Source organism: Streptomyces sp. NPDC020731 (assembly GCF_044334705.1).
Taxonomy (GTDB): domain Bacteria; phylum Actinomycetota; class Actinomycetes; order Streptomycetales; family Streptomycetaceae; genus Streptomyces.
Genome location: NZ_JBIRTN010000014.1, coordinates 1 through 54,436 on the forward strand (window position 1 = coordinate 1; position 54,436 = coordinate 54,436).

General features: G+C 72.4%; 53 protein-coding genes, 5 tRNA genes and 1 pseudogene. 38 read left to right on the top strand and 21 right to left on the bottom strand.

Translation table 11 applies throughout. The features are described 5' to 3' along the window. Window positions 1-395: 395 nt before the first annotated feature. From ACH4VX_RS21805 to ACH4VX_RS21815, 3 genes are all read left to right on the top strand, one after another. Window positions 396-1,481, top strand: coding sequence for a PP2C family protein-serine/threonine phosphatase (locus ACH4VX_RS21805; RefSeq protein ID WP_398369270.1), 1,086 nt, complete (start codon window positions 396-398; stop codon window positions 1,479-1,481). Window positions 1,482-1,734: 253 nt separating this feature from the next. Continuing rightward, window positions 1,735-3,075, top strand: coding sequence for a transcriptional regulator (locus ACH4VX_RS21810; protein WP_398369271.1), 1,341 nt, complete (start codon window positions 1,735-1,737; stop codon window positions 3,073-3,075). Window positions 3,076-3,220: 145 nt separating this feature from the next. Then, on the top strand, window positions 3,221-3,748 hold the full coding sequence (locus ACH4VX_RS21815; RefSeq protein WP_398369273.1) for an NUDIX hydrolase: 528 nt from the start codon (window positions 3,221-3,223) through the stop codon (window positions 3,746-3,748). 58 nt (window positions 3,749-3,806) lie between these two features. Here the strand turns inward: ACH4VX_RS21815 and ACH4VX_RS21820 are convergent, their stop codons facing one another. Next, window positions 3,807-4,667, bottom strand: a complete 861-nt coding sequence (locus tag ACH4VX_RS21820) for a 3-hydroxybutyryl-CoA dehydrogenase (protein ID WP_398369274.1) — start codon at window positions 4,665-4,667, stop codon at window positions 3,807-3,809. 168 nt (window positions 4,668-4,835) lie between these two features. On the opposite strand from ACH4VX_RS21820, the gene ACH4VX_RS21825 reads away from it, so the two are divergent. After that, window positions 4,836-6,071, top strand: coding sequence for a glycoside hydrolase family 10 protein (locus tag ACH4VX_RS21825; protein WP_398369275.1), 1,236 nt, complete (start codon window positions 4,836-4,838; stop codon window positions 6,069-6,071). 171 nt (window positions 6,072-6,242) lie between these two features. Here ACH4VX_RS21825 and ACH4VX_RS21830 read toward each other — a convergent pair whose 3' ends face one another. After that, complete coding sequence (locus ACH4VX_RS21830; RefSeq protein ID WP_398369277.1) at window positions 6,243-6,440, bottom strand: DUF1918 domain-containing protein; 198 nt, start codon at window positions 6,438-6,440, stop codon at window positions 6,243-6,245. A gap of 12 nt (window positions 6,441-6,452) precedes the next feature. Further along, window positions 6,453-7,370: a DMT family transporter gene (locus ACH4VX_RS21835; RefSeq protein ID WP_398369278.1), complete on the bottom strand. Its 918-nt coding sequence runs from the start codon at window positions 7,368-7,370 to the stop codon at window positions 6,453-6,455. Between ACH4VX_RS21835 and ACH4VX_RS21840 the strand changes: the two genes are divergently transcribed. The 3 genes from ACH4VX_RS21840 (at window position 7,369) to ACH4VX_RS21850 (ending at window position 9,997) form a co-directional block, all read left to right on the top strand. Then, window positions 7,369-8,805 (top strand): PLP-dependent aminotransferase family protein, encoded by a 1,437-nt coding sequence (locus ACH4VX_RS21840; protein ID WP_398369279.1) that lies wholly within the window; start codon window positions 7,369-7,371, stop codon window positions 8,803-8,805. The two genes, ACH4VX_RS21835 and ACH4VX_RS21840, sit on opposite strands and share 2 nt — an antisense overlap. Window positions 8,806-8,845: 40 nt before the next feature. Next, window positions 8,846-9,283, top strand: a complete 438-nt coding sequence (locus tag ACH4VX_RS21845; RefSeq protein ID WP_398369281.1) for a GNAT family N-acetyltransferase — start codon at window positions 8,846-8,848, stop codon at window positions 9,281-9,283. Window positions 9,284-9,403: 120 nt separating this feature from the next. Next, window positions 9,404-9,997, top strand: coding sequence for a histidine phosphatase family protein (locus ACH4VX_RS21850; RefSeq protein WP_398369283.1), 594 nt, complete (start codon window positions 9,404-9,406; stop codon window positions 9,995-9,997). On the opposite strand, the gene ACH4VX_RS21855 is transcribed toward ACH4VX_RS21850, so the two are convergent. Then, a complete protein-coding gene (locus ACH4VX_RS21855; protein WP_398369579.1) occupies window positions 9,979-10,419 on the bottom strand; it encodes a DUF6314 family protein in 441 nt (146 codons plus the stop codon). The two genes, ACH4VX_RS21850 and ACH4VX_RS21855, sit on opposite strands and share 19 nt — an antisense overlap. A 153-nt stretch (window positions 10,420-10,572) precedes the next feature. Between ACH4VX_RS21855 and ACH4VX_RS21860 the strand changes: the two genes are divergently transcribed. From ACH4VX_RS21860 to ACH4VX_RS21890, 7 genes are all read left to right on the top strand, one after another. Beyond that, on the top strand, window positions 10,573-13,062 hold the full coding sequence (locus ACH4VX_RS21860; RefSeq protein ID WP_398369285.1) for an alpha-L-arabinofuranosidase C-terminal domain-containing protein: 2,490 nt from the start codon (window positions 10,573-10,575) through the stop codon (window positions 13,060-13,062). Window positions 13,063-13,115: 53 nt separating this feature from the next. Then, window positions 13,116-13,439, top strand: coding sequence for a hypothetical protein (locus tag ACH4VX_RS21865; protein WP_398369287.1), 324 nt, complete (start codon window positions 13,116-13,118; stop codon window positions 13,437-13,439). A 95-nt stretch (window positions 13,440-13,534) separates the two neighbouring features. Further along, window positions 13,535-14,563: an N-acetyl-gamma-glutamyl-phosphate reductase gene (gene argC / locus ACH4VX_RS21870; RefSeq protein ID WP_398369288.1), complete on the top strand. Its 1,029-nt coding sequence runs from the start codon at window positions 13,535-13,537 to the stop codon at window positions 14,561-14,563. After that, window positions 14,560-15,711, top strand: coding sequence for a bifunctional glutamate N-acetyltransferase/amino-acid acetyltransferase ArgJ (gene argJ, locus ACH4VX_RS21875; RefSeq protein ID WP_398369290.1), 1,152 nt, complete (start codon window positions 14,560-14,562; stop codon window positions 15,709-15,711). The genes argC and argJ overlap by 4 nt, the downstream gene beginning before the upstream one ends. Further along, the gene (argB, locus tag ACH4VX_RS21880) at window positions 15,708-16,610 is read left to right on the top strand and encodes an acetylglutamate kinase (RefSeq protein WP_398369292.1); all 903 of its coding nucleotides are present in this window, start codon (window positions 15,708-15,710) and stop codon (window positions 16,608-16,610) included. The genes argJ and argB overlap by 4 nt, the downstream gene beginning before the upstream one ends. Further along, the gene (locus tag ACH4VX_RS21885) at window positions 16,607-17,812 is read left to right on the top strand and encodes an acetylornithine transaminase (protein ID WP_398369293.1); all 1,206 of its coding nucleotides are present in this window, start codon (window positions 16,607-16,609) and stop codon (window positions 17,810-17,812) included. Before argB ends, ACH4VX_RS21885 begins: the two co-directional genes overlap by 4 nt. Window positions 17,813-17,819: 7 nt before the next feature. Next, complete coding sequence (locus tag ACH4VX_RS21890) at window positions 17,820-18,359, top strand: arginine repressor (RefSeq protein ID WP_398369294.1); 540 nt, start codon at window positions 17,820-17,822, stop codon at window positions 18,357-18,359. Between the two features lie 242 nt (window positions 18,360-18,601). Here the strand turns inward: ACH4VX_RS21890 and ACH4VX_RS21895 are convergent, their stop codons facing one another. The 6 genes from ACH4VX_RS21895 to ACH4VX_RS21920 form a co-directional block, all read right to left on the bottom strand. Further along, window positions 18,602-19,339, bottom strand: a complete 738-nt coding sequence (locus ACH4VX_RS21895; protein WP_398369581.1) for an FAD:protein FMN transferase — start codon at window positions 19,337-19,339, stop codon at window positions 18,602-18,604. A gap of 55 nt (window positions 19,340-19,394) precedes the next feature. After that, window positions 19,395-20,171: an FMN-binding protein gene (locus tag ACH4VX_RS21900; protein ID WP_398369295.1), complete on the bottom strand. Its 777-nt coding sequence runs from the start codon at window positions 20,169-20,171 to the stop codon at window positions 19,395-19,397. 52 nt (window positions 20,172-20,223) lie between these two features. Further along, on the bottom strand, window positions 20,224-21,606 hold the full coding sequence (locus ACH4VX_RS21905; RefSeq protein WP_398369297.1) for a ferric reductase-like transmembrane domain-containing protein: 1,383 nt from the start codon (window positions 21,604-21,606) through the stop codon (window positions 20,224-20,226). Between the two features lie 76 nt (window positions 21,607-21,682). Next, window positions 21,683-22,384, bottom strand: coding sequence for a L,D-transpeptidase (locus ACH4VX_RS21910; RefSeq protein ID WP_398369299.1), 702 nt, complete (start codon window positions 22,382-22,384; stop codon window positions 21,683-21,685). A 3-nt stretch (window positions 22,385-22,387) separates the two neighbouring features. After that, a complete protein-coding gene (locus ACH4VX_RS21915; protein WP_398369301.1) occupies window positions 22,388-22,975 on the bottom strand; it encodes a pyridoxamine 5'-phosphate oxidase family protein in 588 nt (195 codons plus the stop codon). A gap of 116 nt (window positions 22,976-23,091) precedes the next feature. After that, entirely contained in the window at window positions 23,092-23,961 is an 870-nt protein-coding gene (locus ACH4VX_RS21920) for a hypothetical protein (RefSeq protein WP_398369303.1), read from the bottom strand. Between the two features lie 203 nt (window positions 23,962-24,164). On the opposite strand from ACH4VX_RS21920, the gene ACH4VX_RS21925 reads away from it, so the two are divergent. The 4 genes and pseudogenes from ACH4VX_RS21925 to ACH4VX_RS21940 all read left to right on the top strand — a co-directional run. Then, window positions 24,165-25,358, top strand: coding sequence for an argininosuccinate synthase (locus tag ACH4VX_RS21925; protein ID WP_398369305.1), 1,194 nt, complete (start codon window positions 24,165-24,167; stop codon window positions 25,356-25,358). Window positions 25,359-25,457: 99 nt separating this feature from the next. Beyond that, window positions 25,458-26,891, top strand: coding sequence for an argininosuccinate lyase (gene argH / locus ACH4VX_RS21930; protein ID WP_398369306.1), 1,434 nt, complete (start codon window positions 25,458-25,460; stop codon window positions 26,889-26,891). A gap of 205 nt (window positions 26,892-27,096) precedes the next feature. After that, window positions 27,097-28,068, top strand: a complete 972-nt coding sequence (locus ACH4VX_RS21935) for an aldo/keto reductase (RefSeq protein WP_398369307.1) — start codon at window positions 27,097-27,099, stop codon at window positions 28,066-28,068. Between the two features lie 95 nt (window positions 28,069-28,163). After that, a pseudogene (locus ACH4VX_RS21940) lies at window positions 28,164-28,757 on the top strand (hypothetical protein); the annotation flags it as partial. A gap of 103 nt (window positions 28,758-28,860) precedes the next feature. Here the strand turns inward: ACH4VX_RS21940 and ACH4VX_RS21945 are convergent. Continuing rightward, window positions 28,861-29,532, bottom strand: coding sequence for a lysophospholipid acyltransferase family protein (locus ACH4VX_RS21945; protein ID WP_398369308.1), 672 nt, complete (start codon window positions 29,530-29,532; stop codon window positions 28,861-28,863). Window positions 29,533-29,947: 415 nt separating this feature from the next. On the opposite strand from ACH4VX_RS21945, the gene ACH4VX_RS21950 reads away from it, so the two are divergent. The 3 genes from ACH4VX_RS21950 (at window position 29,948) to ACH4VX_RS21960 (ending at window position 32,260) form a co-directional block, all read left to right on the top strand. Further along, complete coding sequence (locus tag ACH4VX_RS21950) at window positions 29,948-31,117, top strand: glycerophosphodiester phosphodiesterase (protein ID WP_398369310.1); 1,170 nt, start codon at window positions 29,948-29,950, stop codon at window positions 31,115-31,117. Between the two features lie 75 nt (window positions 31,118-31,192). Next, window positions 31,193-31,705, top strand: coding sequence for a sigma-70 family RNA polymerase sigma factor (locus ACH4VX_RS21955; protein ID WP_398369312.1), 513 nt, complete (start codon window positions 31,193-31,195; stop codon window positions 31,703-31,705). A 57-nt stretch (window positions 31,706-31,762) separates the two neighbouring features. Continuing rightward, the gene (locus ACH4VX_RS21960) at window positions 31,763-32,260 is read left to right on the top strand and encodes a GNAT family N-acetyltransferase (RefSeq protein WP_398369583.1); all 498 of its coding nucleotides are present in this window, start codon (window positions 31,763-31,765) and stop codon (window positions 32,258-32,260) included. Here ACH4VX_RS21960 and ACH4VX_RS21965 read toward each other — a convergent pair whose 3' ends face one another. From ACH4VX_RS21965 to ACH4VX_RS21975, 3 genes are read right to left on the bottom strand one after another with little or no spacing between them, the layout of a single operon-like run. Next, window positions 32,261-32,692, bottom strand: coding sequence for a hypothetical protein (locus ACH4VX_RS21965; protein ID WP_398369314.1), 432 nt, complete (start codon window positions 32,690-32,692; stop codon window positions 32,261-32,263). A 1-nt stretch (window position 32,693) separates the two neighbouring features. Beyond that, entirely contained in the window at window positions 32,694-33,053 is a 360-nt protein-coding gene (locus ACH4VX_RS21970; protein WP_398369316.1) for a hypothetical protein, read from the bottom strand. A 13-nt stretch (window positions 33,054-33,066) separates the two neighbouring features. Next, complete coding sequence (locus ACH4VX_RS21975; RefSeq protein ID WP_398369318.1) at window positions 33,067-33,423, bottom strand: hypothetical protein; 357 nt, start codon at window positions 33,421-33,423, stop codon at window positions 33,067-33,069. A gap of 63 nt (window positions 33,424-33,486) precedes the next feature. Here ACH4VX_RS21975 and ACH4VX_RS21980 point away from each other — a divergent pair, with 63 nt between their 5' ends. The 9 genes from ACH4VX_RS21980 to ACH4VX_RS22020 all read left to right on the top strand — a co-directional run bounded on the left by ACH4VX_RS21980 (window position 33,487) and on the right by ACH4VX_RS22020 (window position 45,780). After that, complete coding sequence (locus ACH4VX_RS21980) at window positions 33,487-34,137, top strand: HAD family hydrolase (RefSeq protein WP_398369319.1); 651 nt, start codon at window positions 33,487-33,489, stop codon at window positions 34,135-34,137. A 404-nt stretch (window positions 34,138-34,541) separates the two neighbouring features. Next, window positions 34,542-35,579, top strand: a complete 1,038-nt coding sequence (locus ACH4VX_RS21985; protein WP_398369321.1) for a methionine ABC transporter ATP-binding protein — start codon at window positions 34,542-34,544, stop codon at window positions 35,577-35,579. Next, window positions 35,576-36,313: a methionine ABC transporter permease gene (locus tag ACH4VX_RS21990; RefSeq protein ID WP_398369323.1), complete on the top strand. Its 738-nt coding sequence runs from the start codon at window positions 35,576-35,578 to the stop codon at window positions 36,311-36,313. Before ACH4VX_RS21985 ends, ACH4VX_RS21990 begins: the two co-directional genes overlap by 4 nt. A gap of 66 nt (window positions 36,314-36,379) precedes the next feature. Beyond that, window positions 36,380-37,207, top strand: a complete 828-nt coding sequence (locus ACH4VX_RS21995; RefSeq protein WP_398369325.1) for a MetQ/NlpA family ABC transporter substrate-binding protein — start codon at window positions 36,380-36,382, stop codon at window positions 37,205-37,207. A 131-nt stretch (window positions 37,208-37,338) separates the two neighbouring features. Beyond that, the gene (locus ACH4VX_RS22000) at window positions 37,339-37,977 is read left to right on the top strand and encodes a GNAT family N-acetyltransferase (protein WP_398369326.1); all 639 of its coding nucleotides are present in this window, start codon (window positions 37,339-37,341) and stop codon (window positions 37,975-37,977) included. A 116-nt stretch (window positions 37,978-38,093) separates the two neighbouring features. After that, window positions 38,094-39,305 carry a precorrin-6y C5,15-methyltransferase (decarboxylating) subunit CbiE gene (gene cbiE / locus ACH4VX_RS22005; protein ID WP_398369328.1) on the top strand — a complete coding sequence of 404 codons (1,212 nt, stop codon included), beginning with the start codon at window positions 38,094-38,096 and terminating at the stop codon, window positions 39,303-39,305. Window positions 39,306-39,674: 369 nt separating this feature from the next. Continuing rightward, window positions 39,675-43,460: a nicotinate-nucleotide--dimethylbenzimidazole phosphoribosyltransferase gene (cobT, locus tag ACH4VX_RS22010; protein ID WP_398369330.1), complete on the top strand. Its 3,786-nt coding sequence runs from the start codon at window positions 39,675-39,677 to the stop codon at window positions 43,458-43,460. A 267-nt stretch (window positions 43,461-43,727) separates the two neighbouring features. Continuing rightward, the gene (gene cobA / locus ACH4VX_RS22015) at window positions 43,728-44,960 is read left to right on the top strand and encodes a uroporphyrinogen-III C-methyltransferase (protein WP_398369331.1); all 1,233 of its coding nucleotides are present in this window, start codon (window positions 43,728-43,730) and stop codon (window positions 44,958-44,960) included. Window position 44,961: 1 nt separating this feature from the next. Continuing rightward, complete coding sequence (locus ACH4VX_RS22020) at window positions 44,962-45,780, top strand: TrmH family RNA methyltransferase (RefSeq protein ID WP_398369333.1); 819 nt, start codon at window positions 44,962-44,964, stop codon at window positions 45,778-45,780. Window positions 45,781-45,825: 45 nt separating this feature from the next. Here ACH4VX_RS22020 and ACH4VX_RS22025 read toward each other — a convergent pair whose 3' ends face one another. Next, a complete protein-coding gene (locus ACH4VX_RS22025; protein ID WP_398369335.1) occupies window positions 45,826-47,109 on the bottom strand; it encodes a serine/threonine-protein kinase in 1,284 nt (427 codons plus the stop codon). A 195-nt stretch (window positions 47,110-47,304) separates the two neighbouring features. On the opposite strand from ACH4VX_RS22025, the gene ACH4VX_RS22030 reads away from it, so the two are divergent. From ACH4VX_RS22030 to ACH4VX_RS22045, 4 genes are all read left to right on the top strand, one after another. Then, a complete protein-coding gene (locus tag ACH4VX_RS22030) occupies window positions 47,305-47,580 on the top strand; it encodes a hypothetical protein (RefSeq protein WP_398369337.1) in 276 nt (91 codons plus the stop codon). Between the two features lie 197 nt (window positions 47,581-47,777). Continuing rightward, window positions 47,778-47,957 (top strand): hypothetical protein, encoded by a 180-nt coding sequence (locus ACH4VX_RS22035; RefSeq protein WP_030867596.1) that lies wholly within the window; start codon window positions 47,778-47,780, stop codon window positions 47,955-47,957. A gap of 370 nt (window positions 47,958-48,327) precedes the next feature. Then, window positions 48,328-49,254: a phosphotransferase family protein gene (locus ACH4VX_RS22040; protein WP_398369338.1), complete on the top strand. Its 927-nt coding sequence runs from the start codon at window positions 48,328-48,330 to the stop codon at window positions 49,252-49,254. 101 nt (window positions 49,255-49,355) lie between these two features. Continuing rightward, entirely contained in the window at window positions 49,356-49,631 is a 276-nt protein-coding gene (locus tag ACH4VX_RS22045) for a zf-TFIIB domain-containing protein (protein WP_398369340.1), read from the top strand. Window positions 49,632-49,682: 51 nt separating this feature from the next. On the opposite strand, the gene ACH4VX_RS22050 is transcribed toward ACH4VX_RS22045, so the two are convergent. The 5 genes from ACH4VX_RS22050 to ACH4VX_RS22070 form a co-directional block, all read right to left on the bottom strand. Then, window positions 49,683-49,754: transfer RNA gene (locus tag ACH4VX_RS22050), tRNA-Val, on the bottom strand. A 43-nt stretch (window positions 49,755-49,797) separates the two neighbouring features. After that, window positions 49,798-49,869 (bottom strand) — tRNA-Val (locus ACH4VX_RS22055). Window positions 49,870-49,902: 33 nt separating this feature from the next. Beyond that, window positions 49,903-49,974: transfer RNA gene (locus ACH4VX_RS22060), tRNA-Val, on the bottom strand. A gap of 1 nt (window position 49,975) precedes the next feature. Next, window positions 49,976-50,049, bottom strand: a tRNA-Cys gene (locus ACH4VX_RS22065). Between the two features lie 37 nt (window positions 50,050-50,086). After that, window positions 50,087-50,159 (bottom strand) — tRNA-Gly (locus tag ACH4VX_RS22070). Window positions 50,160-50,313: 154 nt separating this feature from the next. On the opposite strand from ACH4VX_RS22070, the gene ACH4VX_RS22075 reads away from it, so the two are divergent. The 3 genes from ACH4VX_RS22075 to ACH4VX_RS22085 all read left to right on the top strand — a co-directional run bounded on the left by ACH4VX_RS22075 (window position 50,314) and on the right by ACH4VX_RS22085 (window position 53,116). Continuing rightward, window positions 50,314-51,366 (top strand): chorismate-binding protein, encoded by a 1,053-nt coding sequence (locus tag ACH4VX_RS22075; RefSeq protein ID WP_398369341.1) that lies wholly within the window; start codon window positions 50,314-50,316, stop codon window positions 51,364-51,366. After that, window positions 51,363-52,184, top strand: a complete 822-nt coding sequence (locus ACH4VX_RS22080) for an aminotransferase class IV (RefSeq protein WP_398369343.1) — start codon at window positions 51,363-51,365, stop codon at window positions 52,182-52,184. The genes ACH4VX_RS22075 and ACH4VX_RS22080 overlap by 4 nt, the downstream gene beginning before the upstream one ends. A gap of 107 nt (window positions 52,185-52,291) precedes the next feature. Beyond that, entirely contained in the window at window positions 52,292-53,116 is an 825-nt protein-coding gene (locus ACH4VX_RS22085; protein WP_398369345.1) for a GNAT family N-acetyltransferase, read from the top strand. Window positions 53,117-53,144: 28 nt separating this feature from the next. Here the strand turns inward: ACH4VX_RS22085 and ACH4VX_RS22090 are convergent, their stop codons facing one another. After that, complete coding sequence (locus ACH4VX_RS22090) at window positions 53,145-53,669, bottom strand: DsbA family protein (RefSeq protein ID WP_398369347.1); 525 nt, start codon at window positions 53,667-53,669, stop codon at window positions 53,145-53,147. Between the two features lie 279 nt (window positions 53,670-53,948). Here ACH4VX_RS22090 and ACH4VX_RS22095 point away from each other — a divergent pair, with 279 nt between their 5' ends. Continuing rightward, a complete protein-coding gene (locus ACH4VX_RS22095) occupies window positions 53,949-54,386 on the top strand; it encodes a hypothetical protein (protein ID WP_398369348.1) in 438 nt (145 codons plus the stop codon). Window positions 54,387-54,436: the final 50 nt, after the last annotated feature.

A 54,436-nucleotide genomic window follows, 5' to 3' on the forward strand; every position in this document is an offset into this window, starting at 1 on the left:
GGAAGGGGCGGCGGGGGCGAAAACCCCATGCCCGCCCCCGTCCGCCGCAGGGCCGACAACCACCGGGTTCCGGGGGGGGGGGGGGGGGGGGGGGGACAGCCCCCCCCCCCCCCCCCCCCCCACACCCCCGCGCCCCCCCCCCCCCGGGGGGGGGGCAAAAACCCCCCCCCCCCCCCCCGCCCGCCCCCCCGCCCCCCCCCGGGGGGGGGGGGGGGGGGGGGGGGGGTTCACCCCCCCCCCCCCCGCCCCCCGTTTCCCTCATCCCGCCGGTCACCTCACTCGTTCGGGTGACTATCCGAGGTGATACGTCCGGATCAGGCCATACGGTCGACAGAATCGGACCGGCCTCTCGGGGCCGGTCTGCGCTGTCCGGGCCTATATGGGGGGCCATCGGCATGATCCGCTTCAAGCCTGGGGCTCCCCGCAGGGTGCCACCCCGGTTCCTGTCCTCACGGGTGCCCACCCTCGCGGTGCCCACGGCCTTGGGTGCCACCGCGGTCGCCTACCGGCTGACCTGCCCGCTCGCCCACGACGACGCCCTCGGCGCGCGCCTCGTCAGCAGCGCCGTGATGTGTGCGATCGTCACCGGCCTGGTGATGCACGTCCGGCACCGGCTGCTGCGCGAACTGCGGCGGGCCCGCCGGGTCGCGGAGGCCGCGCAGAGCGTGCTGCTGCGACCGCCGCCCCCGCGGGTCGACGGCCTGGCCACCGCTGCGGTCCACCTCTCCGCCGACCCGGGAGCCCGGATCGGCGACCTGTACGAGGTGGTCGCCACCGAGCACGGCGTACGGGCCGTCATCGGTGACGTCCGCGGGCACGGACTCGGTGCCGTACGGACCGTCGCCGCCGTTCTCGGCAGCTTCCGCGAGGCCGCCCACGACGAGGCCGAACTCGCCGGTGTGCTGCGCCGGCTGGAGCGGGCGATGGCCCGGCACCTGCGGGAGCGGGCCCACGGCGGGCACGATCCGGCGGGTGCCGCCCAGGACGGCCCGCCCGGCGAGGAGTTCGTCACCGTCCTGCTGCTGGAGATCCTCCCGGACGGGGGCGTACGGGCCCTGAACTGCGGCCACCCCTGGCCGTATCTGCTGACCGGCACACGGGCCGAACCGCTCGCCCGCACCGATCCGCTTCCACCGCTCGGCCCGTTCCCGCTGCCGCCCGAACTCCCCGCCGTTCCCTGCGGCCCCCTGCTGCCCGGCGACGCACTCGTCCTGCACACGGACGGAGCAGAGGAGGCACGCGACGCCGGAGGCCGGTTCTTCCCCCTGCGGGACGTCCTCACCGAGGCCGCGCGCGAGCACCCGCTCACCGCCCGGTCCGTGCTGCGCACGGTCCTCACGGCACTGCTGCGGCACACCGTCGGCCCGCCGAAGGACGACGTGGCCCTGCTGATCCTCAGGAACGAGCGGCCTGTGGGGAGCACTCCCACAGGGACGCGCGCCACCGCGCGGCCGGCCGGCCACCTCCGGTCCCCGGCGTGACCGGCGGTGCCACGCCGTCCGTCCCGCCACGGAGTGTCGGGCAGGCGGCAGGGCGGACGGCGTGGAAACGGGCCGCCGCACTGTACGAGGGGGAGCCGACGGCCCGGCCGGCCTCTTTCGAGGCAGTTCAGTCAACCGGCCGGACACGTTCGGCGACAGTGCGCGCACACTGCGGATACGGGCACTCCGTTCACACCCCGTGTGAACGGCCGGCCACTACTCTGTCCGGCACCGAGCCACCGGGGGCCCTGGAATGCAGCCCAACACTCTGCTCGACGCGATCCTGGACGAGGCCGGGATCTCGCACGCGGGCCTGGCCGCGCACGTCAACCAGGCCGGACGGGCGCGCGGTCTGCCGCTCCGCTACGAACACACCGCCGTGGCGCGGTGGCTGAAGGGACAGCGGCCCCGGGGACAGGTGCCCGACCTGATCTGCGAGGTGCTCGCCGCCCGGCTGCACCGCCAGGTCACCCTCGACGACATCGGCCTCGGCGTGTCCGGTGGGCCGTCCGCCCCGCACACCGGATCGCTCTCCGGGTTCGTCGAGCGCGCCACCGCGCTGTGGCGCTCCGACCAGCAGCGGCGCCCGCACATAATCGGCGCCCCCGCCGTCACCGGCACGCCCGCCGTCATGCCCGTGTGGGAGTGGGAGAACCCGCCCGAGGACGTGGACGTCTCCCGCGGCGGCCGGCACCGGGTCACCCCCGGCGACCTCGACATGCTGCGCGCCGCCCGCACCCACTACGAGCAGATGTACCGCAAGGCGGGCGGGGTCGCGACCCGCGCCCGGATCGTCGGCTTCCTGAACGCCGAGGCCGCCCCGCTGCTGCGTGGCGGCTACACCGACGCCACCGGCCGCCAACTGCACCGGGCCACCGGCGGCCTGGTGGCGGTCGCCGGCATCTGCGCGTACGACTCCGACGCGCACGGCCTCGCCCAGCGCTACTTCCACCAGGCGCTGCGGCTGGCGAAGGCCAGCGGGGACCGGGGACTCGGCGCCTATGTGATCGCGCTGCTCGTCAACCAGTCGCTGTTCATGCGGGAGCACCGGCAGGCCGTCGCCTTCGCGGAGGCCGCGCTGCGCGCCGCCGGCACCCGCATCACCCCGGCCCTCGCCTCCGACCTGTACGCGATGCAGGCCAAGGCGTACGCGCACCTCGGCGACGGCACCGCCGCGCTGTCCTGCATCCGGAGGGCCGAGCAGACCGCCGAGCGGATCCGGCGCGGAACCGAACCCGACGAGACCGGCTATGTCCAGCCCGGCCTGGTCAACGTCCAGGTGGCGGAGGCGCTGCTCAGCCTCGGCGAGCTGGCGGCGGCGGGGGAACACGCGGCGGCGGCCGTGGACAACCCCGCGCACGACCGGGGCCGGGTGCACCGGCTGGCCATGCTGAGCACCATCGAGCTGCGCCAGGGCAACGCCGACAAGGCGGTGGCCATCGCGGTGCAGATGGCCGAGCAGGCCCGCGGAATGGAGTCGCAGCGGCTGCGGGACAGACTGCGCGAGGTGCGCGAGCACCTCGTCCGCAGCGGCTGCGCGGGCACGGCCGAGGCGGCCGAGCTCATCGACGGGGCACTGCGCGTACCGCTGTAGCACAGGCGCGGTTCGAGGACCCCCGTGCCCGGCCGCGTGCCTCCACCGCGCCCGCCGCTGCACCGCGGGCGGCCTCCCGTGCGCCTGCCTGTCTGACCGCTGCTGCTGCGATATTGCCCCTTACCCGTCGGAAGGTGGCAGAACCGTGCAGTGGACGAAGCGGAACGAACAGGCCGTGTACTCAAATCCCTGGTTCAGCGTCAATCTCGCGGATGTCGAGCTGCCGGACGGCCGGCATCTCGACCACTTCCTCATACGGCTGCGTCCCGTCGCCGTGGCCACGGTGGTGAACGAGGCCAACGAGGTCCTCCTGCTGTGGCGCCACCGCTTCATCACCGACAGCTGGGGGTGGGAACTCGCGGCCGGCGTGGTCGAGGACGGCGAGGACGTCGTCGGGGCCGCCGCGCGGGAACTGGAGGAGGAGACCGGCTGGCGGCCGGGACCGCTGCACCACCTCATGAGCGTGGAGCCGTCCAACGGCCTCACCGACGCCCGGCACCACGTCTACTGGTCCGACGAGGGCGAGTACGTCGGACACCCAGTGGACGACTTCGAGTCGGACCGCCGGGAGTGGGTGCCCCTGAAAGTGGTCCCCGACCTGGTCGCCGCCGGAGAGGTCCCGGCCGCCAACATGGCGGCGGCGTTACTCCTGCTGCACCACCTCAGGATCTGACGCCACGGGCCCGGCACCACCTTCAGGTGCTGGGCCCGCAAGACGTCACCGTTCGTGCTCAGCCGTAGGTGTAGAAGCCGGAACCGGACTTGCGGCCCAGCCGGCCCGCGTCGACCATGCGCTGCAGCAGCGGGGGAGCGGCGTACAGCGGCTCCTTGTACTCCTCGTACATCGAGTACGCCACCGAGGCCACCGTGTCCAGGCCGATCAGGTCGGACAGCTTCAGCGGGCCCATCGGGTGGGCGCAGCCCATCTCCATGCCGTTGTCGATGTCCTCGCGGCTGGCGATGCCCGACTCGAACATCCGGATCGCGGAGAGCAGGTACGGGATCAGCAGCGCGTTCACCACGAAACCGGAACGGTCCTGGGCGCGGATCGCGTGCTTGCCCAGCAGCTTCTCGGTGAAGGCCTGGGCACGGCTCAGCGTGCCCTCGGAGGTGGTGAGCGCCGGGATCAGCTCGACCAGCTTCTGCACCGGGGCCGGGTTGAAGAAGTGGATGCCGATGACGTGGTCGGGCCGCGAGGTGGCGACCGCCAGCTTCACCAGTGGAATGGAGGAGGTGTTGGAGGCCAGGATCGCGTCCGGCCGGGTCACCACCTGGTCGAGGACCTGGAAGATCTCGGTCTTGACCTGCTCGTTCTCGACCACGGCCTCGATCACCAGATCACGGTCGGCGAACTCGCCGAGGTCCGTGGTGAAGCTCAGCCGGGCCTGCGTGGACGCCAGCTCCTCCTCGGAGATCTTGCCGCGCTCGGCCGCCTTCGACAGGGAGTTGAACAGCCGGGTACGGCCGATCTCCAGGGCCTCGCCGGTGGTCTCGGCGACCTTGACGTCCAGTCCGGCCCGGGCGCACACCTCGGCGATCCCCGCGCCCATCTGACCGCAGCCCACCACTCCGACGCGTTCGATGTCGGTCACATCGGTCCTTTCGCTCCTGCTTACGGCTGTGGCAGGTCGCCGGGTCCCGGGTCCTGCTCCGTTCGTGCACGTTACTCCGAAGTATCGATGATCGATCGCGGGGGTGGGGCATCCTGGGCGCAGGACCGTGGCCGACCAGGGGTTCGTCGGTGTTCCAGGGGGGGCGCGATGGGACGGGTGTCACGCAGGGTGTTCGCGACGGCGGCGCTGGCCGCGCTGGCGACGGCGCCGCGGGCGTCCGCCGTGCCGCGGCCGCGCGCGGTGCCGGCCGCGGAGACCGGCGAGATGCGGGGCATGTGGGTGGCCACCGTCACCAACCGGGACTGGCCCTCCCGGCCGGGGCTGAGCGCCGCGCGACAGCGTGCCGAGCTGACCGCCCACCTCGACGCGGCCGTCCACAACCGCCTCAACACCGTGGTCCTCCAGGTGCGGCCCACGGCCGACGCGCTGTGGTCCTCGCCGTACGAGCCGTGGTCGCAGTACCTCACCGGCACCCAGGGCGCGCATCCCGGCTGGGACCCGCTCGGCACGGCCGTCGAGGAGGCCCACGCCCGCGGTCTGGAGCTGCACGCCTGGTTCAACCCGTACCGCGTGGCCACGCACGCCGACCCCGCCCGGCTCACCGCCTCCCACCCCGCCCGCCGCAACCCCGGCTGGATCGTCCCGTACGGCGGGAAGCTCCACTACAACCCGGGACTGCCCGAGGTCCGTGCCTTCGTACGGGAGGCGATGCTGGACGCGGTGCGCCGCTACCCCGTCGACGCGGTCCACTTCGACGACTACTTCTACCCGTATCCGGTGGCCGGGCAGACCTTCGACGACGACCTCGCCCACGACACCTACGGCGGCGACTTCCCGGACCGGGCGGCCTGGCGGCGGGACAACGTCGACCGGCTGGTGCGCGAGACGGCCGCCGGGATCAGGGAGATCCGGCCCGGCACCCGCTTCGGCATCAGCCCCTTCGGCGTGTGGCGCAACGCCGACGTGGACGAACGCGGCTCGGACACCCGCGCGGGCGTGCAGACCTACGACGACCTGCACGCCGACACCCGCCGGTGGGCCCGGGAGAACTGGATCGACTACATCTGCCCGCAGCTGTACTGGAACATCGGCTTCGCCGCCGCCGACTACGCCGAGCTGCTGCCCTGGTGGGCCGAGGTCGTCCGGGGCTCCGGGACCCGGCTGTACGTGGGGGAGGCGCTTTACAAGGCGGGCGACCCGGCCCAGCCCGCGGCCTGGCGGGACCCGGCCGAGCTGTCCCGCCACCTCGCGCTGGCCGCCGAGTGGCCGGAGGCGAAGGGGCACATCTTCTTCGCCGCCAAGGAGGTGGCGACGGACCGGATCGGTGCGATGGCCCGCGTCGTCGCCGATCACTATCAGCGGCCGGCGAAGGTGCCGCGATGACGGACGGCGGCGGCGCGGGACCGGAAGTCGGTCCCGGCCCGTCTTCGGCAGGCGCTGGACACCTTCGAGCAGATGGGTGCCCCTGGGGCGGAAGAGGTGCGGACCGAACTCGACCGGCTCGAAGGCGCCCGGCCCGGCACCACCGGCGGCCGGCCGCACCTCCGCGCCGGTCTACCGCTGTCGCGTCGCCCTGTGCCGGATCTCGGTGTCGGGGCCGGGCGAGCACACGCCCTCGTGTCCGTCCTCGAAGCGGACCCGGTAGGGCGGATCGCCCTTCGGGCCGAGTACTTCGACGATCTCTCCGACCTTGTCGTGCTGGCCGACCACCCTGCCGTGCTGGACAAGCTGGTCGCCCTCGGTTGCGCGCATCGGGGCCTCCTCTCAACCGCGTGCCCGCTGGGTGACGGCGATGCACACGAGCACAGCCGCAGCCGTCAGCGGGGCGGCCACCGTCAGCTGCTCGTTCAGCAGCAGCACCGACCACACCAGTGTGAGCAGTGGCTGAGCCAGCTGCAACTGGCTGGCCTTGGGGATGCCGATGGTCGCCATGCCCCGGTACCAGACGATCAGCCCGAGGAACTGCGATCCCGCCGCCACCCACAGCAGGCCGGCCGCGCTGTGCGCGGTCAGCAGCACCGGCTCGACGCTCAGCGCGACCGCGGCGACGGGCAGGGTGATCGGCAGGCACAGCATCAGCGCCCAGCCGATCACCTGCCAGCCCGGCATCACCCGGGCCAGCCTGCCGCCCTCGGTGTAGCCGGCCGCACACACCAGGAGCGCCGCGAAGAGATACAGGTCGGCCGTGGTCAGCGCGCCGCCGCTCTGCTGCACGGTGAACGCCAGTACCGCGGCGGCCCCGGCGAGGGCCGCCGTCCAGAAGGGGCGCGAGGGGCGGGAGCCGACGCGCAGCGCGGACAGCAGCGCCGTGGTCAGCGGGAGCAGGCCCACCACGACGGCCGCGTGCGCGGTGGTCGAGGTCCCCAGCGCCAGGGTGGTCAGCATCGGGAAGCCGAGCACCACTCCCGCGCCGACCACCGCGAGTCCTGGCCAGTGCTTCCGGTCCGGTGGCGGAACACGCAGGGCGAGCAGACAGCCGCCGGCGATCAGCGCCGCGAGCACACTGCGCACGGCCACCAGTGACCAGGGCCCGAAGCCTTCGAGCCCCCAGGCGGTGGCCGGGAAGGTGAGGGAGAAGGCGATCACGCCGAGGGCGGCCTGGAGGGTGCCGAAGCCGCGGCGGTCGCGGGGGGCGGTGACTGCTATCGGCAGTGCGGCAGTAGCGCTACTCTGTGCTCTCATGCATGAGCGTAGCAGTGTCGGTGAACTGGCGGATCAGTTGCGGAGGGAGCTGGACCGCTACTCTCCCGGTGGAAAGCTCCCCTCCAGTCGGGCCCTGGTGGAGCGGTTCCGGGTGAGTCCGGTGACCGTCTCCCGGGCGCTGGCGCAGCTCGCCGCCGAGGGCCTGGTGATCACCCGGCCCGGCGCCGGCGCCTTCCGCGCACGGCCCCGGGCGACGGCCGTGCCCGCCGGGGACACCTCCTGGCAGGAGGTCGCCCTCAGCGCCGACGGCGCCGCCGACCTCGTACCGCGCTCGGTGGACGCCTCCGGGGTACTGGTCTCGCTGGCCGCGCCGCCGCCCGGAGTGATCGAGTTCAACGGCGGCTATCTGCACCCCTCCCTGCAACCGGAGCGAGCCATGGCGGCGGCGCTGTCCCGGGCCGGGCGCCGGCCGGGCGCCTGGGGACGGCCGCCCATGGAAGGACTGCCCGAGCTGCGCGAGTGGTTCGCGCGCAGCATCGGCGGGCCGGTGACGGCGGCGGGCGTGCTGGTCACCTCGGGCGGGCAGTCCGCGCTGACCACCGCCCTGCGCGCGCTCGCCCCGCCGGGCGCCCCCGTCCTCGTCGAGTCGCCCACCTACCCGGGCATGCTGGCCATCGCCCGCGCGGCCGGACTGCGCCCGGTGCCCGTCCCGGTGGACGCGGACGGCGTGCGGCCCGCGCTGCTCGCGGACGCGTTCCGGGCGAGTGGCGCCCGGGTCTTCGTCTGCCAGCCGTTGTTCCAGAACCCCACCGGCGCCGTGCTCGCCCCCGAGCGGCGCGGCGAGGTGCTGCGCATCGCCCGCGAGGCGGGCGCCTTCGTGATCGAGGACGACTTCGTACGGCGGCTGGTGCACGAGGACGCGGGCCCGCTGCCGCGCCCGCTCGCCGCCGACGACCCCGACGGGGTGGTGGTGCACGTCTGCTCGCTGACCAAGGCGACCTCGCCCAGCTTCCGGGTGAGCGCGCTCGCCGCGCACGGCCCGGTTCTCGAACGGCTGCGGGCCATCCAGATCGTCGACACCTTCTTTGTGCCCCGGCCCCTCCAGGAGGCCACGCTGGAACTCGTCGGCTCGCCCTCCTGGCCGCGCCATCTGCGCGCGGTCTCTGCCGCGCTGCGGGCCCGCCGGGACGCGATGACCGGCGCGCTCCGCCTCCACCTGCCCGAACTCGCCCTGCCGCACATTCCGTCCGGCGGCTACCACCTGTGGCCGAGGCTGCCCGCCGGCGCGGCGGAGTCCGCCCTGACCGCCGCCGCCCTGCGCGCGGGCGTCGCCGTCACCCCCGGCCGCCCCTACTTCAGCGCCGAACCCCCGGCCGGCCACCTCCGCCTGAGCTTCGCGGCGGTGGCCGGCACCGGGGAGATCGCCGAGGGCGTACGGCGGCTGCGCACCGCCTGCGACGAGGTGCTGGGATAAGGGTTCGACGCCGTACGGCCCGACCTGCGAGCATCCGGCCATGACCGACTCCCCGCGCCTGCCCGAGGGCTACGAGATCTCCACCGACCCCGCCCGGATCGACGCCGGACGTGTCCACCGGTGGCTGTCCACCGACGCGTACTGGGCACTGGGCCGATCCCGCGAGAAGCAGGACCGGGCGATCGAGGGCTCGCTCAACTTCGGCGTCCACGACACCCTCTCGGGGGAGCAGGTGGCGTACGCCCGGGTCATCACCGACCGGGCGACCTTCGCCTGGCTGTGCGACGTGTACGTGGACCCGTCGGTGCGCGGCAAGGGCATCGGTACGGCCCTGGTGGCGGCCGTGCGGGAGGAGCTGCGGCCCTGCGGGCTGAAGCGGATCATGCTGGCCACGCACGACGCGCACGAGGTCTACGCGAAGCTCGGGTTCCGGCCGCTGGAGCGGCCCGACCACTGGATGGCGCTCGCCCAGGGATGACGGCGCGTTTCGGGGCACTTGTCCGGCGCGTCCTTACCGGTGGGTAAGGCCGGATGCACCTTGAGTGACGGCTCGGTGACACCCCTTGACCCGCGCACCTCGGCGACTCACGATCGCCGCATGGCACTTCGGGTCACGTTCGTCGCCGCCGCGGGGAGCTCCCCGGTGCTCGCCGAACGCTTCGAGGACGACCGGCCGCTGGACCAGGCCGGCTGGAGCGAGGTGCAACGGGTCGCGCACGGACTGCTGCCGCTCGCCGCGGCCGATCTGCGCTACTGCTCCCCGGCCCCGCGCAGCCGTGCCACCGGGGAGGGTCTCGGATACGCGCCGCTGGTGCAGCTCGCCCTGCGCGACTGCGACATGGGCCGCTGGCGGGGGCTGACCCTGGGGGAGGCGATGGCCCGGGAACCGGGGACCGTGGACGCCTGGCTCGCCGACCCGCGGTCCACCCCGCACGGCGGGGAGTCGCTGCTGGACTTCATCGGCCGCGTCGGCGGCTGGCTCGACACCCGGCCGGTCGAGGACGGCTGCCGGGTCGTCGCCGTGGCCGAGCCGTCGGTGATCCGCGCGGCCCTGGTGTACGTGCTCAAGGCCCCGCCCGCCACGTACTGGAACATCGACGTCCGCTCGCTGTCGACGATCGGTGTCGCCGGCCGGGCGGGCCGCTGGAACCTGCGCCTCGAAGGGGTGCCCGCTCAGCCCACGCGCGCGTAGCCGGTGGTGAGCTCCAGGTCCTTCGCGGGACCGCGCACCCGCCAGACCGTCCGCCAGTGGTCCGCGTCCCGGACGGTGAACTCGCCCCGGTAGAGGTCCGCCGAGCACGGGTGGTCGGCGACGTACCGGCCGGCGGTGAGGTCCAGGTCGTGGAAGGGACGGCCGTCCGCGAACCGTACGTCCACCGTGCCGCCCGGCCCGGGCAGGAAGCGCAGGGTCCGCTCGGCGGGCCGGGTGACGCCCCGCCAGGTGAAGTCGCCGGACTCGCTCTGCAGCAGGCCGCCGCCCTCCAGCGGGCCGAAAACGACCGTCCCCTCGAAGCGCCCCTCCTCGCCGCTCGCCAGGTCCCGCACGGTCCGTTCCGCCCGCCAGTGACCGCTGAGGTAGCCCAGTGCGTCGGGCACCGGCCAGAACTCGTCCATCCCGCCTCGTTCCCGCGTGGTGTCCGTTGTCGCACGACCCATTGACGTGCTCCTGCCTCCTCCCTATCTTGCCGTTCGAAGTGCTGACCGTTGATCGATATATCGAACACCTCCTAGAGTCACCCCACTCCTAGAGAGAGCCGCTGGGTATCCATGTCACGCACAGCACGAAACCGCGCCCGCCTCGGACTCGGTCTCACCGCCACCGCGCTCCTGACGGCCGCCGCCCTCGTCCCGGCCCCCGCGCACGCCGAGGACGCCACCGACTACACGATCACCGTCGACCCGAGCGCCGAGGGCGCGGAGATCGGCGACACGATGTACGGCGTCTTCTTCGAGGACATCAACCGGGCCGCCGACGGCGGTCTGTACGCCGAGCTCGTGCAGAACCGGTCCTTCGAGTACTCCACCGCCGACAACGGCTCCTACACGCCCCTGACCTCCTGGGCGGTCGGCGGTACGGCCGAGGTGGTGGACGACTCCGGCCGGCTCAACGAACGCAACCGCAACTACCTCTCCCTGGGCGCCGGTTCGTCGGTCACGAACTCCGGTTACAACACCGGCATCCGCGTGGAGGAGGGCGAGCGGTACGACTTCTCCGTGTGGGCCCGCGCCGAGAGCGCCGGCACTCTCACCGTCACACTGAAGGACGCCGCCGGTGAGCTCGCGAAGGCCCGCAAGGTGGCCGTCGAGGGCGGCTGGGCCAAGTACACGGCCAAGTTCACCGCGTCGCGCACCAGCAACCGCGGCCGCCTCGCCGTCACCTCCTCCTCCGCCGCGGCCCTCGACATGGTGTCGCTGTTCCCGCGCGACACCTACAAGAACCAGTCCAACGGCCTGCGCAAGGATCTCGCCGAGAAGATCGCCGCCCTGGATCCCGGCTTCGTCCGCTTCCCCGGCGGCTGTCTGGTCAACACCGGCTCCATGGAGGACTACAGCGAGGCCTCCCACTGGCAGCGCAAGCGCTCCTACCAGTGGAAGGACACCGTCGGCCCGGTCGAGGAGCGCGCCACCAACGCCAACTTCTGGGGATACAACCAGAGTTACGGCCTCGGCTACTACGAGTACTTCCGCTTCGCCGAGGACGTCGGCGCGATGCCGCTGCCCGTCGTCCCCGCACTGGTCACCGGCTGCGGCCAGAACAGGGCCACCGACGACGAGGCGCTGCTGAAGCGGCACATCCAGGACACCCTCGACCTGATCGAGTTCGCCAACGGCCCCGCGAACTCCACCTGGGGCGAGGTGCGCGCCGCAATGGGCCACCCCGAACCCTTCGGCCTCACCCACATCGGCGTCGGCAACGAGGAGAACCTGCCGCGCGAGTTCTTCGCCCGCTTCCAGCAGTTCCGGACCGCCATCGAGGCGAAGTACCCGGGCATCACCGTCGTCTCCAACTCCGGCCCCGACGACTCCGGCACGACCTTCGACACCGCCTGGCAGCTCAACCGCGAGGGCAAGGTCGACCTGGTCGACGAGCACTACTACAACAGCCCGCAGTGGTTCCTGCAGAACAACGACCGCTACGACTCCTACGACAGGAACGGCCCCAAGGTCTTCCTCGGTGAGTACGCCTCCCAGGGCAACGCCTGGAAGAACGGCCTCGCCGAAGCCGCGTTCATGACCGGCCTGGAGCGCAACGCCGACATCGTCGAGCTGGCCTCGTACGCGCCGCTGCTCGCCAACGAGGACTACGTCCAGTGGTCCCCGGACATGATCTGGTTCAACAACCACGCCTCCTGGGGCTCGGCCGACTACGAGGTCCAGAAGCTGTTCATGACCAACGTCGGCGACCGTGTGGTCCCGTCGGAGGCGAGCACCACCCCGGACGTCAGCGGCCCCATCACCGGCGCCGTCGGCCTGTCGACCTGGGCGACGAGCGCGGCGTACGACGACGTGAAGGTGACCTCCGCCGACGGCACGTCCCTGCTGAGCGACGACTTCTCCGGTGACGCCTCGAAGTGGAGCCACAGCGGGGGCGGCAGCTGGAGCGTCCAGGACGGCCAGTACCTGCAGACCGACGAGGCCGCCGAGAACACCCTGGTCACGGCCGGTGACCCGGCCTGGCACGACTACGACCTCCATGTGAAGGCCACCAAGAAGGCCGGGAAGGAGGGCTTCCTCGTCGCCTTCGGCGTCAAGGACACCGGCAACCACTACTGGTGGAACCTCGGCGGCTGGAACAACACCCGGTCCGCCGTCGAGCAGGCCTCGGACGGCGGAAAGTCGACGCTGATCTCCAAGGCCGGCTCGATCGAGACGGGCCGCGCCTACGACATCGACATCAAGGTGCGGGGCCGCCAGGTGACCCTCTACCTCGACGGTCAGGAGTGGGGCGGCTTCACCGACGACAAGCCGGCCGAGCCGTTCCGCCAGGTGGTCACCGAGGACGCCCGCACCGGTGACCTGATCGTCAAGGTCGTCAACGCCCGGCCGGCCGAGGCCCGCACGGCGATCGACCTCGGCGGCGCGAGGGTCTCCTCCAAGGCCCGCGTGACCACCCTGGCCGCCGACGCGGACGCGGTCAACACGGAGACGGACGCCCCGGTCACCCCGGTGACCTCCACCTTCCGGGGTGCCGCGAGCGAGTTCACGTACACCTTCCCGGCGAACTCGGTGACGTTCCTGCGGATCAGGCAGCGGTGACCCTTCCCTCCCGGCCCCCTGTCGAGAGGGCGGCGGGCTAGGCTCTCGTACTCATGAGCGTCGAACGACCGAGTGCCGTGAGGGTCTGGAGACGGGTGCGGCGGGCCGACAGGTCCGTCGCACCCTTCGTCGCGGCGGGGAGCGCCCTGGTGGGCGGCGTGCTCCTGCTGCTGGCGATCGGTGTGATCGGGGACCCCGCCACCCGCGCGGAGGAGACCGCCGCCCAGGGCCTGGCGCTGCGGATCTTCGGGTGCTGGCTGCTGGGCGGAGTGGTGCTGTTCGCCGTGCTCGGCATGACACGCGCCCTGCTCGGGCACCTCGCCGCCCTGCTCCTCACCCCCCTCGCGATCGTCGTCGCCCTGATGGCCCTGGCCTGACCCCCGCCGCCGACGGCCACGGGGCCGTTCCGGGACCGCATTGCATAAACGTGCATTGAAACGTATAGTCATGCCATCCAGGAGGAGGGTTTCCCATGGTGGTACGTGCGGCGGTGGCCGGAGCTAGCGGGTATGCGGGCGGTGAGCTGCTGCGTCTGCTGCTCACGCACCCAGAGGTCGAGATCGGTGCGCTGACCGGCAACTCCAACGCCGGGCAGCGGCTGGGTGCGCTCCAGCCGCACCTGCCGCCGCTGGCCGACCGCGTACTGGAACCGACCACGCCGGAGGTGCTCGCCGGGCACGATGTCGTGTTCCTCGCGCTGCCGCACGGCCAGTCCGCCGCCGTCGCCGAACAGCTCGGCGAGGAGGTGCTCGTGATCGACATGGGCGCCGACTTCCGGCTGGGGGACGCCGCCGACTGGGAGGCGTTCTACGGCTCCCCGCACGCCGGTACCTGGCCCTACGGCCTGCCCGAACTGCCGGGTGCCCGCGCCGCGCTGGAGGGGTCCAAGCGCGTCGCGGTGCCCGGTTGCTACCCGACCGCCGTCTCCCTCGCCCTCTTCCCGGCGTACGCCGCCGGTCTCGCCGAGTCCGAGGCGGTGATCGTCGCCGCCTCCGGCACCTCCGGCGCGGGCAAGGCGGCCAAGCCGCACCTGCTGGGCAGCGAGGTCATGGGGTCCATGTCGCCGTACGGCGTGGGCGGCGGGCACCGGCACACCCCCGAGATGATCCAGAACCTCAGCGCGGCGGCGGGCGAGCGGATCTCGGTCTCCTTCACGCCGACCCTCGCGCCGATGCCCCGCGGCATCCTCGCCACCTGCACCGCGAAGGCGAAGCCCGGCGTCACCGCCGAGTCCGTGCGCGCCGCCTACGAGAAGGCCTTCGCCGACGAACCCTTCGTCCGTCTGCTCCCCGAGGGGCAGTGGCCGGCGACCGCGTCCGTCTACGGTTCCAACGCCGTTCAGGTCCAGGTCGCGTACGACGAGGCCGCCGGGCGGATCATCGCGATCAGCGCCATCGACAACCTGACCAAGGGCACCGCGGGCGGTGCCGTCCAGAGCATGAACCTCGCCCTGGGTCTCGACGAGGCCACCGGGCTGACGACGATCGGAGTCGCGCCGTGAGTGTGACGGCAGCACAGGGATTCACGGCGGCGGGCATCGCCGCCGGGATCAAGGAGAACGGCAACCCCGACCTGGCCCTCGTGGTCAACAACGGCCCCCGCCGCGCCGCCGCCGGCGTCTTCACCTCCAACCGCGTCAAGGCAGCGCCCGTGCTCTGGTCCGAGCAGGTGCTGAAGAGCGGGCAGCTGTCCGCCGTCGTCCTCAACTCCGGCGGCGCCAACGCCTGTACGGGACCGAAGGGCTTCCAGGACACCCACGCCACCGCCGAGAAGGCCGCCGAGGTGCTCGGGACGGGAGCGGGTGAGATCGCCGTGTGCTCCACCGGACTCATCGGTGTCCTGCTCCCCATGGACAAGCTGCTCCCCGGCGTCGAGACCGCCGCCGGTCAGCTGTCCGAGCACGGCGGTGAGAAGGCCGCCATCGCCATCAAGACCACCGACACCGTCCACAAGACGTCCGTCGTGACGAAGGACGGCTGGACCGTCGGCGGCATGGCCAAGGGCGCCGGCATGCTCGCCCCCGGCCTCGCCACCATGCTCGTCGTCCTCACCACCGACGCCGACCTCGACCCAGGGGTGCTCGACAAGGCCCTGCGCGACGCGACCCGGGTCACCTTCGACCGGGTCGACTCCGACGGCTGCATGTCCACCAACGACACCGTGCTGCTGCTCGCCTCGGGCGCCTCCGCCGTCACCCCGCGGTACGAGGAGTTCGCCGAGGCCGTACGGGCCGTCTGCGACGACCTCGGCCAGCAGCTCATCCGCGACGCCGAGGGCGCGGGCAAGGACATCAAGGTCGAGGTCGTCAACGCCGCGACCGAGGACGACGCCGTCGAGGTGGGCCGCTCCATCGCCCGCAACAACCTCCTCAAGTGCGCCATCCACGGCGAGGACCCCAACTGGGGCCGCGTCCTGTCCGCCATCGGCACCACGAAGGCCGCCTTCGAGCCCGACGAGCTCAACGTGGCCATCAACGGCGTCTGGGTGTGCAGGAACGGCGGCGTCGGCGAGGACCGCGAACTGGTCGACATGCGCTACCGCGAGGTCCACATCGTGGCGGACCTCGCCGCCGGTGACGCCACCGCCACCATCTGGACCAACGACCTCACCGCCGACTACGTCCACGAGAACAGCGCCTACTCATCATGAGCACCACGCGTAAGCACACCGCGCTCCCCAAGGCCCAGATCCTCATCGAGGCGCTGCCCTGGCTGACCCGGCACCACGGCAGGACCGTCGTCATCAAGTTCGGCGGCAACGCCATGGTGGACGAGGACCTCAAGGCCGCCTTCGCCCAGGACGTCGTCTTCCTGCGGCACGCCGGGCTCAAGCCCGTCGTCGTGCACGGCGGCGGCCCGCAGATCAGCCGGGCGCTCGAAACCCACGGCATCGTCAGCGAGTTCAAGGCCGGTCTGCGCGTCACCACCGAGGACGCCATGGACGTCGTACGCATGGTGCTCGCCGGACAGGTGCAGCGGGAGCTGGTCGGGCTGCTCAACCGGCACGGTCCGTTCGCCGTCGGCCTCACCGGCGAGGACGCGCACACCCTCACCGCCACCAAGCACCGGCCCACGATCGACGGCGAGTCGGTCGACATCGGGCGGGTGGGCGAGATCACCGAGATCGACACCGGCGCGATCGAGGCGCTGCTCGCCGACGGCCGTATCCCGGTCGTCTCGTCGATCGCCCGCAGCCAGGACGACCACCATGTCTACAACGTCAATGCTGATACGGCGGCTGCGGCACTCGCTGCTGCACTGGGCGCCGAGACCCTCATGGTCCTCACGGACGTCGAAGGGCTCTACGAGGACTGGCCGGACTCCGACGAGGTGATCAGCCGGCTCACCGCGTCCCAGCTCGAGAAACTGCTGCCGGAGCTGTCCTCCGGCATGGTGCCGAAGATGGAGGGCTGTCTGCACGCCGTGCGCAACGGCGTGACCACCGCCCGCGTCATCGACGGCCGGGTCCAGCACTCGATCCTGCTGGAGATCTTCACGGACGAGGGCATCGGCACGATGGTCGTGCCCGACGAACAGGGGGATTCGTGAGCAACGAAGAGCTGACCGCGCGGTGGCAGGGCGCGCTGATGAACAACTACGGCACGCCGCGCCTGCCCCTCGTACGCGGCGAGGGCCCGAAGGTCTGGGACGCCGAAGGCGCGGAATACGTCGACTTCGTCGGCGGCATCGCCACCAACGCCCTCGGCCACGCCCACCCGGCGATCGTCGAGGCCGTGAGCCGGCAGATCGGCTCCCTCGGCCACATCTCCAACTTCTTCATGGCCGAGCCGACGGTCGCCCTCGCCGAGCGGCTGCTCCAGCTCTTCGGCCGGGACGGCAGGGTCTTCTTCTGCAACTCCGGCGCCGAGGCCAACGAGGCCGCCTTCAAGATCGGCCGGCTGACCGGACGGACCCATGTCGTCGCCACCGAGGGCGCCTTCCACGGCCGTACGATGGGCGCCCTCGCGCTCACCGGCCAGCCCGGCAAGCGGGAGCCGTTCCAGCCGCTGCCCGCCGACGTCACCCATGTGCCCTTCGGCGACGCGCAGGCGCTGGACGCAGCGGTCACCGAGGAGACGGCCCTGGTCGTCATCGAACCCATCCAGGGCGAACTCGGCGTGGTCGTCCCGCCCGCCGGCTATCTGAAGGCGGCCCGCGCCATCACCGCCGCCAAGGGCGCGCTGCTCGTGCTGGACGAGGTGCAGACCGGCATCGGCCGCACCGGACACTGGTTCGAGTACCAGGCCCACGAGGGCGTCCTGCCGGACGTGGTCACCCTGGCCAAGCAGATCGGCGGCGGCCTGCCGCTGGGCGCCACCGTCGCCTTCGGCCGCGCCGCCGATCTGCTGGGGCCCGGCCACCACGGCACGACCTTCGGCGGCAACCCGGTCGCCTGCGCCGCCGGACTCGCCGTTCTCGACACCATCGACAACGAGGGGCTGCTGGAGAACGTCAAGCGGCAGGGCGAGAAACTCCGCGACGGAATCGAGGGGTTCGGCCACGCCTTGATCGACCATGTCCGGGGTGCGGGCCTCCTCCTGGGTATCGTGCTCACCGAGCCGCTCGCGCCCCAGGTGCAACAGGCGGCTCAGGACGCCGGATTCCTCGTGAACGCGCCCGCCCCCGATGTCATACGGCTCATGCCGCCGCTGAACCTCGGGGACGACGTGGTGGACGCCTTCCTCGGGGCGCTGCCCGGCATCCTGGACCAGGCCGGCACGGCGGGCGGGGAAGGACGATCCGGAGAATGAGACGACGATGAGCCAGGAGCAGGACCAGGGCCAGCACGCCGGGCCTGCCGTGCCGCAGACGCGCACCGCACGCCACCGCCGGATCGTGGACATCCTCAACCGGCAGCCGGTGCGGTCGCAGAGCCAGCTGGCGAAGCTGCTCGCCGACGACGGGCTGAGCGTCACCCAGGCGACGCTCTCCCGGGATCTGGACGAGCTGAACGCGGTGAAGATCCGCAACAACGACGGCGACCTGATCTACGCGGTGCCGAGCGAGGGGGGGTTTCGCACCCCCCGGGCACCGCTGGGGGAGTCCGCGAAGGAGGAGCGGATGCGGCGGCTCTCCCAGGAGCTGCTGATCTCCGCGGAGGCCTCCGCGAACCTGGTCGTCCTGCGCACCCCGCCGGGCGCCGCGCAGTTCCTCGCCTCGGCGATCGACCAGGCGGAGCTGCACGACCTCCTCGGCACGATCGCCGGCGACGACACGCTGCTGCTGATCAGTAGGGAGCCGACGGGAGGCCAGGCCCTGGCGGACCACTTGCTGCGCCTGGCCCAGAACGGCCACTGAAGGGGGCGGGGCGGTGGTCTGCCGAGTGCGGGCCGTACGTGGCCGGTCGCGCAGTTCCCCGCGCCCCGGGGACGTCGCACCTGCGGAGCCGCCTCAGCTGCGGGCAGTCGTGCCTCCCCCGGTGCCTCAAGGGCCTGGGAGGTACCCCCGGGGCGGCACGGGTGGGCGCGGCGGCACCCCGCGAACGCGGTGAGTGACACGCCGGTGCCTCAGCCGCAGCGCCGCTCACCCAGCAGCGCCGCTCACCCCAACCACCCCGCCAACCCGCCCGTGCACCGCACCTCGTCACCCGCCGTGATCAGCAGCGCCTCGACGTCCGGCAGGGACTCCAGCCAGGCGAGCGCCTGCCGGGAGCCCATCGCGAACGCCGCCGTGGCCCAGCAGTCCGCCCACGTCAGACGAGGGGCGACGACAGTCACCGCGACCAGGTCGGTCACCGCCGGACGGCCCGTGCGCGGGTCGACGATGTGATTCCCCCGCTCGGCCGTACCGGACGTGGCCACCGCCAGTTCCTCCGCCCCGGCCGCCGAGACGACGGCAGCGAGACCGCCCGGACGCAACGGGTCCGAGACGCCCACCCGCCACGGCCGCCCCGCCCCCGGCGCCCCCAGCAACTGCACGTCCCCGCCCCCGTTGACGCTCACCCCCGTCGTCCCCGCCGCAGCGAGCCGCCGCGCCGCCCGCTCGGTGGCCCAGCCCTTGACGATGCCCGTCGGATCGAGACACCCCCGGTAGCGCGGACTGAACCAGCCGTCGCTCACCCGCTCCGCCTCCGCGGCCAGCTCCAGCACCTCGGCGACCTCGGCATCACACTCCTCGACGCTCAGCTCATCCCGCGCCAGCCGGCAGATCTGGCTGTCGTCGCGGTACGTGCTGAACACCTCGTCGACCCGGTGCAGCCCCGCGACCGCCTCCTCCAGTGCCGCGCGCACCGCGGCGGGTTCCCCGCCGCGGACGTCGAGGGAGAAGACGGTCCCCATCGTCTCCTCCGCACGACGCGCCGCGGCGGGAGCCTCGGCCGGTTCGGCCACCGTGTCAGCCACCGGCCTTGTCCAGTGCCGACTGGAGTGACTGTGTGTACCCCGCGCTCGTGTACGTGGCCCCCGACACCGCGTCGATCCCCGCGTCGCCGGCCGCCACCGCCGCCTGGTTGAGCTTCGGCACGGCGTCGGAGGTGACCTGGTCGCTCTGTCCGCCCTTGGGCGTCTGCACCGCCTCGGCCTTGGTGATCTCCCCGCCGCTGACGGTGATCCGTACCTGTACCGGCCCGTACTGCGTCTGCGCCACGTCCCCGGTGACGGTCCGCGCCTGCGCGCTCCCGGCACCGCCCGAGCCGGAGGACCCCGAGGAACCCGGGGACCCGGCCGCCCGCGCCTTGTCCAGCGCCGACTGCAGCGACTTCTTGTAGCCGGAACTCGTATAGGTCGCCCCCGACACCGCGTCGATCTCCGCGCTCTGCGCCGCGACGGCCGCCCGGTTGAGTCTGGGCACGGAGTTGGAGGTGACCCGGTCGCTCTGTCCGCCCTTGGGCGCCTGCACGGCCTCGGCCTTGGTGATCTTCCCGCCGCTCACCGTCAGCCGGACCTGCACCGCGCCGTACTGGGTCCGCGCGGCGTCACCGGTGACGGTGCCGTTCCCGATGGGCTGGGCGCCGCCCTGCGGCGACTGGGCCGCCGCGGGCGGGGCCGCACCGCCGGCCGCGGCGGCCGAGCCGGGGTCGGACGCCGGTTTGAGCGACAGCAGCAGCACGATGCCGGACACGGTGGCGGCGGTCGCGAGCACGGCACGCCGGACGGGGTGACTCTTCCTCATCGCTTCTCAAGCTCCTGGTGGCTGTGGATGACCCGGGTGGATGACCCGTCGCTCACATCTCGAACGACTCGTGATGGATGCGCCGGGCGGGGACTCCCGCCCCGCGCAGAGCCTCGTACACCGTCTGCGCGAACCCGGCCGGACCGCACATGAACACGTCGTGGCGGTCGACGTCCGGGATCTTCCGCTGCAGGCTCTCCGCCGAGATGTCCGGGCGCTCCCCGTCGGGGCTGTTCACCGCGTACATCAACCGGGCACCGCGCTCGTCGGCGATCTTCGCCAGCTCGCCCCACAGCGCCAGGTCCTGCGTGCTGTTCGCCCGGTACAGCAGCGTGATGTCACCGGAGGCGCCGGGCAGCGTCTCGAACAGCGCCCGCATCGGGGTGATCCCCACCCCGCCCGCCACCAGCAGCACCTTGCCCCGGCTGCGGCGCTGCGCGGTCAGTGCCCCGTACGGGCCCTCCGCCCACACCTTCGTCCCGGGCTCCAGCTCGCGCAGCCGGGAGGTGTGGTCGCCGATCGCCTTGACCGTGATCCGCAGCATGTCCGGCCGGGGCGCCGCCGACAGCGAGTACGGATGGGAGCTGAAGCGCATGCCCGGCGCCTTGAACCGCCAGCGGAAGAACTGCCCGGCCTCCGCCCCCATCCGGTGCAGCTTGCGCCCGCCGATCAGTACGGACACGATGCCCGGCGTCTCCTCGACGACCGCCTCGACCCGCATCCGGTGCCGCATGTTCAGCCGCACCGGGGTGATGACCCGGTACCACAGCACCAGCGCGGTCACGACGCCGTACAGCCCGTACCAGAAGGTCTTCGCGGTCGGCTCCACGGCGAACTCGTTGCCGGTGGTGATCTGGTGCCAGAACGTCAGGAAGACCGCCGCGTACGTCAGCAGGTGCACGTGGTACCAGCCGTCGTACGGCAGCCGGCGCCGGATCGGGCCGATGGAGATGAAGGCGATCACGAACAGCAGACCGGTGCCGATGGCGGCCTTGCCCATGTCGGGCAGCGTGTTGATGGAGGTGACCGTCTGCTGCACGATGTCGCCGAGGCTCCTGCCCGCCTGACGGGCATAACCCCACATGATCAGGAAGACATGCGCCATGACCAGGCTGACGGTGTAGCGGCCGCTCATCGCGTGCCAGCGGGCGACCCGGTCCGAACCCACCCGGCGTTCCAGTGCGGGCACCCGCGCCATCTGGAGCACCACCAGGGCCATCAGATAGCCGGCGAGCAGACCGGTGATCCGGCCCGCGGCGATGATCTTCCCGGTGGTGTCCGCGATGGACGGTGTGTTGGTCCACCACAACCACAGCACGGCCACCGCGCCCGCACCCACGGCGAGCAGCAGGGGCACGGCGGGGGAGCGGCGCGGACGGATGCGGCGCATCGTCTGGCGGCGGGCGGCACGGCCGCCGGCGAGCGTGGTGGTCACGGTTCCTCCGTGGGGACTTGACCCTTGGCCCACACATACGTGCCGTCACGCCGGAGTGTTCAGAGGAGATCCCGGTTCAGTACCGGGTGATCGTCGTGCGCCCGCTCTTCGTCCCGATCGCGATGTGCGGGCCCCGCGCGGGATCGGCCCAGCGCAGGATCTTCCGCATCGCCTTCTTCGGCACGGACACACATCCCGCCGTGGCGCCGCGCCCGTTGACGTGCAGGAAGATTCCGGCGCCCCGGCCGCGCACCGGCCGCTGGTAGTTGAAGCCGACGACGAGGGCATGGGCGTACTGCGCGCGGTGGCCGATCAGGTGCTCGGCCTCGGCGGCCCGGCAGTCGGCCGCGCGGGGCTCGGTCCAGCGGTTGTAGGAGCGCGAGTCGTTGTCCTGGCACCACCAGGAGTTCTGCCGTACCGGGCGGTACGTGTACGCGGTCCCGCGCGGCGCCGCGTCGATGCCGAAGGCGTACGGCATTCCGTACAGCCCGGTCGGGGTCGTGTCCGTGCCCTGCCGGCGGGCGGCGCCCTCGGCCAGGCCCTTCGCCCCGAAGCGGGCCGGCGCGGAACCGGCCGCCACCCAGCGGCCGTCCTTCCGGTCCCACCAGGTGACCGTGCCGGACGTCGAGCCGGTGTCCGGTGCCACCGCGGTGATCAGCTGGGTGCCGCCCCCGGTGTCCGCCATCCGGTCCGGCAGCGGCGCGGAAGGCCGGCCGGCGCCGAGCAGGAGCAGGGACAGAGAGACGAGTACGGCGGCGGGAGCGGCACCTGGGCGCATGCCTCAGACGGTAGAGGGGGGCAGCGGCAACGGCAGCCCGGGCAGTCCGTCCAGGCTGGTCGCGATGTACTCCTTCTTGGTGAAGTACGCGTCGAGCGAGGCGTCGTCCTCCCGCGCGAACCGCTTCCCGTGCAGGTCCCGGTCGCTCTCGTACGCCATGAAGGGCACCCCGTATCCGCAGGTGTCGCGGATCAGTTCGGCCGTCACGACGACGACGGCGCGCAGGCCGTGGAGGGAGGGGTCGATGTCGGGGAAGTGCGTGAGCAGTTCCCCGAAGCGCGGGTCGTCGCGGAAGACGGGCTCGCCGCGGCCGTGCACGCGCACGATGTTCGGCGGCCCCTGGAAGGCACACCACATCAGGGTGATCCGGCCGTTCTCCCGCAGATGGGCGATGGTCTCGGCGTTGGAGCCGGCGAAGTCGAGGTAGGCCACGGTCAGCTCGTCGAGGATCGCGAAGGACCCCTTGAGCCCCTTGGGCGAGAGGTTGACCGTGCCGTCGGCGGACAGCGGGGCGGTGGCGGTGAAGAAGACCGGCTGTTCCTCGATGAAGGTGCGGAGGCGGCCGTCTATGCGCTCATAGGTCTTTCCCATGTCCACCGATTATGGGGCCATGTCTTTCGTTTGTCTAAGCAATTGGTGGTCGGCCGGAGAAGTACCGTGGCCGCCCCGGCCGGCGCTTGTACGGGGCGGCCACAGCGCCTGTCACCTCACTTGGTGAGTGTGCAGGCGGCCAGGGAGTCCAGTCCGGAGGGCCGTTCGGCGGTGCGGCCGATGGCGGTGGCGATGCGGTTGATGGCGGCGACGCGCTTGTCCTCCAGGGGGCCGAGGACGGCGTTTCGGACGAAGTCGGGTCCGCCCTGTCCGGCGGTGTCGACGAGTCGCTTGTCGGCTTCGGCGATCTGCTTGTCGAGGTCGCCGAGGTTGCGCTCGACCTCGGCCCCCGCGGAGGCGGGGACCGCGGGGAGCTCGGGAGCCACATCGGGGCAGGAGACCGTGCCGACGCCGGTGTTCCCGGTCTGGCCGGTGTCCTCCCCGGCGCCCTGTCCGGCTTCCTTGGTGGGCGGTGTCGTGGTCTCCTCGCCGCCCGCCTCCTCGCCGGCGCCCGCGTCCTCCTGCTCCGCCGCGCCCTTCGCGTCGAGCGAGCACGGGGCGAGCGCGTCGAGTCCGGAGGGCCGTTCGGCGGTGCGGCCGATGGCGGTGGCGATGCGGTTGATGGCGGCGACGCGCTTGTCCTCCAGGGGGCCGAGGACGGCGTTTCGGACGAAGTCGGGTCCGCCCTGTCCGGCGGTGTCGACGAGTCGCTTGTCGGCTTCGGTGATCTGCTTGTCGAGGTCGCCGAGGTTGCGCTCGACCTCGGCCCGCGCGGAGGCGGGGACCGCGGGGAGCTCGGGAGCCACATCGGGGCAGGAGACCGTGCCGGGTCCCGCCAGTGTCCGGGCGTTCGCGTCGCCGCCGCCCCCGGACGGCTCACCGGCGAGCGCGGTGCCGGCGATCACCGCGCCGGTCAGCGCCACCGCGGCGGCGCCGCCGATGAAGCCGACGCGGCGCTTGTTGTACTTCGGAAGGGCCCTGGACATGCGGATGCCTCACTCGGGTCGGGGTGTCACGGATGTCTGTCGTGGTGTCTCGATCGGTCCGACGCGGCGCCTGCGTCCGGCGACCAGTACGTGAAAGCGGTTTCCCGTGTTCAACCCGGCTCCGGATTCGCGGCCGGATTGACGATTCATGCGGACTACTGCATACTCATGCATGTCAGCGAATGCACTGTGAGGAGAAACCCGTGACCGAGCGCGTCGTACTCGCCTACTCAGGCGGTCTGGACACCTCCGTCGCCATCGGCTGGATCGCCGAGGAGACGGGCGCCGAGGTCATCGCCGTTGCGGTCGACGTCGGCCAGGGCGGCGAGGACCTGGACGTCATCCGCAAGCGCGCCATCGCCTGCGGTGCCGTCGAGGCCGAGGTCGCGGACGCCAAGGACGAGTTCGCCGAGGAGTACTGCCTCCCGGCGATCAAGGCCAACGCCCTCTACATGGACCGCTACCCGCTGGTCTCCGCGCTGTCCCGGCCGACGATCGTCAAGCACCTCGTCGCCGCCGCGCAGAAGCACGGCGCCACCACCGTCGCCCACGGCTGCACCGGCAAGGGCAACGACCAGGTCCGCTTCGAGGCCGGCATCGTCGCCCTCGCCCCCGACCTGAAGTGCATCGCCCCGGTCCGCGACTACGCCATGACCCGCGACAAGGCCATCGCCTTCTGCGAGGCCAAGGGCCTGCCGATCGCGACCACCAAGAAGTCCCCGTACTCCATCGACCAGAACGTCTTCGGCCGCGCCGTCGAGACCGGCTTCCTCGAGGACATCTGGAACGCGCCGATCGAGGACGTCTACGAGTACACGCAGAACCCCGCCCTGCCGCGCGAGGCCGACGAGGTCGTCATCACCTTCAAGGAAGGTGTGCCGGTCGCCATCGACGGCAAGCCCGTCACCGTGCTCCAGGCCATCCAGCAGCTCAACGAGCGCGCCGGCGCCCAGGGCATCGGCCGGATCGACATGGTCGAGGACCGCCTCGTCGGCATCAAGTCCCGCGAGGTGTACGAGGCTCCCGGCGCGATCGCCCTGATCACCGCCCACCAGGAGCTGGAGAACGTCACCGTCGAGCGCGAGCTCGCCCGCTACAAGCGGCAGGTCGAGCAGCGCTGGGGCGAGCTGGTCTACGACGGCCAGTGGTTCTCCCCGCTCAAGCGGGCCCTGGACGGCTTCATCACCGAGGCCAACCAGCACGTCAACGGTGACATCCGGATGACCCTGCACGGCGGCCGCGCGGTCGTCACCGGCCGGCGCTCGGAGTCGTCGCTGTACGACTTCAACCTGGCCACGTACGACACGGGCGACACCTTCGACCAGGCGGCGGCCAAGGGCTTCATCGACATCTACAGCCTGTCGTCGAAGATCGCGGCGCAGCGCGACCTCGCGTGACCGTCTGACGGTCCCTCACGCGCAGTAGCCTGACAGCCGCCTCCCCACTCGACCGTGGGGAGGCGGCGGCACATCCGGAACCCTCGAGGAGCAATCCAAGTGAGCAGCAACAGCGGTGACGTACGGCTCTGGGGCGGCCGTTTCGCCGACGGTCCCGCCGAGGCCCTGGCGAAGCTGTCCGCGTCCGTCCACTTCGACTGGCGGCTCGCGCCCTACGACATCGCCGGCTCGCGTGCCCACGCCCGCGTGCTGCACGCGGCGGGGCTGCTCACCGAGGACGAGCTGACCCGGATGCTCGCCGGTCTCGACCGGCTGGAAGCGGACGTCGCCGACGGCTCCTTCACCGGCACCATCGCCGACGAGGACGTGCACACCGCGCTGGAGCGCGGCCTGCTGGAGCGCCTCGGCCCCGACCTCGGCGGCAAGCTGCGCGCCGGCCGGTCCCGCAACGACCAGGTGGCCACCCTCTTCCGCATGTACCTGCGGGACCACGCCCGTACCGTCGGCGGCCTGATCGCCGACCTCCAGGACGCGCTGACCGGCCTCGCCGAGGCCCATCCGGACGTGGCCATGCCCGGCCGCACCCACCTCCAGCACGCCCAGCCGGTGCTCTTCGCCCACCACGTCCTCGCGCACGTCCAGGCGCTGTCCCGGGACGCCGAGCGGCTGCGCCAGTGGGACGAGCGCACGGCGGTGTCCCCGTACGGCTCCGGCGCGCTCGCCGGTTCCTCCCTGGGCCTGGACCCGGAGGCCGTCGCCAAGGACCTCGGCTTCGAGCACGGCAGCGCGGCCAACTCCATCGACGGCACGGCCTCCCGGGACTTCGTCGCCGAGTTCGCCTTCATCACCGCGATGATCGGCGTGAACGTCTCCCGGATCGCCGAGGAGATCATCATCTGGAACACGAAGGAGTTCTCCTTCGTGACCCTGCACGACGCGTTCTCCACCGGCTCGTCGATCATGCCGCAGAAGAAGAACCCGGACATCGCCGAGCTGGCGCGCGGCAAGTCCGGCCGCCTGATCGGCAACCTGACCGGCCTGATGGCGACCCTCAAGGCCCTCCCGCTCGCCTACAACCGCGACCTCCAGGAGGACAAGGAGCCGGTCTTCGACTCCATCGACCAGCTGGAGGTCCTGCTCCCCGCCTTCACCGGCATGATGGCCACCCTCACCGTGCACCGCGAGCGCATGGAGGAACTGGCCCCGGCCGGCTTCTCCCTCGCCACCGACATCGCCGAGTGGCTGGTCAAGCAGGGCGTGCCGTTCCGCGTCGCGCACGAGGTGGCCGGCGAGTGCGTCAAGGTCGCCGAGTCCGAGGGCAAGGAACTGGACGGACTGACCGACGAACAGTTCGCGAAGATCTCCGCCCACCTGACACCGGAGGTGCGGTCGGTCCTGAACGTCCCGGGCGCCCTCGCCTCCCGCGACGGCAGGGGCGGCACGGCCCCGAGCGCGGTCGCGGTCCAGCTGGCGGAAGTGAAGGCGAACGTGGCGGCCCAGCACGTGTGGGCGAACGCGAAGCGACAGAGCTGATCGAACGCCGCTGAGGGCGACTCCCCAGGAGCGCGGGGCTGTACCGGTGTGCGGCTCCGCCGCGTGGGCGCGAGCAGTCACGGTGCACCCGCGCTCGCCGACGCACAGCGGGATCCGAGCTCGAAGGCGCCCGGCTCCCCGAGCGGAGCGGCACCGCGGGTTACGTTGGTCGGAACCGCACCGGAACCGACCGACGGAGCCCGCGATGCCCTTCGCCCGACTGGCAACAGCGACAACCCCCACCTGCCACCTCGGCCTCGGCCTCGCCGCCATCGGCCGCCCCGGCTACATCAACCTCGGCCGCGGTGACGACCTCGGAGAGAACCGCAGCGTGGAGACGCTGCGCACCCGTACGCACGAACTCCTCGACGCCGCCTACGCCCAGGGAGTCCGCTACTTCGACGCCGCCCGCTCCTACGGCCGCTCCGAGGAGTTCCTCGCCGACTGGCTGAAGAACCGCCCCGGCGTCGACGACGTCGTCATCGGCAGCAAATGGGGCTACACCTACACCGCCGACTGGTCCACCGACGCCGAGCGGCACGAGGTCAAGGACCACTCCCTCACGGCGTACGAGCGTCAGCGCGTCGAGACCGAGGCGCTGCTCGGCGACCGGCTCGACCTCTACCAGATCCACTCGGTGACCCCGCAGAGTCCCGCCCTCACCGACAAGGAGCTGCACGCCCGGCTCGCGGAGGCGGTGGTCCGGGGTCTCACCGTCGGCTTCTCCACCAGCGGCCCGGCACAGGCCGACGCCATCCGCGCCGCCCTCGCCGTCACGGTCGACGGCGAACCCCTCTTCCGTACCGTCCAGTCGACGTACAACGCCCTGGAGACCTCCGCCGGGCCCGCGCTCGCCGAGGCCCATGACGCCGGGCTCACGGTGATCGTCAAGGAGGGCATGGCCAACGGCCGGCTCGCCGCCGCGAACGCCCCGGAGGCGCTGCGGACCGTCGCCGAGGAGACCGGTCTGGGCTGTGACGCCGTCGCCCTCGCGGTGGTCCTGCGGCAGCCGTGGGCCGGCGTGGTCCTCTCCGGCGCGGCCACCACCGCCCAGCTCGCCTCCAACCTGCACGCCGCCGTCGTCGACCTCACCGACGACCAGCTGTCCCGCCTCGCCGCCCTGGTCGAGGAGCCGGGGGCCTACTGGGAGCGGCGCGGACAGCTGCCCTGGCACTGAGCACCGGCCTTTCACCACACGGCGGCCCTGAGAATCGTCGAGCTGCTGCTCGGCGGCGTACGACGACCGGACGATCCGGCGCGAAGGAAGCAGTCATGACCAGTGCCCTGCGGCCGGAGACCACGACCGAGGCGGTGAAGCGGCCGGCCGGTGGCTCACGCTCCCCGTCCTCGTGCTCGCCGTGCTGCTGGTGGCCGTCGACGCGACCGTCCTCGGCCTGGCCACCCCGTGCATCAGCGAGGACCTCGTCCCCACCGGCACCCAGTTGCTGTGGATCGGTGACGTCCACTCGTTCGTGATCGCCGGTCTGCTCGTCTCCATGGGCAGCCTCGGCGACCGCCGACGTGACCCTCTCCGGCGTGCCCGGGGAACAGGCGGGCGCGGCCTCCGCCGTCTCCGAGACGGCGTACGAAGTCGGCGCGGCCCTCGGCATCGTCGTGCTCGGCTCCGTCGTCACCGGTGTCCACCGCGGCTTCACCGGCCCGGCGGGCACCCCGGCCGAGGCGTACGAGTCGCCGGGCGGCGCGGTGGAAGCGGCGTCCTCACCGCCCGCCCGCACCGCCGGACCCATGCCGGAAGCGGCCCGCCAGTCCTTCGTCGACGGCCTCACCCCGGCAGCGGGCACAGGAGCAACGGTCCTGCCGGCGGCGGCAGCGGCATGGTTCATGCTCCGGAACCAACGGCTGGACAGCCGGCCTCAGGGGCGCGGGGCTGTTTCCGTATGCGGCTCCGCCGCGTGGGCGCGACCGGTCACGACGCACCCGCAACCCGACCCCGGGCCGGGGCCCAGTGCTACGCGGCCTTCGCCTTGCTCGCGTACATGTCCACGTACTCCTGCCCGGACAACCGCATCACCTCGGTCATCACCGAGTCGGTGATCGCACGCAGTACATACCGGTCACGGCCCATGCCGTCGTAACGGGAGAACTCCATCGCCTCACCGAAACGGACCGTCACCTTGCCCGGCCGCGGCAGTCCCGCGCCGCCCGGCTGGAGCTTGTCCGTGCCGATCATGGCGAACGGCACGACGGGCGCGCCGGTCATCAGGGTGAGCCGGGCGATGCCGGTACGGCCTCGGTACAGCCTGCCGTCGGGGGAGCGGGTGCCCTCGGGGTAGATGCCGAACATCCTGCCCTCCTCCAGCACCCGGCGTCCGGTCATCAGTGCCGCCACCCCGCCCCGGCCGCCGTCGCGGTCGACCGGGATCATGCCGGTGCCGGTGAAGAACCACGCCATCAACCGGCCCTTGAGGCCCTTGCCGGTGACGTACTCGTCCTTGCCGATGAAGAAGACCTGGCGGTCGCAGACGAGCGGCAGGATCATCGAGTCGATGAACGTCAGATGGTTGCCGGCCAGGATGACGGGACCGTCGCCCGGGATGTTCTCCGCGCCCTCCACCTGTGGGCGGAACATCAAGCGCATGATCGGACCGAGCACTGCCTTGATGAGCACGAAGCGGGACAACGGGCCCTCCGGTGGGAAACGGACGTCGGTTTATGCGGTATGAGTCTGTGCAGGTGAGGACATTACTCGCGGCCCAGGGGGTCGCGCACATCGGAACCGGCGGAGTTCACCGAGGTCTTACTCACTCTTGACCCGGGTTCACCTGCGGTGGCCCGCCCGTGGCCGGCGCGCGACACGGCGGTCGCGCTGTGACGGAAGTCGCCCGGACCCGCACACCGCACGAGTGCCCCCCTCCGTCCGGCCCAATCGGACGAGCCGTCACATCCCCGCCGGAATACGACAGGCGTACGTCATCCGCATGAGGGGCGCGCGCCACACAACATCACCCGTGTGTTCGGCCCGGGGTCTCCCGTGCGTCATCCACGCGCACCTACGATCGCCCCGCACCGGACGAGCCGACACCAGGAGGACACTCATGGCAACCCGGGAGTCGAACGAACAGGCGGGCGGAACCGGACGGCGGGCCCTCCTCGGCGCGGCGGTGCTCGGCGCCTCCGGACCGGTCCTGGCACTGGGCGGCACCGCGAGAGCCGCCGACGCGCGGCACGGCGGCGGCCGGGGGCTGAAGGGCCTGCCCGTCCCCACCGTCGTGGGCCACCGCGGGGCCAGCGGCTACCGGCCCGAGCACACCCTCGGCGCCTATCAGCTCGCCCTCGACATGGGTGCGGACATCGTCGAGGCCGGTGACCTCGTCCCCACCAGGGACGGCCACCTCGTCTGCCGGCACGAACCGGAGATCGGCGGTACCACGGACGTCGCCGACCATCCCGAGTTCGCCGGCCGCAGGACCACCAAGACACTGGACGGCGCCTCCGTCACCGGCTGGTTCACCGAGGACTTCACCCTCGCCGAGCTGAAGCGGCTGCGCGCCGTCGAGCGCATCCCGGCCAACCGCCCGCACAACACCCTCTACGACGGCCGCTGGGAGATCCCCACCTTCGAAGAGGTGCTGCGCTGGCAGGACGAGCAGACCCGCAAGCGCGGCAAGCAGGTCTGGATCTACCCCGAGACCAAGCACCCCACCTACTTCCGCGGCCTCGGCCTCGGCCTGGAGGAGCGGGTGGCGAAGCTGCTGCGCAAGCACGGCAAGGACCGCCGGAACTCGCCGGTCGTCCTGCAGTCGTTCGAGCCGACCGGCATCCAGCGGCTGCGCCGGCTGGTGGACAACCCGCTCGTGGTGCTCCTGTCCGGCGCCGGAAGCCGCCCCTGGGACTTCGTCGAGTCCGGCGACCCGCGCACCGTCGCCGACCTCATCACCCCCGAGGGACTCGAGGAGATCGCCTCCTACGCCCAGGGCATCGGCCCCACCCTCGACCTGGTCATCCCGCGCGACGCGGGCGGCCGGCTCACCGAGCCGACGACCCTGGTCCGCGACGCGCACCGGGCGGGCCTGATCCTGCACCCCTACACCCTGCGCAACGAGAACCCCTTCCTGCCCGCCGACTTCCGCAAGGGCACCGACCCCGACGCCTACGGCGACGTCTTCGGCGCCTACCGGGCGTACTTCGCCACCGGCATCGACGGTGTCTTCACCGACAACCCGGACACCGGGCTGCTGGCCCGCGAGGACTTCGTCAACGGCTGAACCGCTTCGCCCCGGTAGGGGTGAGTTCGGGTCGCTCCGGGCAACCCTGTCCGGGGCGGCCGAGTCGTTGCGCGTATGACACACGAGCCGGTCCCGGCGTACGAGCTGGTCGTCTCCCTGCGCCCGCTGCTCACCGCGGAGGCGTCCGCCGAGGCGCCCGGCTCCGGGACCGAACCGGCAGACCTGGAACAGGCGGTGTGGCTCCGCCTCCTGGAGCGCCTCGACTCCGGCGGCCCGCCGTCCGACCCCCCGGACTGGCTCCGCCGGGCCGTCCGCGCCGAGGCCCGCCGCACCCGCCGCAGGGCCCGCCGGGAAACGGCGCTGACCGGCGACCCCGCCGACACCGGCCACCACGACCCCGAAGGTCTCGCACTCGCCGCCGCCCGCCGCCGCGCCCTGCGGGACGCCGTACGACGGCTGCCCGGCCGATGCCCGGAGCTGATGGAGGCGCTGCTGTCGCCGCGCGAGCCGACATACCGGGAGATCGCGGGGGAGTTGGGTATCTCACAGGGCAGTCTCGGCCCGGAACGTTCCAGATGCCTGGGATGTCTGCGTCGTTTGCTCACGAGGGAGGTTGCGGTGCGCTGAGGACGGGGATAGGAGTGAGGGACGACAGGTGATCAGGTGAGCGGGAGGCGTGCGCACATGGGCATGAGCGTGACCATCTCTGCGGCGGCCGGGCAGGACGCGGAGCAGATCTTCAGGTTGCAGTACCTGTGCTTCCAGAGCGAGGCGGCGCTCTACGGCAACTACCGCATCGACCCGCTCGTCCAGACCCTCGACTCGGTCCGTGCGGAGGTCGCCGCCGACTGCGTCTTCGTCGCCCGCCTCGGCGACGAGATCGTCGGCTCGGTGCACGGCAGGATCACCGAGGAGGGCGCCGCCGCGATCGGCAAGCTCTGCGTCCACCCCCGCCTCCAGGGACACGGCATCGGCGCGCGTCTCCTTCGGGCCGCGGAGTCCGCCCTGGCCGGCGAGCGCGGCGCCAGGACCTTCCGGCTGCACGCCGGGCACCGCAGCGAGAGCAACCTGCGGCTGTACAGCAAGGTCGGCTACCAGCGGGTGGGCACCTCCCGGGGCGCCGACGGCGTACCGATGATCGTCCTGGAGAAGCAGGCGCAGGCCTACGCGACGACCGCCTGATCAGGACGCGGGCTGCCGCTCCGGCCGCGCCTTGCGCAGCCAGTACACGGCCGTGAGGGGCAGCAGCACGGGGATGAAGAGGTACCCCATCCCGTAGTCCGACCACACGGTGGCGTCGGGGAACGCGGACGGTTCCACCAGCGTCCAGGTCCCCACGGTCAGTACGCCCACGAGCTCGGCGGCGCAGCACACCAGCGCCGCCCTGCGGGCCGTCTCCCCGCCGCGCACCAGGGTGTAGGTGATGAAGCCGTAGACCACGCCGGCCACCGCCGACAGCGAGTAGGCGAGCGGCGCCCGGTCGAACTCGGCGGCGATCTGGTACGCGGAGCGCGACACCGCGCCGACGACCATCACCCCGTACAGCCACACCAGCAGCAGTCCGGGACCGCCGATCAGCCGTGTCCGGTTCGGCCTGTCCTGCGTCGCGGCCATCTCAGCCTCCCCAGATGTCGTAGAGCCGCACCTCGAGCACGGCCAGCACGACACCGCTCGCGGCGACCGTCAGCGATCCCCAGCGGGAGCGCTCGCCCAGCGACATGAAGCCGGCCGCCGGGACGCACGCGAACGAGCCGAGCAGATACGCCACGAAGATCGTCGCGCCCTGCTCCGGCTTCTCGCCCCGGGCCAGCTGCACGATCCCGACGATCAGCTGGACCAGCGCCAGCAGCGTGACCACGGCCATCCCGATGAAGTGCCAGTCCTTCGTCGGCTGGTCACGGTAGGCGGCCCACCCGCACCAGGCGCCGAGCAACAGCGCGGCGACACCGGTCACCACCGTCAGGACATCAAGCATGCCAGCGACCTTATTACGCCGGGAAAGCCCCGGTGTCCCCGCCCCCGGGAGCGTCGGCCCCGGCGTCCTGGGCGACCAGCCCGGCGGCGACCGCCCACCCGCGGATCCGCGCGTGCGCGCCCGCTTCGGGCGCCGGGTCCGGCGTGTACACCGGTCCCGGGGCGGTCTCGATCAGGTGGGCCATCGTCCAGGCGAGCCCGTAGCAGTCGTCCGGCCCGAAGCAGCCGGCCAGGGCCTCCGCCTCGGCGAGGCTCAGCGGGCGCGTCATCGCCTCCAGTTGCCGTGCCCTGCGGTCGATCTCCGCTTCCTCCCCGGTCTCCTCGTCGGGCAGCGGTCCGTCCGCCACGAAGGCGCTCACCTCGGGTCCCATGCCGTGATGATCGCCACAGCCGGGGAATCCGGCAAGGTCCGGCGGGCCCGTAAGGTCGATGGCATGACCATCCATGCGCAGGCCCTGCTGTTCGACAACGACGGAACCCTCGTCTCCTCCCTCGACTCCGTGAACCGCTGCTGGACGCGGTGGGCCGTCGAGTACGGGATCACGGCCGGGGAGTTCGGGCGGGTCGAGCTGCACGGACGGCCGGCCGCGGAGATAGCCGCCGATCTGCTGCCCGCCCATGTCGTGCCGGAGGCCGTCGCGCGGATCGAGGAGCTGGAGGTCGAGGATGTACCCAACGGCGGTGTGGAACTGCTGCCGGGGACAAGGGACTTCCTCGCCGCGCTGCCCGCCGGGCGGTGGGCCGTCGTCACCTCCGCCACCCGGCGTCTCGCCGAGGCCCGCCTGGAGGCCGTCGGCATCCTGCCCAAGACCCTGGTCGCCGCCGACGACATCACCCGCGGCAAGCCCGACCCCGAGCCCTACCTCCTCGCTGCCCGCACCCTCGGCGTCGACCCCGCGCACTGCGTCGTCTTCGAGGACGCCCCCGCCGGACTCCAGGCCGGACGCGCCGCCGGCATGACCACCGTGGCCTTGGCCACAACCCACCGGGCCCACGAGCTGACCGCCGATCTCGTCGTCGAGGACCTCTCGGCCCTGTCCGCACTGGTCACGGACGGGGGAGTGGAGATCGCCGTACGTCCCTGACGTGCGCGCATCGCTGTCCATGGCTGTCCAGAATACGGACAGCCATGTCCGGTCAGGAGTAAACGTCTGCTTTACTGATCGCATGACCACGACGAGCGACCGCATCCCTGCGACCGAGGCGACCCTGACGCCCGGTGCTCGTTGTATGTGTCAGTGCCGAATGCGCGCCTTCTAGAGGGCCCCCGCACCATCTGAGCCTCGCGCCCCGAAGCGAGAGCCGGCTCACGTCCGCCCGGATTCCCCGCGACCGCGACTGGGCCACGCCCCCGCGCGCACGTTTCTCCCCTTGTGACGGGCCCCTCGCCGGGCCCGCGAGATCCGCGCCGCCCTGCTGCTTTCGACCCTGAACGCCTCGTGCCCGGCGCCCACGACGCGCCGTGCACTCGACAGTGACGGATACCCACGTGATCACCACCTCGGGCCTCACGAAGGTCTACCGCTCACGCGGCCGGGAGGTCACCGCCCTCGACGGCGTCGACCTGCACGTCCGCGAGGGCGAGGTCTACGGCGTCATCGGCCAGTCCGGTGCCGGCAAGTCCTCCCTCATCCGCTGCGTCAACCTGCTGGAACGCCCCACCTCGGGCACCGTGACCGTGGCCGGCCGGGACCTCACCGCGCTCGCCGGCCGCGGACCCCGGGCCGGCAGGGAACTGCGGCAGGCGCGCAGCCGTATCGGCATGGTCTTCCAGCACTTCAACCTGCTGTCCTCGCGCACCGTGCAGGACAACGTCGAACTACCGCTGGAGATCCTCGGAAAGTCGGGGAAGGAACGCTCCCGCAAGGCGCTGGAACTGCTCGACCTGGTAGGCCTCGCCGACAAGGCCAAGGCCTACCCCGCCCAGCTCTCCGGCGGCCAGAAGCAGCGCGTCGGCATCGCCCGCGCCCTCACCGGTGACCCCAAGGTGCTGCTCTCCGACGAGGCCACCAGCGCCCTCGACCCGGAGACCACCCGCTCGATCCTGCACCTCCTGCGCGACCTGAACCGCCGGCTGGGCCTCACCGTCCTGCTCATCACCCACGAGATGGACGTCGTGAAGTCGATCTGCGACTCGGCCGCCCTCATGGAGAACGGCCGCATCGTCGAGTCCGGCACGGTCACCGAACTCCTCGCCACCCCCGGCTCCGAACTGGCCTCCGCGCTGTTCCCGGTCGGCGGCGAGGCGTCCGGTGACGACCGCACCGTCCTCGACGTCACCTTCCACGGCGAGAGCGCGACCCAGCCGGTCATCTCCCAGCTCTCGCGCACCTACAACATCGACATATCGATCCTCGGCGCCGCCATCGACACCGTCGGCGGCCTCCAGGTCGGCCGCATGCGCATCGAACTGCCCGGCCGCTACGAGGACAACGTCGTACCCGTCGGCTTCCTGCGCGAACAGGGCCTGCAGATCGACGTCGTGGACCGGGAACAGCCCGCACTGGTGAAGGAGGGGGCCAAGTGACCTGGTCCCAGATGCAGCCGCTGCTCGAACAGGCCTGTACCGAGACGCTGATCATGGTCGGCTGGTCCACCCTGATCGCCGTCGTCGGCGGCCTTCCGCTGGGCATCCTGCTCGTCCTCACCGACAAGGGCGGACTGCTGCAGAACACCCTGGTGAACAAGGTCATCGGGCAGATCGTGAACATCGGCCGCTCGCTGCCGTTCATCATCCTCATGGTCGCCCTGATGAACTTCACCCGCTGGGTCACCGGCACCACCATCGGCAGCGAGGCCGCGATCGTGCCGCTCGCCATCGGCGGCATCCCCTTCTTCGCCCGCCTCGTCGAGACGGCCGTACGCGAGGTCGACCACGGGCTCGTCGAGGCCGTGCAGGCCATGGGCGGCAACACCTGGACGATCGTCCGCAAGGTCCTCGTCCCCGAGGCGCTGCCCTCGCTGATCGCCAGCACCACCACCACGATCATCGCCCTCATCGGCTACTCGGCCATGGCCGGCACCGTCGGCGGCGGCGGACTCGGCGACCTCGCCGTCCGCTACGGCTACCAGCGCTTCGACACCGGCCTGATGTGGATCACCGTCGCGATCCTCGCCGTGGTCATCTCGCTCATCCAGTTCGCCGGCGACTACGCGGCCCGTGCCCTGCACCGCCGCGGCGGCCGCTCCGGCGCCTCGCCCAGGCTCCGGCTCCTCAAAGCCAAGGAGCCCGCCGCGGCCGACATCAGCAAGGTCGCATAACCCTCCCCGGAAGACTCCCCGTAATACCCGACACGGGGCCGCACCACCCAAGGAAAGGCACTTTTCGTGCGTAACACCGCCAAGATCACCACCGCCGTCCTCGCCGCCGGAGCCCTCACCCTCGGGCTCACCGCCTGCGGCGCGGACAAGGACGCCGCCTCCGACACCTCCGGCCCGCTGGTCGTCGCCGCGAGCCCCGTGCCGCACGCCGAGATCCTCGATTACGTCAAGGACAACCTCGCCGAGAAGGCCGGCCTCGACCTCGAGGTCAAGGAGTTCACCGACTACGTCACCCCGAACACGGCCACGGAGGACGGCTCGGTCGGTGCCAACTTCTTCCAGACCCAGCCGTACCTGGACGACTTCAACAAGAAGAACGGCACTCACATCGTGTCCGTCGTCGACGTGCACCTGGAGCCGCTCGGCCTGTACTCCCACAAGGTTGAGAAGGCCGACGAGCTGAAGAGCGGCGCGACGATCGCCATCCCGAACGACACCGTCAACGAGGGCCGCGCCCTGCAGCTGCTCGCCGCCAACGGGCTCCTCACCCTCAAGGACGGCGTCGGTACCGCGGCGACCCCCGCCGACATCACGAAGAACCCGAAGAAGCTCACGTTCAAGGAGCTCGAGGCGGCCCAGACCCCGCGCTCCCTGGACGACGTCGACGCCGCGGTGGTCAACGGCAACTACGCCATCGAGGCCGACCTCAAGCCCGCGAAGGACGCTCTCGTCCTGGAGTCCGCCAAGGGCAACCCGAACAGCAACCTCCTCGCCGTCAAGGAGGGCCAGGAGGACGACCCGCGCGTGAAGAAGCTCGCCGAGCTCCTCACCTCGCCCGAGGTCAAGAAGTTCATCGAGGACAAGTACGCCGGTTCCGTCCTCGCCTCCTTCTGACCCGCCCCCACGCCACTCACGGGGTCCACTCCGCTACAAGGAGTGGACCCCGCAGTGCGGTTCAGTGCCTTCATGCTGCATGCTGGGCAGCTCAGCAGCACCCGACGGTCTCTCAGGTTACGGAGCGGCGCATGACGAGCACCTTCCCCAACATCTCCATCAGCACGGAGCGGTTGGTGCTTCGTCCCCTCGACACGGACGACGTCCCCGCCCTCGCCGAGATGATGAACGACGAGCAGGTCGCCGCCTGGACCGACGTCCCCCGGCCCTTCACCGAAGAGGCCGCCCGCACCTGGATCACCGAGTACGCCCCCGCCGAACGCACGGCCGGCAACGGGCTCGACCTCGCCGTCACCGAGTTCCTCACCCAGCGCCTGGTCGGCGTCATCCAGCTCACCAGGACCAACTGGCACGTACGGTCCACCGAGCTGTCCTACATCGTCGCCCCCTGGGCGCGCGGCGAGGGCTACGCCTCCGAGGCCGCGCTCGCCACCGCACAGTGGCTCTTCGGTGACCAGAAGTTCGAACGCGTCGAACTGCGCACCGCCGCCGACAACACCGCCTCGCAGCAGGTCGCCCAGAAGATCGGCTGCATCAGCGAGGGTGTGCTGCGGGGCGCCTGCATAGCCCACGTCCGCACCGACGACGGCGGCTGGAGCGACGTACGCACCGACTTCATCGTATGGAGCCTGCTGCCCGAGGACATCGAGGGCGCGTACGGACAACTGACCGAAACCGGCGAATTCACCCAGTACACGGACTGGAACTGACCTTCGCGCGAGGCGCCGGCGGCACGCTCCCCGGCCGCACCAGGTAGTCTCACGGAGCCCGCCCCGTGGCGGGACAGCCGACGACGACCTGCGCAAACCCCAGGAGACTGACGACGATGGCCGACCGGGTCACGGTGATCGGCTGGGACGGTTCGCCGCTGACCACCGCGGCCCGCGCCGCGCTGGGTGCCGCCACACTGGTGGCCGGCGCCGCCCACCATCTGGCACTCCCCGAGGTGCCCCCCGGTGCCGAACGCGTCCGGCTCGGCTCCGTCGCCCTCGCCGCCCGCCGCATCGCCGCCCACCGCGGCACCGCGGTCGTCCTCGCCGACGGCGACCCCGGCTTCTTCGGTGTCGTACGGACCCTGCGCGCACCCGAGTTCGGCCTCGAGGTCGAGGTCGTCCCCGGCGTCTCCTCCGTCGCCGCCGCCTTCGCCCGCGCCGGAATGCCCTGGGACGACGCCCATGTGGTCGTCGCACACCCGCGCACCCTGCGGCGCGCGGTGAATGTATGCCGAGCCCACACCAAGGTGGCAGTGCTCACCTCGCCCGGCGCCGGTCCCGCCGAACTGGGCCTGCTCATGGAGGGCGTCCACCGCACCTTCGTCATCTGCGAGGAACTCGGCACCGGGCGCGAGCAGGTCAGCGTGGTCACCTCCGACAAGGCCGCCGACCACACCTGGCGCGACCCCAATGTCGTCATCGTCGTCGGCGGCCGGGCCGGCGCCGGTGAGTCCGGCGGCTGGCTCGCCGGACGCGACCCCTCCACCGGCCCCCGCGGCTGGTCGCTGCCCGCCGAGGAGTACGGCGGCGACCTCGGCGAGGGCGAGCGGGAACCGCTGCGTGTCTCCCAACTCGCCCGGCTGGGACCGCGGGTCGGTGACCTCGTCTGGGACATCGGCTGCGGGAGCGGTGCCTTCGCCATCGAGGCGGCCCGCGCGGGCGCCGCCGTCATCGCCGTCGACAGCGACCCGCACGCCTGCACCCGCACCGAGTCCACCGCCCGTCGGCACGGGGTCCAGTTGCAGATCGTCCACGGCACCGCCCCGCACGTCCTGGAGAACCTCCCCGAACCGGATGTCGTCCGGGTCGGCGGCGGGGGAGCGGCCGTCGTCTCCGCGGTCGCCGACCGCCGTCCGCAGCGCATCGTCACGCACGCCGCCACCCGCGACGGGGCCGAACTCGTCGGCCGGAACCTGGCGGAGCACGGCTACCAGGTCGAGTGCGCCCTGCTGCAGTCCGTCGAACTCGACACGAGGGCCTGGACGGAGAAGGAGCGGAGCGTCGCGTTCCTGCTCAGCGGGGTACTGCCCGCGCGCGGCAACTGATCCGATTGCCGTCCCCGTGATCGGATTGTCCGACCGCGCGAGGTAGGCTGGCCGATCGTTGTACCGCACCCGGACGCCCGGCGCTTCGTTGGCCAATGTCCGGAAAGCGTGCCCGTTTTGGGGTGGGTCGTGGTACGGCAGGAACCGGAGGACGCGCAACGTGGCGCAGTCCACAGCGGAACCGTCGCCGATCAAGCTGACGCGACGGCCGTACGGCCGCGAGAATGACGGTGAAGGGCTTTGTCGCCTTTTTCGGACGGACCGTTCGTGCCGCTGGGGACGCACGCTCGTTCTTCAGTGTGGGGCGGTCGGTGCGCCGTCCCGGGTGAGCTGGTCGTAGGAGCACTAACCGATGGGCGAGGGGTACGCATGACCGACACCGGCCAGGTCCCGGGCGAGGGACTGCCGGAGAACGCAGGCATGGTGGAGCAGCCGGGCGTCCTCGCGCCCGACGCGTACACCTACCTCTCCGACAGTCCCGCCGAGGAAGAGGACCTGTTGCTGCCCGGCGCCCAGAGCGCCTGGGGCAACGAGATCGCCCCACCCGCGCCCGAGCCGGTCGTCGAGACCGTGCACCAGCCGGGCGCGCACGAGATGGCCGGCCGTGACAGCGGCTCGGTCGACCTCGGCGGCGTCCGGCTCCCCGAGCCGCCGCAGCCGGCGCCGCGCCGCCCGCTGCACCTCGGCCCGCCGATTCCCGACGCCAACGCCGGCCCGGTGCGCTCCCTCGCCGACCGCGGTCCCGCCGACGTGCCGGTCCGCCAGGCCGGTCCGCCGTCCCTCGGCCCCGAGTACCTCGACGTTTCGCACGCGCGCGAGGCGGCGGTACCGCAGGCCGCGGCGCCCTGGGGCGCGCAGCCCACGGCGGGGGCGGTGGCCGCGGAAACGGTTGTTCCGGTTCCGGAACCGGTGGACGCGGCCCAGGCGGTCGTGACCCGCATCGCCACGGAGGCGGGGGCGGGGGCGGTACAGGACACGGGGAGTGTCGCCGTCGCGGTCGCCGGTGCCGGTGAGGCCGCGGGAACCGGTCCCGGTACCACCGCGGGCGGGGAACAGGGACCGGTCCCGGCCGCGGATCACGGCCTGCCCGGCGCGTCCGCCGCCGAGCCCGTGCAGGAGGCCGGGGCGCAGCGACCTGCCGAGGCGGACCAGGCACCCGCACCCGGGCCCGCTGCTCCGGAGCACGCCCAGGAACCGGAGGCGTCCCCGGCCGCCGAGGTGCCGTCCTCCGAGCCCGCTCAGGTCGCCGAGGTGCCGGTCGCCGTGCCGGATCCCGCTCAGGTCGCCGGAGTGTCGGTCGCCGTGCCGGATCCTGCTCAGGTCGCCGAGGTGCCGGTCGCCGTGCCGGATCCTGCTCAGGTCGCCGGAGTGCCGGTCGCCGTGCCGGATCCCGCTCAGGTCGCCGAGGTGCCGCAGGCCGCCGTTTCCGAGTACGCCCCGGAGGCGGACGCTTCCCACGGCGCTCAGGTACCGGGTCCCGACCCCGCGGCACCACAGGCCGGTGAGGTGGTGGACGCGGAGGCTGCCGTGCCGGTGCAGACCCGGGCGGCGGAGGCGTCGCAGGACGCTCAGGCACCAGGTGCGGTGGCCGCCGCACCGGACCACGCCCAGGAGGCCGAGGCACCACAGGCTGTTCAGCCGCCCGGACCGGAAGCCGCCGTGTCGGAGTTCACGCAGGTGGCCGAGGTTTCTCAGGCCGTTCCGGTGCCGGGTGTCGATGTTGGGGCGGCGCAGGTTGCCGGGGTGGCCGAGGTTTCCCAGGCCGTCCAGGTACCGGGTGCGGTGGCTGCCGTGTCGGAGTTCGCGCAGAGGGCCGAGGCGTCTCAGGCCGTCCAGGCACCGGCTGCCGAGGTGGTCGGCACGAGGGCTGCCGAAGGGCCCGAGGCTGCCCAGGCCGTTCCGGTGCCAGACACGGAGGCTCTCGCTCCGGAGCACGCCCAGAATCTCGAAGCTTCCCCGGACGCCCCCGCGCCGGGCGCCGACACCGCCGTACTCCCCGGGACTCCCGCCGCGGAAGCGGACGACACCGCGGCCGAAGCCGCCGCACCCGATTCCGGGGCGACGGGTGACGAAGCCCTCGCGGAGGCCCCCGCGCCCGAGGCCCCGGCCGCCGTCGGCCCGGAGGCACCCCCCGCTGCCGACGAGGCGGCCGACGCCGTTCCGGCAATCGACGCGGCCCCGGTCCAGGGCCCCCAGCAGACTCCCACCACCCACCCGGAGACCGGGCCGGCCCGGCCCGTGGGGGAGCTCGTCCCCGTGGACGGCACCGTGCCCACCACCCCGCACCTCGCGCCGACCCCGCCCCAGGGCGTGGCCGTCCCCGCCGGGGAACCCCGCGAGGCGGACGCCGAACCCGCGCAGAACCCGGACGACCTCGACACCCAGGGCGCCGGCGTGGACGCGGAAGCCGCGCGGCCCACCGGTCCGGCCGCCCCCGGCTACGACGATGCCGAGCGCGAGGCCGTACTGAAGGTCATGCGCGAACGCCGGGACATCCGCAACGGCTTCCGCAGCGACCCCATCCCGCACGAGGTGCTGCTCCGCGTCCTGGAGGCCGCCCACACCGCGCCCTCCGTCGGCCACTCGCAGCCCTGGGACTTCGTCGTCATCCGCTCCGCCGACACCCGGCGCAGCATGCACGAACTGGCCATGCGCCAACGCGACGCCTACGCCAAGTCACTCCCCAAGGGCCGGGCGAAGCAGTTCAAGGAACTGAAGATCGAGGCCATCCTCGACACGCCCGTGAACATCGTCGTCACCGCCGACCCGACCCGCGGCGGCCGGCACACCCTCGGCCGCCACACCCAGCCCCAGATGGCGCCGTACTCCTCCGCGCTCGCGGTGGAGAACCTCTGGCTCGCCGCCCGCGCCGAGGGCCTCGGCGTCGGCTGGGTCAGCTTCTTCGACGAGCGCGAGATGGTCCGTGCGCTGGGACTCCCCGAGCACCTCGATGTCGTCGCCTACCTGTGCGTGGGCTACGTCGACGAGTTCCCGGACGAGCCCGAGCTGATGCAGGCCGGCTGGTCCAAGCGCCGCCCGCTGTCCTGGGTCGTGCACGAGGAGACGTACGGCCGTCGCGCCCTGCCCGGAGAGGACCCCCACGACCTGCTCGCCGAAACCGTCGCGCAGATCCGCCCGCTGGACGCCAAGGCGCTCGGCGAGGCGTGGGAGCGTCAGAAGCGCATGACCAAGCCGGCCGGGGCGCTCGGCATGCTGGAGATCATCTCCGCCCAGCTGTCCGGCCTCTCCCGCCAGTGCCCGCCGCCCATCCCGGAACCCGCGGCCGTCGCGATCTTCGCCGGCGACCACGGGGTGCACGCCCAGGGCGTCACCCCCTGGCCGCAGGAGGTCACCGCGCAGATGGTGGCCAACTTCCTCGGCGGGGGAGCGGTCTGCAACGCCTTCGCCGCCCAGGTCGGCGCCGAGGTCTGCGTCGTCGACGTGGGCGTCTCCTCCGACCTCCCGGCCACCCCCGGTCTGCTGCCGCGCAAGATCCGCGCCGGTACGTCCGACATGACCACCGGGCCCGCGATGACCCGCGAGGAGGCCAGGAAGGCCATCGAGGTCGGCATCGAGACCGCCCGCGACCTGGTGGCGGCCGGCAACAAGGCCCTCCTCACCGGCGAGATGGGCATCGCGAACACCACCGCGTCCGCCGCCCTCATCTCCGTCTTCACCGGCGCCGACCCGGCGGAGGTCACCGGCCGCGGCACCGGCATCAACGACGAGACCCTCGCCCGCAAGACCGAGGTCGTCCGCCGCGCCCTCGAACTCCACCAGCCGGACCCGGCCGACCCCGTCGGCGTCCTGGCCGCCGTCGGTGGCTTCGAGCACGCCGCCATGGTCGGCCTGCTCCTCGGCGGCGCGTCGCTGCGCACACCGGTGATCCTGGACGGCGTCAGCGCCGGTGCCGCCGCCCTGGTGGCCCGGGCCATCGCCCCCGAGGTCCTGGCCGCCTGCATCGCGGGCCACCGCAGCGCCGAGCCCGGCCACGTCGCCGCCCTCAACAAACTGGGCCTCCGCCCCCTGGTCGACCTGGACCTCCGCCTCGGCGAAGGCACAGGCGCACTGCTGGCGCTCCCCCTGGTCCAGAGCACGGCGCGGGCCATGCACGAGGTGGCGACCTTCGACTCGGCAGGGGTGACCGAGAAGTAGCCCGGACGGCTGTGGGCAGTCGTTCCTCCCCCAGTACCTCAAGGGTCTGGGTGGTACCCCCAGGCGGAACGGGTGGGCACAGCCGTCCACTCACCCGCACGTGCGGGGACCGGGGGCAGCGCCCCCGGTCTCGGGAAGGAGCGGGCCGGGGAAATCACCCCACCCGCCCCGGCCCCACCGGACGCGCGCATAAAATCCCCACCTCAGGCCCGCTCCGACGCAGCAGCGTGCCCGCTGACCCACCGCCTGCCCGAGGAGCCTCACCTGATGGCCGAACACCCCGCCTACCCCGTAGGCCTCCGCCTCACCGGCCGCCGGGTCGTCGTCCTCGGCGGCGGCCAGGTCGCCCAGCGCCGCCTCCCCGCCCTGATCGCCGCCGGCGCCGACATCCACCTCGTGTCCCCCGGGGCCACCCCCTCCGTGGAGGCCATGGCGGACGCCGGCGAGATCACCTGGCACCGGCGCGGCTACGCCGAAGGCGACCTCGCGACCGCCTGGTACGCCCTGATCGCCACCAGCGACACCGAGGCGAACACCCGTGCCTCCGCCGAGGCGGAAGCGAACCGCGTGTGGTGCGTCCGCTCGGACGACGCCGACGCGGCGACGGCGTGGACCCCGGCCACGGGCTCCAGCGAGGGCGTCACGGTGGCCGTGCTCACCACGCGGGCGCGCGGCCGGGACCCCCGCCACACCGCCGCCATCCGCGACGCCGTGGTCGAGGGTCTGCGCGACGGCACCCTCGTCGCCCCCCACCACCGCACCCGCACCCCGGGCGTCGCCCTCGTCGGCGGCGGCCCCGGCGACCCGGACCTGATCACCGTGCGCGGTCGCCGCCTGCTCGCCGAGGCCGACGTCGTCATCGCCGACCGGCTCGGCCCGCGCGACCTGCTCGCCGAACTCCCGCCGCACGTCGAGGTGATCGACGCGGCGAAGATCCCCTACGGCCGTTTCATGGCCCAGGAGGCCATCAACAACGCGCTGATCGAGCACGCCGAGCAGGGAAAGTCGGTGGTCCGGCTCAAGGGCGGCGACCCGTACGTCTTCGGCCGGGGCATGGAGGAACTCCAGGCGCTCGCCGAAGCCGGCATCCCCTGCACCGTCGTCCCCGGCATCTCCAGCTCCATCTCGGTCCCGGGCGCGGCCGGCATCCCCGTCACCCACCGCGGTGTGGCGCACGAGTTCACCGTGGTCAGCGGGCATGTCGCCCCCGACGACGAGCGCTCCCTGGTCGACTGGCCGTCCCTGGCGAAGCTGACCGGCACCCTCGTCGTCCTCATGGGCGTCGACAAGATCGGCCGGATCGCCGAGACCCTGGTGGCGAACGGCAAGTCCCCCGACACCCCGGTCGCCCTCGTCCAGGAGGGCACCACGGCCGCCCAGCGCCGGGTCGACGCCACCCTCGCCACGGTCGCCGAGACGGTCGTCGCCCAGGAGGTCAGGCCGCCGGCCGTCATCGTCATCGGCGAGGTCGTCGCCGTGGGCCCGCGCGGGACGGCGTGACATGGCCGAGATCATCACCGTCGACGACCCCGGTGACCCGCGGCTGCACGACTACACCGGCCTGACCGACGTGGAACTGCGCCGCCGCCGTGAACCCGCCGAGGGCCTGTTCATCGCCGAGGGCGAGAAGGTCATCAGACGGGCCGGGGAAGCGGGCTACGCGATGCGGTCGATGCTGCTGTCCGCGAAGTGGGTCGACGCCATGCGCGACGTCATCGACCGGGCCACCGCGCCGGTGTACGTCGTCGACCCCGTGCTCGCCGAACAGGTCACCGGCTACCACGTGCACCGCGGCGCGCTCGCCTCCATGCAGCGCACACCGCTGCCCACGGCGGCCGACGTGCTCCGGACCGCCCACCGGGTCGTCATCATGGAGTCGGTCAACGACCACACCAACATCGGCGCGATCTTCCGCTCCGCGGCGGCCCTCGGAATGGACGCAGTCCTGCTCTCCCCGGACTGCGCCGACCCCCTCTACCGCCGCAGCGTCAAGGTCTCCATGGGCGCGGTCTTCTCCGTGCCGTACGCCCGTCTGGACACCTGGCCGAAGGGACTGGAGTCGGTGCGCGAGGCCGGGTTCGGGCTGCTCGCCCTCACTCCCGACGAGAAGGCCCGGCCCCTGGACGAGGTGGCACCGCACCGTATGGACCGGGTGGCCCTGATGCTGGGCGCGGAAGGGGCCGGTCTGTCCGGTCGGGCCCTGGCCGCCGCCGACGAACGGGTCCGCATCCCGATGGCGCACGGCGTCGACTCCCTCAACGTGGGAGCCGCCGCGGCGGTCGCCTTCTACGCGGTGGCCACGGGGCGTCCGCAGGAGTAGCGGCCCGGACGTCGCGGTTCGGACGTGCTCACTGCTGCCGGGGCCTCACCCGGGGCCCTGGCAGCCCTGCACCAGTGCGATCCCCAGCGCGACGACCAGCGTCACGACGACGAACACGAACAGCCGCTGCCTGAGCAGTCGCGGATTGGCCGGCCGCAGGCCGGTCCCGGTCGTCCGGGGCGCCGGACGACGGGCACCGGTGCCGGACCGCGTGGTGTTCCGGGACGCCGGCGTGGGGCGCGGTCCGGAGCGGGACGGCGTGCCTGCGCGCGGGGAGCTGTCGCGCGGGGAGCCGCCGCCCCGCGAGGGGGGAACGCTCCGGTTGTTCCGCCCGGAAGACGAACCGCTGTTCCTGGGCGCGGGGCCGCGTCCGCGCGGTGGCGGGGTCCCCTGACCGCCCTGCCGGCGCTGCGGCCGCTCCGGGTAGGTGTCCGCGAGACGTCCGGTGGGCCGCTCCGTCTCGGCGCCGCGCGGGGCCGGCGGACGCACGTCGGCGAGGCCCTGGGCCTCCCGCGCGGCGATCTCCTTGAGCCGCAGCGACAGCTGGAGCGTGCTGGGCCGCTCCCCGGGGTCCTTCGCCAGGCACGCGCGGACGAGGGGGGCCAGGGCGTCCGGGACGCCGTGCAGCTGGGCCTCCTCGTGCACCACGCGGTACAGCATCACCTCGGAACTGCCGTGCCCGAAGGGCGAGTCGCCCATCGACGCGTACGCGAGCGTGGCGCCCAGCGAGAACACGTCCGTGGCCGGGGTGACGGCCGCGCCGCGCACCTGCTCCGGGGCGAGGAAACCGGGCGAGCCGACCGCCGTGCCGACGTGTGTGAGCGTCGACGCGCCGGTCGCCCACGCGATGCCGAAGTCGATGATCCGCGGCCCCTTCGGGGACAGCAGGATGTTGGACGGCTTGAGGTCCCGGTGCACCACACCGGCCTCGTGCACGGCGACCAGCCCTTCGGAGAGGGCCGCGCCGACGGCGGCGACGTCGGCCGCGCCGAGCGCCCCCTCGTCGGCGACCTTGTCGTGCAGCGAGGGCCCCGGCACGTACTGCGTGGCGAACCAGGGACGGTCCGCGTCGAGGTCCGCGGCCACCAGCCGGGCCGTGCAGCCGCCGCGGATGCGGCGGGCCGCCGAGACCTCGCGCGCGAACCGTGAGCGGAACTCCTGGTCCTCGGCCAGGTCGGGCCGGATGACCTTCAGCGCGACCCGCTGCCCCTTCTTGTCGGAGCCCAGGTAGACCACGCCCATCCCACCCGCGCCGAGCCGTCGGTGGAGCCTGAAAGAGCCGACGACGCGCGGGTCCTCGCGCCTCAGGCGCATCATCGCCATGTTCATCCCCGCTGCCCGGTCCTATGACGTGCCACAGCTTACGTTTCCACGGCCGCCCGTGCGCAGAGGCCGCGCCCTCTCGGAGCGGTGGATTGTCAGTGGTGGGTGGGAAACTTGAAGGGTGGTCAGGGAGCGCGCGGGCAAGCCTGGTTCGCGCGGCTGGTGATCCCAACCACCCGACGGCGAAGGGGGATTGATCGCATGAAGGGTGACCGTGTGGAGATCGTCGTGGATGCGGGGGACACGACGCGTACGTACGAGGTGGTGGCGAGCAGGGCGGGGCGTCGGGTGGAGACGGCGGTGCGTCGGGGGGTGGTGGAAGTGAGCGAAGTCACCCGCACCGGGGCCGTGGTGCGGACGGCGCGGTTCATGGCGAATCGGGTGCTCGCGCTGGTGGAGCAGCCGGTGCCGCGGGAGGACGGCTCGGAGAAAGCGGGGCAGAGCGGGCGGCCCCTCGGGGATGTCCCTGAGGCGTAGGACCCCGTCTCCACCCAGGGGAGTACACCGCGGGGAGGGGCTCATCCTCCGGGAGGCCCGGCAATCGGTACGAGGGCATGACGTCGGGGGAGGGGCTGACGCCTAGATTTGAGGTCAAGCGGCGGGTGCAGCACTCGTCCCCCGAGGTCAGACGCCCGCCGCTGTCAACAACAACAGAAACGGCCAGGAGAGGGACCATGGCGTACACAGCACCGCGGACACTGATCCGCACGCGGGAACGCGGCGAGGGACGCCGCCATCCGCTGGTGGCGACGTTGATGGCCCTTCCCCTGGCGGTCCTGCTCCTCCTCGTCTTCGACGGGTGGGAGACGGTGGCCACACAGGCGTCGTCCGTGGGCGAGATGCTGGGGCGCTGAACAGCGACCCCAGGCCCGGAAGAGCGGTCCGGGCGGGGACATCCACCCATGAAACCCCGTGGGGACGGGGGTGCGGCGGACGGCAAAATGCCGGCGCAGCTGGGGAGCTGCGCCGGCATTGCTTTGCCCGCACGACTTCGCCGGGAACGCGGGGCGCGGACACGCCGGCCACCGCGTGCAGCCGCTCCCGCGTGCAGCCGCTCCCGCGCGTCTCCGCTCCCGCGCGTCTCCGCTCCCGCGGGCAGTCGTGCCGCTGGGGCGGCACGGGTGGGCGCGACGGCACTCCGCAAGCGCCGGGTTGCGCAGCCCACCCCCGGCCCGCATCCACGCGGAGCACCCCGCCCCGGCAACGGCCCCGTACCCTCACCCCGTGACCACGGACCTCCTCCCCGCCCTGACGGCCCACGTCACGGCAACGGCCCATGCAAGCCCCCACACCTGCCGCTGCACCACCGCCACCCTCGCCGCCCGCGAAGACGCCACCGTCGTACGGCACGCCGGCACCGTCGCCAAGGCGCACGCCCCCGACTCCGACCCCACCGAGCTGGCCCTCCGTCTCACCGTGGCCACCCGGCTCCCCGGCATCCTCCTCCCCCCACTCGCCCCGGCACCCGCCGAACTGCACGGACGCCTCGTCACCCATTGGCCGTACGGCACTCCCGTGGACCCCGACGACCCGGACGCCGCCCCCTGGGAAGCCGCGGCCACCCTCCTCGCCCGCCTCCACCGGACCCCCGCCCCCACCGCCGTACCCCCCATGCGTGGCCCCGCCAAGGCCGCCCACGCCATCGCCCGCCTCCCCGCCACCGCCCCCCACCACCCCGCCACCGCCCCCGTACTGCACGCCTGGGCCACCCTTCCGCCCTGGGCCCGCGGCGAGGCCCCCATGCCGGACACCACCACCCTCTGCCACGGCGACCTCCACCTGGGCCAGCTCATACGCCACCCCGCACACAACGGCCCCTGGCTGCTCATCGACGTCGACGACCTCGGCACGGGCGTACCGGCGTGGGACCTGGCCCGCCCGGCGGCCTGGTACGCCTGCGGGCTGCTCACCCCCGACGAGTGGCACCGCTTCCTGAGCGCCTACCGCACGGCCGGCGGCCCGGCCGTACCGTCCGACGGCGACCCCTGGGCCGCGCTGGACGTCCCGGCCCGCGCCCTCACGGCCCAGACCGCCGCCCGTGCCGTCACCAAGGCCGTCGCGGCCGACCGGCCCCTGGACGAGGTGGAACAGTCACTGGTCGACGCCTGCGCGCGCATGGGCTCCGTCCGCCCCGCCGCCCCGTCGAGTTGAGCCGAAGTTTCGCGAAGTAGGGTGCAACCGACCCGCAGCCGGACAGAGTCTGTCCTGGCGATACGCGAAGCAGGAACGACCGGCGAGGAGTTGAACCGATCATGCAGTGTCCGAAGTGCCGTGCCCCGATGCACACCTACAACCGCAACGGTGTCCAGATCGAGCAGTGCAGCGGGTGCCGAGGCATCTTCCTCGACTACGGCGAGCTGGAGTCGCTGACCCGGCTGGAGTCCCAGTGGTCGCAGCCCGCGCCGCCGGTCCCGCCCGCCCCGCAGGCGTACCCGGCCGCGCCGGCCCCCGCCTGGGGCGCCCCGCACGGTGGCCACCACGGTCACCACCGCCAAAAGAGCTTCGGGCGCATGCTCTTCTCCAGCTGACGGAGATCACGACGAAGCCCCCGGTCGGAGGACCGGGGGCTTCGGGTGGTGTGGACGATACTGGGATTGAACCAGTGACCTCTTCCGTGTCAGGGAAGCGCTCTCCCGCTGAGCTAATCGTCCTCGGGACCGTGATCACTCCGCGGAGTGGATCATGGGCACTGCGTGCGCGATACTGGGATTGAACCAGTGACCTCTTCCGTGTCAGGGAAGCGCTCTCCCGCTGAGCTAATCGCGCGGGGATCCGGAGATCCGGGATCCGAAGATCCAGTGGACGATACTGGGATTGAACCAGTGACCTCTTCCGTGTCAGGGAAGCGCTCTCCCGCTGAGCTAATCGTCCTTGGAGGTGGAGACGGGATTTGAACCCGTGTAGACGGCTTTGCAGGCCGTTGCCTCGCCTCTCGGCCACTCCACCAGGAGTGCAGGGGACCGGGAAGCCCCCTCTTCCTACGAGCGGACGACGAGGCTCGAACTCGCGACCTCAACCTTGGCAAGGTTGCGCTCTACCAACTGAGCTACGTCCGCCTGTCGTTTCGGTCGGCTTGCGCGTCCCGGCGACGAACTGAACTCTAGCGGATTCCGGGGCCAGTACAAAAACCCGTTTGTGCAGCGTGCTGCGCTGCGCCTGCTCACGGACGTGCCCAGGTCACCGGAACCGCGCCCGCCATAGACTCGTCACGTGCTGGACCTGCCCCCTCTCGTCCGTTTCGGCGACCGCGTCGCCACCGGACTCCTCGACGTCACCGACGACCCCGCCGCCCTGGACTCCACGGGGTTCTGGGCCGTCGCCGCCGACTTCGAGGGCCGCCTGACCTGCGCCCGCTTCCGGGAAGTCCGGGAGCAGCCGGTTCCCGCCCCCGTGCCGGGGGCCTGGCGGGGGCCGGCGGCCGGTGACTGGACGTCCTCGCTCGACCATGGCGCGTACACGACGGCCGTACGCCGGATCCGCGACCACATAGCCGCCGGCGAGGTCTACCAGGCGAACCTCTGCCGCGTCCTGTCCGCGCCCGTGCCGTCCGGCGCCGACGTGGACGCCCTCACCGCCCTGTTGGCCCGGGGCAACCCGGCCCCGTATGCCGGAACGATTCGCCTGCCCGGCCACGGGGTGGAGATCGCGACCGCGTCGCCCGAGCTGTTCCTGCGGCGGGAGGGCGGGGCCGTGGTGTCCGGGCCGATCAAGGGCACCGGGCGCACCGAGGCCGACCTGCTGGAGAAGGACTACGCCGAGAACGTGATGATCGTCGACCTGGTCCGCAACGACATCGGAAAGGTCTGCGACACCGGCACGGTGACCGTGCCCGATCTGTGCGCCGTCGAGAAGCACCCGGGTCTCGTCCACCTCGTGTCGACCGTGCGCGGCGAGCTGCGGGACGGCGCGGGATGGCCCGAGCTGCTGGGTGCCGCCTTCCCGCCCGGCTCCGTCACCGGCGCGCCCAAGTCCAGCGCGCTGCGGATCATCGGCGCGCTGGAGACGGCGCCCCGCGGTCCGTACTGCGGCGGCATCGGCTGGGTCGACGCCGACCGCGGCACCGGCGTGCTCGCGGTGGGCATCCGCACCTTCTGGATCGACCGGACCACGGGCGGCGACGCCGTCCTGCGGTTCGGCACCGGCGCCGGGATCACCTGGGGCTCCGACCCCGAGGGGGAGTGGCGGGAGACCGAACTGAAGGCCTCCCGGCTGCTCGCGATAGCGTCGGGAACGTACGAGGTGAGTGAAGGGACCTGGACGTGAAGATCTGGCTCGACGGCGGGCTGCAGGACATGGAGTCCGCCCGCGTCTCCGTCTTCGACCACGGACTGACCGTGGGCGACGGCATCTTCGAGACGGTGAAGGCCGTGGACGGCCGTCCGTTCGCGCTCACCCGGCATCTCGACCGGCTGACCCGGTCGGCCCGCGGGCTCGGGCTGCCCGACCCCGACCTCGACGAGGTCCGCCGCGCCTGCGCCGCCGTCCTCGAGGCCAACCCGATGCCGCTCGGCCGGCTGCGCCTCACCTACACCGGCGGTCACGGCCCGCTCGGCTCCGACCGCGGCGAGCACGGCCCGACCCTCGTGGTCGCCCTCGGTGAGACCACCCGCCGCCCCGACTCCACCGCCGTCATCACCGTCCCCTGGACCCGCAACGAACGCGGCGCGCTCACCGGACTGAAGACCACCTCGTACGCCGAGAACGTCGTCGCCCTCGCCCGCGCCCGCGAGCGGGGTGCCTCCGAGGCGCTGTTCGGCAACACCGTCGGACAGCTCTGCGAGGGCACCGGGTCGAACGTCTTCGTCGTCCTCGACGGCGAGCTCCACACCCCGCCGCTCGCCTCCGGCTGTCTCGCCGGCATCACCCGCGCCCTCGCCGTCGAGTGGACCGGCGCCAGGGAGACCGACCTGCCGCTGGACGCCCTGGAGCGGGCCGAGGAGGTCTTCCTCACCTCCACCCTGCGCGACGTACAGGCGGTGCACCGCGTCGACGACCGCGGACTGCCCGGCGCCCCCGGCCCGGTGACCGCCAAGGCCATGGGGATCTTCGACGAGCGCTCCGGGGCCGACCTCGATCCGTGACGGACCCGAAATTCGGCTGTTCCGGTGCGCGGACAGAAGGGACGGGTCCGCAGGGCCCTCGGTCGAGGGTGGTGGTGGGTGACGGGCGGGCGGGTAGAACACCCTCGATGACCACCACCCTGCGGCCGGCCGAGCCGCTTCAGCAGAACCCCGACGGCACGCGTTCGCGCCGTTATCAGGTGTGCGTGAACAGCCGTCCCGTCGGGGCGATCCATCTCGGCACGCATCCCGTCTTCGGCGATGCCGTGGCCCGGATCACGAGCCTGCGCATCGAGGAGCCGGACCGGCGGCGCGGCCGGGGCACGGTGGCCGCGCTCGCCGCGGAGGAGGTGGCGCGCGGCTGGGGGTGCCGCCGTATCGAGGTGACGGTCCCCGCCGACCCCCGGGACGCCCTGGGGCTCGCCACGGCGCTCGGCTACCTCGTGCGCAACCGGACCATGGAGAAGGCCCTCGGGGAGACCCCGCCCGCGCTTCCAGGAGGCAGTGTGGCCCGGCCCATGACGGAGGGCGAGTTCGGGCCCTGGCGGGCCAAGGGCCAGGAGGACTACGCGGGGGACTGGATCCGGCGCGGGGTGCCGGAGGCCGAGGCACGGGCCAAGGCGGCGAACGACCACGCCGCGCTGCTGCCCGACGGCCACGCCACCGAGGGCATGCTCTTCAGCGTCCTCGAGCACGAGGGCACGCCCGTGGGCACCCTGTGGCTGTCGGTGCGCGGGGAGCGGGCCTACGTCTTCGACGTCGAGGCCGCCGCCGCCCACCGCGGCCGGGGGCACGGACGTGCGCTCATGCTGCTCGCCGAGGCCCAGTCGGTCGCCGCGGGCAACCGGGTCATAGGCCTCAACGTGTTCGCCGGGAACACCCCGGCCGAGCGGCTCTACGACTCATTGGGCTACGGCACGACGCGGTACTCGATGTACAAGCCGCTCCTTTGACGGTGGGCGGGTCTCCTGGGCCCCGGGGTCAGCCCTCCTGCCCGGCCAGCAGCCGGTCCGCGATCTCCTCGACGCGCTCGCGCAGCCCCTCCTGGCTCTTGCCGCCGTCGAGGCGCTCCCCGCCGATGACGTACGTGGGGGTTCCCGTCACCCCGATCGCCTTGCCCTCGGCCTGGTCCGCGTCCACGATCAGGATGTGCCGCCCGTCGATCAGCGCGGTGTCGAACTCCTCGGCGTCCAGACCGAGTTCCCGGGCGACCTCGACGAGGAAGGCCTCTCCCCGGCGGTCCAGTTCCTCGACCCGTCCCAGCACGGCCTCGACGTACGGCCATCCCCGCCCCTGCTCCAGCGCCTCCTCGGTGGCCTGGGCGGCGGCGAAGGCGTGCTTGTGCTTCTCCAGCGGGAAGTGCCGCAGCCGCAGCTCCAGGCGGTCGCCGTAGCGGGCCCGCAGGGCACGGAGGTCGTCGAGGGCGCTTCGGCAGTCCGGACACTGCAGCTCGCACCAGACGTCGAGGACGGGGGCGGCGGGACGGGCGGGGGAGGAGTCACTCATGGTCACAGTCTCCCAGCAGGGCCGCCGACCACCCAATCGGACGCAGGACGTTCCGGAGCGGGCCAGGGCTTGAGGCCCGGGCCCGCCTTCCGGCCCGCCCGGCGTTCGAGGACGAGTCCCGCGTCGAGGGCCGGAGCGGGGTGCCCACCGGCACCTGCGGAGGAGTCTCGACCCGGAGATGTCCCTGATGTCCGGCCGGAGCATGGCCCGGCGGGGGTCCGCAGGTGCAGGATGGAAGGGACGAAGCGCCACAGCGATCGCACCTGCATGGAGGACCGGATGATTGCCGAGACCGTCTGCTCCGCCGTCTCCGCGGCAGGCCTGGGCATCGCAGCGGTCACGGCCTACCGCAAACGCTTCCTCGCGGCCGCCCGCGTCGCCGCCTACTCGCTCGTGCCCCTCGGCCTGGTGATGACCGGCGTCGTCGACTGGCTGGCCGACACCGCCTTCAGCCCCACGGCATGGGCCGGCTTCGGAGTGCTCGGCCTGTCCTGGGTGCTGTTCGCGACCACCCGTACCGTGGAGCGCCGGCGCGGAGGCACCCGCAAGGAGCGCAGGGCCGCACGGGCCGCGGCGCGACCCGAGGCGGTGGCCCCCGGAGCCTCCGCGCCCTCCCTGGGCCAGGGGGCCCGCCCGGCGGCCCGTCCCGCTCCCGCCTCCCGGGGCGAGGACGACTTCAGCGACATCGAGGCCATCCTCAAGAAGCGCGGCATATGACGGTGGCGCACCGCGGGTGAATGCGCGCGACCGGCGGAAACGTCACAGGG

What these genes read in the sequence shown, in the direction of transcription:
- ACH4VX_RS21805 (WP_398369270.1), top strand. Translation starts at nt 396, where the DNA reads ATGATCCGCTTCAAGCCTGGGGCTCCCCGCAGGGTGCCACCCCGGTTC.
- ACH4VX_RS21810 (WP_398369271.1), top strand. Translation starts at nt 1,735, where the DNA reads ATGCAGCCCAACACTCTGCTCGACGCGATCCTGGACGAGGCCGGGATC.
- ACH4VX_RS21825 (WP_398369275.1), top strand. Translation starts at nt 4,836, where the DNA reads ATGGGACGGGTGTCACGCAGGGTGTTCGCGACGGCGGCGCTGGCCGCG.
- ACH4VX_RS21830 (WP_398369277.1), bottom strand. Translation starts at nt 6,440, where the DNA reads ATGCGCGCAACCGAGGGCGACCAGCTTGTCCAGCACGGCAGGGTGGTC.
- ACH4VX_RS21840 (WP_398369279.1), top strand. Translation starts at nt 7,369, where the DNA reads ATGCATGAGCGTAGCAGTGTCGGTGAACTGGCGGATCAGTTGCGGAGG.
- ACH4VX_RS21835 (WP_398369278.1), bottom strand. Translation starts at nt 7,370, where the DNA reads ATGAGAGCACAGAGTAGCGCTACTGCCGCACTGCCGATAGCAGTCACC.
- ACH4VX_RS21845 (WP_398369281.1), top strand. Translation starts at nt 8,846, where the DNA reads ATGACCGACTCCCCGCGCCTGCCCGAGGGCTACGAGATCTCCACCGAC.
- ACH4VX_RS21850 (WP_398369283.1), top strand. Translation starts at nt 9,404, where the DNA reads ATGGCACTTCGGGTCACGTTCGTCGCCGCCGCGGGGAGCTCCCCGGTG.
- ACH4VX_RS21855 (WP_398369579.1), bottom strand. Translation starts at nt 10,419, where the DNA reads ATGGACGAGTTCTGGCCGGTGCCCGACGCACTGGGCTACCTCAGCGGT.
- ACH4VX_RS21860 (WP_398369285.1), top strand. Translation starts at nt 10,573, where the DNA reads ATGTCACGCACAGCACGAAACCGCGCCCGCCTCGGACTCGGTCTCACC.
- ACH4VX_RS21865 (WP_398369287.1), top strand. Translation starts at nt 13,116, where the DNA reads ATGAGCGTCGAACGACCGAGTGCCGTGAGGGTCTGGAGACGGGTGCGG.
- argC (WP_398369288.1), top strand. Translation starts at nt 13,535, where the DNA reads ATGGTGGTACGTGCGGCGGTGGCCGGAGCTAGCGGGTATGCGGGCGGT.
- argB (WP_398369292.1), top strand. Translation starts at nt 15,708, where the DNA reads ATGAGCACCACGCGTAAGCACACCGCGCTCCCCAAGGCCCAGATCCTC.
- ACH4VX_RS21890 (WP_398369294.1), top strand. Translation starts at nt 17,820, where the DNA reads ATGAGCCAGGAGCAGGACCAGGGCCAGCACGCCGGGCCTGCCGTGCCG.
- ACH4VX_RS21895 (WP_398369581.1), bottom strand. Translation starts at nt 19,339, where the DNA reads ATGGGGACCGTCTTCTCCCTCGACGTCCGCGGCGGGGAACCCGCCGCG.
- ACH4VX_RS21900 (WP_398369295.1), bottom strand. Translation starts at nt 20,171, where the DNA reads ATGAGGAAGAGTCACCCCGTCCGGCGTGCCGTGCTCGCGACCGCCGCC.
- ACH4VX_RS21910 (WP_398369299.1), bottom strand. Translation starts at nt 22,384, where the DNA reads ATGCGCCCAGGTGCCGCTCCCGCCGCCGTACTCGTCTCTCTGTCCCTG.
- ACH4VX_RS21915 (WP_398369301.1), bottom strand. Translation starts at nt 22,975, where the DNA reads ATGGGAAAGACCTATGAGCGCATAGACGGCCGCCTCCGCACCTTCATC.
- ACH4VX_RS21920 (WP_398369303.1), bottom strand. Translation starts at nt 23,961, where the DNA reads ATGTCCAGGGCCCTTCCGAAGTACAACAAGCGCCGCGTCGGCTTCATC.
- ACH4VX_RS21935 (WP_398369307.1), top strand. Translation starts at nt 27,097, where the DNA reads ATGCCCTTCGCCCGACTGGCAACAGCGACAACCCCCACCTGCCACCTC.
- ACH4VX_RS21950 (WP_398369310.1), top strand. Translation starts at nt 29,948, where the DNA reads ATGGCAACCCGGGAGTCGAACGAACAGGCGGGCGGAACCGGACGGCGG.
- ACH4VX_RS21955 (WP_398369312.1), top strand. Translation starts at nt 31,193, where the DNA reads ATGACACACGAGCCGGTCCCGGCGTACGAGCTGGTCGTCTCCCTGCGC.
- ACH4VX_RS21960 (WP_398369583.1), top strand. Translation starts at nt 31,763, where the DNA reads ATGGGCATGAGCGTGACCATCTCTGCGGCGGCCGGGCAGGACGCGGAG.
- ACH4VX_RS21965 (WP_398369314.1), bottom strand. Translation starts at nt 32,692, where the DNA reads ATGGCCGCGACGCAGGACAGGCCGAACCGGACACGGCTGATCGGCGGT.
- ACH4VX_RS21970 (WP_398369316.1), bottom strand. Translation starts at nt 33,053, where the DNA reads ATGCTTGATGTCCTGACGGTGGTGACCGGTGTCGCCGCGCTGTTGCTC.
- ACH4VX_RS21975 (WP_398369318.1), bottom strand. Translation starts at nt 33,423, where the DNA reads ATGGGACCCGAGGTGAGCGCCTTCGTGGCGGACGGACCGCTGCCCGAC.
- ACH4VX_RS21980 (WP_398369319.1), top strand. Translation starts at nt 33,487, where the DNA reads ATGACCATCCATGCGCAGGCCCTGCTGTTCGACAACGACGGAACCCTC.
- ACH4VX_RS22000 (WP_398369326.1), top strand. Translation starts at nt 37,339, where the DNA reads ATGACGAGCACCTTCCCCAACATCTCCATCAGCACGGAGCGGTTGGTG.
- cbiE (WP_398369328.1), top strand. Translation starts at nt 38,094, where the DNA reads ATGGCCGACCGGGTCACGGTGATCGGCTGGGACGGTTCGCCGCTGACC.
- cobT (WP_398369330.1), top strand. Translation starts at nt 39,675, where the DNA reads ATGACCGACACCGGCCAGGTCCCGGGCGAGGGACTGCCGGAGAACGCA.
- cobA (WP_398369331.1), top strand. Translation starts at nt 43,728, where the DNA reads ATGGCCGAACACCCCGCCTACCCCGTAGGCCTCCGCCTCACCGGCCGC.
- ACH4VX_RS22020 (WP_398369333.1), top strand. Translation starts at nt 44,962, where the DNA reads ATGGCCGAGATCATCACCGTCGACGACCCCGGTGACCCGCGGCTGCAC.
- ACH4VX_RS22025 (WP_398369335.1), bottom strand. Translation starts at nt 47,109, where the DNA reads ATGAACATGGCGATGATGCGCCTGAGGCGCGAGGACCCGCGCGTCGTC.
- ACH4VX_RS22030 (WP_398369337.1), top strand. Translation starts at nt 47,305, where the DNA reads ATGAAGGGTGACCGTGTGGAGATCGTCGTGGATGCGGGGGACACGACG.
- ACH4VX_RS22035 (WP_030867596.1), top strand. Translation starts at nt 47,778, where the DNA reads ATGGCGTACACAGCACCGCGGACACTGATCCGCACGCGGGAACGCGGC.
- ACH4VX_RS22045 (WP_398369340.1), top strand. Translation starts at nt 49,356, where the DNA reads ATGCAGTGTCCGAAGTGCCGTGCCCCGATGCACACCTACAACCGCAAC.
- ACH4VX_RS22085 (WP_398369345.1), top strand. Translation starts at nt 52,292, where the DNA reads ATGACCACCACCCTGCGGCCGGCCGAGCCGCTTCAGCAGAACCCCGAC.
- ACH4VX_RS22090 (WP_398369347.1), bottom strand. Translation starts at nt 53,669, where the DNA reads ATGAGTGACTCCTCCCCCGCCCGTCCCGCCGCCCCCGTCCTCGACGTC.
- ACH4VX_RS22095 (WP_398369348.1), top strand. Translation starts at nt 53,949, where the DNA reads ATGATTGCCGAGACCGTCTGCTCCGCCGTCTCCGCGGCAGGCCTGGGC.